This window comes from Crocinitomicaceae bacterium (genome assembly GCA_016708105.1).
GTDB lineage: Bacteria > Bacteroidota > Bacteroidia > Flavobacteriales_D > Crocinitomicaceae > JADJGJ01.
Genome location: JADJGJ010000002.1, coordinates 57,672 through 115,342 on the forward strand (window position 1 = coordinate 57,672; position 57,671 = coordinate 115,342).

Annotated in this window: 43 protein-coding genes and 1 tRNA gene (2 of these 44 cut by a window edge); 24 read left to right on the plus strand and 20 right to left on the minus strand. The window is 37.6% G+C overall.

Translation table 11 applies throughout. The features are described from left to right. A protein-coding gene (locus tag IPH66_11605) for a hypothetical protein (protein ID MBK7129993.1) crosses the window boundary here: on the plus strand, positions 1 to 398 show its 3' portion. The gene continues 91 nt to the left of window position 1, outside the view; only the last 398 of its 489 coding nucleotides appear in the window; its start codon lies beyond the left edge, outside the window; the stop codon is at positions 396 to 398. A 2-nt stretch (positions 399 to 400) separates the two neighbouring features. Here the strand turns inward: IPH66_11605 and IPH66_11610 are convergent, their stop codons facing one another. Further along, the gene (locus tag IPH66_11610; protein MBK7129994.1) at positions 401 to 3,544 is read right to left on the minus strand and encodes a DNA polymerase III subunit alpha; all 3,144 of its coding nucleotides are present in this window, start codon (positions 3,542 to 3,544) and stop codon (positions 401 to 403) included. Between the two features lie 269 nt (positions 3,545 to 3,813). On the opposite strand from IPH66_11610, the gene IPH66_11615 reads away from it, so the two are divergent. The 3 genes from IPH66_11615 to IPH66_11625 all read left to right on the plus strand — a co-directional run bounded on the left by IPH66_11615 (position 3,814) and on the right by IPH66_11625 (position 6,427). Next, complete coding sequence (locus IPH66_11615) at positions 3,814 to 4,341, plus strand: ORF6N domain-containing protein (GenBank protein MBK7129995.1); 528 nt, start codon at positions 3,814 to 3,816, stop codon at positions 4,339 to 4,341. A 113-nt stretch (positions 4,342 to 4,454) separates the two neighbouring features. Further along, entirely contained in the window at positions 4,455 to 5,681 is a 1,227-nt protein-coding gene (locus IPH66_11620) for a hypothetical protein (GenBank protein MBK7129996.1), read from the plus strand. A 68-nt stretch (positions 5,682 to 5,749) separates the two neighbouring features. Further along, positions 5,750 to 6,427 (plus strand): hypothetical protein, encoded by a 678-nt coding sequence (locus IPH66_11625; GenBank protein MBK7129997.1) that lies wholly within the window; start codon positions 5,750 to 5,752, stop codon positions 6,425 to 6,427. A gap of 105 nt (positions 6,428 to 6,532) precedes the next feature. Here IPH66_11625 and IPH66_11630 read toward each other — a convergent pair whose 3' ends face one another. Further along, entirely contained in the window at positions 6,533 to 7,600 is a 1,068-nt protein-coding gene (locus IPH66_11630; protein MBK7129998.1) for a DUF3137 domain-containing protein, read from the minus strand. Between the two features lie 214 nt (positions 7,601 to 7,814). Between IPH66_11630 and IPH66_11635 the strand changes: the two genes are divergently transcribed. Then, a complete protein-coding gene (locus tag IPH66_11635; protein MBK7129999.1) occupies positions 7,815 to 9,353 on the plus strand; it encodes a hypothetical protein in 1,539 nt (512 codons plus the stop codon). Positions 9,354 to 9,521: 168 nt separating this feature from the next. Then, positions 9,522 to 10,856 (plus strand): choice-of-anchor B family protein, encoded by a 1,335-nt coding sequence (locus IPH66_11640; protein ID MBK7130000.1) that lies wholly within the window; start codon positions 9,522 to 9,524, stop codon positions 10,854 to 10,856. Between the two features lie 257 nt (positions 10,857 to 11,113). Here the strand turns inward: IPH66_11640 and IPH66_11645 are convergent, their stop codons facing one another. Beyond that, positions 11,114 to 12,217, minus strand: a complete 1,104-nt coding sequence (locus IPH66_11645; protein MBK7130001.1) for a DUF1624 domain-containing protein — start codon at positions 12,215 to 12,217, stop codon at positions 11,114 to 11,116. A gap of 65 nt (positions 12,218 to 12,282) precedes the next feature. Here IPH66_11645 and IPH66_11650 point away from each other — a divergent pair, with 65 nt between their 5' ends. The 5 genes from IPH66_11650 to IPH66_11670 all read left to right on the plus strand — a co-directional run bounded on the left by IPH66_11650 (position 12,283) and on the right by IPH66_11670 (position 21,382). Further along, positions 12,283 to 13,770, plus strand: coding sequence for a SpoIIE family protein phosphatase (locus IPH66_11650; protein MBK7130002.1), 1,488 nt, complete (start codon positions 12,283 to 12,285; stop codon positions 13,768 to 13,770). A gap of 169 nt (positions 13,771 to 13,939) precedes the next feature. After that, complete coding sequence (locus IPH66_11655; GenBank protein MBK7130003.1) at positions 13,940 to 17,377, plus strand: SpoIIE family protein phosphatase; 3,438 nt, start codon at positions 13,940 to 13,942, stop codon at positions 17,375 to 17,377. Between the two features lie 121 nt (positions 17,378 to 17,498). Next, complete coding sequence (locus IPH66_11660) at positions 17,499 to 19,703, plus strand: CotH kinase family protein (GenBank protein MBK7130004.1); 2,205 nt, start codon at positions 17,499 to 17,501, stop codon at positions 19,701 to 19,703. Positions 19,704 to 19,731: 28 nt separating this feature from the next. After that, entirely contained in the window at positions 19,732 to 20,496 is a 765-nt protein-coding gene (locus IPH66_11665) for a carboxypeptidase regulatory-like domain-containing protein (protein MBK7130005.1), read from the plus strand. A gap of 154 nt (positions 20,497 to 20,650) precedes the next feature. After that, positions 20,651 to 21,382, plus strand: a complete 732-nt coding sequence (locus tag IPH66_11670) for a hypothetical protein (protein ID MBK7130006.1) — start codon at positions 20,651 to 20,653, stop codon at positions 21,380 to 21,382. Positions 21,383 to 21,468: 86 nt separating this feature from the next. On the opposite strand, the gene tig is transcribed toward IPH66_11670, so the two are convergent. The 7 genes from tig to IPH66_11705 form a co-directional block, all read right to left on the minus strand. After that, entirely contained in the window at positions 21,469 to 22,821 is a 1,353-nt protein-coding gene (tig, locus tag IPH66_11675; GenBank protein ID MBK7130007.1) for a trigger factor, read from the minus strand. Positions 22,822 to 22,960: 139 nt separating this feature from the next. Beyond that, positions 22,961 to 23,042 (minus strand) — tRNA-Leu (locus IPH66_11680). Between the two features lie 140 nt (positions 23,043 to 23,182). Then, complete coding sequence (locus tag IPH66_11685; protein MBK7130008.1) at positions 23,183 to 23,554, minus strand: response regulator; 372 nt, start codon at positions 23,552 to 23,554, stop codon at positions 23,183 to 23,185. Continuing rightward, entirely contained in the window at positions 23,547 to 24,944 is a 1,398-nt protein-coding gene (locus tag IPH66_11690) for a PAS domain-containing protein (GenBank protein ID MBK7130009.1), read from the minus strand. Before IPH66_11690 ends, IPH66_11685 begins: the two co-directional genes overlap by 8 nt. 146 nt (positions 24,945 to 25,090) lie before the next feature. After that, positions 25,091 to 26,170, minus strand: a complete 1,080-nt coding sequence (locus IPH66_11695; protein ID MBK7130010.1) for a hypothetical protein — start codon at positions 26,168 to 26,170, stop codon at positions 25,091 to 25,093. A gap of 425 nt (positions 26,171 to 26,595) precedes the next feature. After that, positions 26,596 to 27,420, minus strand: coding sequence for an OmpA family protein (locus IPH66_11700; GenBank protein MBK7130011.1), 825 nt, complete (start codon positions 27,418 to 27,420; stop codon positions 26,596 to 26,598). Between the two features lie 401 nt (positions 27,421 to 27,821). Beyond that, positions 27,822 to 28,598 (minus strand): hypothetical protein, encoded by a 777-nt coding sequence (locus tag IPH66_11705; protein ID MBK7130012.1) that lies wholly within the window; start codon positions 28,596 to 28,598, stop codon positions 27,822 to 27,824. Between the two features lie 242 nt (positions 28,599 to 28,840). On the opposite strand from IPH66_11705, the gene IPH66_11710 reads away from it, so the two are divergent. From IPH66_11710 to IPH66_11730, 5 genes are all read left to right on the plus strand, one after another. Continuing rightward, positions 28,841 to 30,004, plus strand: a complete 1,164-nt coding sequence (locus IPH66_11710; protein MBK7130013.1) for a 1-deoxy-D-xylulose-5-phosphate reductoisomerase — start codon at positions 28,841 to 28,843, stop codon at positions 30,002 to 30,004. A 60-nt stretch (positions 30,005 to 30,064) separates the two neighbouring features. Beyond that, complete coding sequence (locus tag IPH66_11715; GenBank protein ID MBK7130014.1) at positions 30,065 to 30,691, plus strand: hypothetical protein; 627 nt, start codon at positions 30,065 to 30,067, stop codon at positions 30,689 to 30,691. Further along, on the plus strand, positions 30,688 to 31,470 hold the full coding sequence (locus IPH66_11720) for a hypothetical protein (protein MBK7130015.1): 783 nt from the start codon (positions 30,688 to 30,690) through the stop codon (positions 31,468 to 31,470). Before IPH66_11715 ends, IPH66_11720 begins: the two co-directional genes overlap by 4 nt. Then, positions 31,470 to 31,955, plus strand: a complete 486-nt coding sequence (locus IPH66_11725; GenBank protein MBK7130016.1) for a hypothetical protein — start codon at positions 31,470 to 31,472, stop codon at positions 31,953 to 31,955. Before IPH66_11720 ends, IPH66_11725 begins: the two co-directional genes overlap by 1 nt. A 111-nt stretch (positions 31,956 to 32,066) precedes the next feature. After that, positions 32,067 to 32,378 (plus strand): hypothetical protein, encoded by a 312-nt coding sequence (locus IPH66_11730; protein MBK7130017.1) that lies wholly within the window; start codon positions 32,067 to 32,069, stop codon positions 32,376 to 32,378. A 33-nt stretch (positions 32,379 to 32,411) separates the two neighbouring features. Here IPH66_11730 and IPH66_11735 read toward each other — a convergent pair whose 3' ends face one another. From IPH66_11735 to IPH66_11750, 4 genes are all read right to left on the minus strand, one after another. Further along, positions 32,412 to 35,969, minus strand: coding sequence for a leucine--tRNA ligase (locus IPH66_11735; GenBank protein ID MBK7130018.1), 3,558 nt, complete (start codon positions 35,967 to 35,969; stop codon positions 32,412 to 32,414). A gap of 262 nt (positions 35,970 to 36,231) precedes the next feature. Further along, positions 36,232 to 39,597, minus strand: coding sequence for a T9SS type A sorting domain-containing protein (locus tag IPH66_11740; GenBank protein MBK7130019.1), 3,366 nt, complete (start codon positions 39,595 to 39,597; stop codon positions 36,232 to 36,234). An 85-nt stretch (positions 39,598 to 39,682) separates the two neighbouring features. Beyond that, positions 39,683 to 40,114 carry a VanZ family protein gene (locus tag IPH66_11745; protein ID MBK7130020.1) on the minus strand — a complete coding sequence of 144 codons (432 nt, stop codon included), beginning with the start codon at positions 40,112 to 40,114 and terminating at the stop codon, positions 39,683 to 39,685. After that, a complete protein-coding gene (locus IPH66_11750) occupies positions 40,107 to 41,282 on the minus strand; it encodes an aminotransferase class V-fold PLP-dependent enzyme (GenBank protein MBK7130021.1) in 1,176 nt (391 codons plus the stop codon). The genes IPH66_11745 and IPH66_11750 overlap by 8 nt, the downstream gene beginning before the upstream one ends. A gap of 170 nt (positions 41,283 to 41,452) precedes the next feature. On the opposite strand from IPH66_11750, the gene IPH66_11755 reads away from it, so the two are divergent. The 8 genes from IPH66_11755 to IPH66_11790 all read left to right on the plus strand — a co-directional run bounded on the left by IPH66_11755 (position 41,453) and on the right by IPH66_11790 (position 51,716). Further along, entirely contained in the window at positions 41,453 to 41,902 is a 450-nt protein-coding gene (locus IPH66_11755) for a hypothetical protein (GenBank protein MBK7130022.1), read from the plus strand. 147 nt (positions 41,903 to 42,049) lie between these two features. Beyond that, positions 42,050 to 44,440: a TonB-dependent receptor gene (locus IPH66_11760; GenBank protein ID MBK7130023.1), complete on the plus strand. Its 2,391-nt coding sequence runs from the start codon at positions 42,050 to 42,052 to the stop codon at positions 44,438 to 44,440. A gap of 323 nt (positions 44,441 to 44,763) precedes the next feature. After that, positions 44,764 to 45,297: a glutathione peroxidase gene (locus tag IPH66_11765; protein ID MBK7130024.1), complete on the plus strand. Its 534-nt coding sequence runs from the start codon at positions 44,764 to 44,766 to the stop codon at positions 45,295 to 45,297. A gap of 310 nt (positions 45,298 to 45,607) precedes the next feature. Then, positions 45,608 to 46,348 carry an electron transfer flavoprotein subunit beta/FixA family protein gene (locus IPH66_11770; protein MBK7130025.1) on the plus strand — a complete coding sequence of 247 codons (741 nt, stop codon included), beginning with the start codon at positions 45,608 to 45,610 and terminating at the stop codon, positions 46,346 to 46,348. A gap of 27 nt (positions 46,349 to 46,375) precedes the next feature. Beyond that, the gene (locus tag IPH66_11775) at positions 46,376 to 47,317 is read left to right on the plus strand and encodes an electron transfer flavoprotein subunit alpha/FixB family protein (GenBank protein MBK7130026.1); all 942 of its coding nucleotides are present in this window, start codon (positions 46,376 to 46,378) and stop codon (positions 47,315 to 47,317) included. Between the two features lie 32 nt (positions 47,318 to 47,349). Beyond that, the gene (locus IPH66_11780) at positions 47,350 to 47,943 is read left to right on the plus strand and encodes a bifunctional nuclease family protein (protein ID MBK7130027.1); all 594 of its coding nucleotides are present in this window, start codon (positions 47,350 to 47,352) and stop codon (positions 47,941 to 47,943) included. A 35-nt stretch (positions 47,944 to 47,978) separates the two neighbouring features. Beyond that, the gene (locus IPH66_11785) at positions 47,979 to 49,229 is read left to right on the plus strand and encodes a nucleoside permease (protein MBK7130028.1); all 1,251 of its coding nucleotides are present in this window, start codon (positions 47,979 to 47,981) and stop codon (positions 49,227 to 49,229) included. Between the two features lie 225 nt (positions 49,230 to 49,454). After that, complete coding sequence (locus IPH66_11790; protein ID MBK7130029.1) at positions 49,455 to 51,716, plus strand: tetratricopeptide repeat protein; 2,262 nt, start codon at positions 49,455 to 49,457, stop codon at positions 51,714 to 51,716. Positions 51,717 to 51,730: 14 nt separating this feature from the next. Here IPH66_11790 and murA read toward each other — a convergent pair whose 3' ends face one another. From murA to IPH66_11820, 6 genes are all read right to left on the minus strand, one after another. Next, positions 51,731 to 53,038 (minus strand): UDP-N-acetylglucosamine 1-carboxyvinyltransferase, encoded by a 1,308-nt coding sequence (gene murA, locus IPH66_11795; protein ID MBK7130030.1) that lies wholly within the window; start codon positions 53,036 to 53,038, stop codon positions 51,731 to 51,733. Positions 53,039 to 53,043: 5 nt separating this feature from the next. After that, complete coding sequence (locus tag IPH66_11800; protein ID MBK7130031.1) at positions 53,044 to 53,760, minus strand: DUF4290 domain-containing protein; 717 nt, start codon at positions 53,758 to 53,760, stop codon at positions 53,044 to 53,046. A gap of 178 nt (positions 53,761 to 53,938) precedes the next feature. Then, positions 53,939 to 54,334 (minus strand): hypothetical protein, encoded by a 396-nt coding sequence (locus tag IPH66_11805; GenBank protein ID MBK7130032.1) that lies wholly within the window; start codon positions 54,332 to 54,334, stop codon positions 53,939 to 53,941. Positions 54,335 to 54,509: 175 nt separating this feature from the next. Beyond that, positions 54,510 to 55,166, minus strand: coding sequence for a DUF2490 domain-containing protein (locus IPH66_11810; protein MBK7130033.1), 657 nt, complete (start codon positions 55,164 to 55,166; stop codon positions 54,510 to 54,512). 206 nt (positions 55,167 to 55,372) lie between these two features. After that, positions 55,373 to 56,215 (minus strand): SpoIIE family protein phosphatase, encoded by an 843-nt coding sequence (locus IPH66_11815; GenBank protein MBK7130034.1) that lies wholly within the window; start codon positions 56,213 to 56,215, stop codon positions 55,373 to 55,375. A gap of 211 nt (positions 56,216 to 56,426) precedes the next feature. Beyond that, on the minus strand, positions 56,427 to 57,671 hold the 3' portion of the coding sequence (locus tag IPH66_11820; GenBank protein ID MBK7130035.1) for a tetratricopeptide repeat protein. Its footprint extends 1,329 nt past the window's final position; only the last 1,245 of its 2,574 coding nucleotides appear in the window; its start codon lies off the right edge, out of view; it ends in the stop codon at positions 56,427 to 56,429.

The following is a 57,671-nucleotide window of genomic DNA, read 5'->3' on the forward strand; positions in this document are numbered from 1 at the left end:
TCGAGAGTGGTTTCTTCCATCGCGGTTTGCTGGGCGTTTCGTACGCAAGAAATTTCTGTGTACGTGAACGCACATTTATGACTGCATCCACTTATGCAGGGTTGGGATTTTATTTTATAGAATATGCTGGTTTCGGGTATGATTTTAATATAGGTAAAGGTGAAGCGTTTTTTTATACAGGGGTTGATGTCAAGGTTATTCTCCCAAATGATTTGAAACCGCTGTTTGTTGATAGTAACTACTCTATGTTTGCCTTTGAACCTCATATAGGAGTAAATGTTAGTACTCATTTCGGAATAACCGTGAAATTTTTAGCGGGATATATGTTCGCAAAAGAACCAGACGATGGCTTTTCTGCTTTCCCTGCGCTTGGACTTTCACTTGGATATGCGTTTTAAAATTAAATTTTTCCTGAACTAGCTGTAAATCGCCCATACTTCTTGCGCAATTCTTTGTTGGTTTTTACGTCCTCGTGTAGGGACAGGTCGCGACCTGTCCCTACGGAGCGACCTGTCCCTACGGAGTTTGTTGAATACCGAGGGTCTTCCATCACCTCCATTTTCTCCATGTATTCTGCTTCAACGTGAATGCAATCATACTCTTCATTCACCCGGCCACGCACTTTGTAAACGGCTGTTCCTCGGAACGGATACCGCTGCGCCACCGGAGGAAAATGTACCGTGTCTAACCATTGTCCTTCTTCATCTAAAAAAGTTCCGAAACACATAATTTCGCCTTTTTTTGTTTGCGCATGTTTGCGGTGAATTAAATATCCTTTTATCCAAACAATTTTTCCAACATGCTGATGAAGATCTTTTGCCAGCACGGCCGGTGTATCATCAGCACGCAACAATAAAAACGGATTGTACAGCGGAAAACTCAGCAACTCTATCTGATCAAACGCATCTTCAAATACATTGCTGTGCAGATCAGGAATTTCATATTCGGGTCGTTGAATGCGGAATAAATCTTTCATGCCATAATCCATTTCTGATTCCAACCCCGTAGGCGCAGGTCGCGACCTGCGCCTACGGGGTTGGGCATGGGAAGATTGCATTTTAAAATGTGCTTCCCACAATAAACTCCGTTTGCTTTTTCCGGTGAAACGGAATGCATCCACGCGAATGAGAATACTGATTTGCTCCAATGAAAATTTTATGCGGTCAATAAAATCATTGAAGTTTTTATACGCACCAAATTCTTCACGTTCATGTACAATTTCAGAAGCAATTTGTGTTTCAAAATTGTGCAACAGATGAAATCCTAAATAGATATTCTGACCATACAAGGTGGTTTCATACTCACTCATGTTTACACAAGGTGGATGAATTTTTCCGCCGTGTAAGCGCGCTTCATTTACATAAAGTTCTGTTTGATAAAATCCTCCGTAATTATTGATAGTAGCTACCATATATTCCAGCGGATAATATGCTTTGAGAAATAAACTTTGATAACTTTCAACAGCGTATGAAGCGGAATGACCTTTGGCAAAAGCATAACCGGCAAAACTTTCTGTTTGTCTCCATATTTCAGCTGTTACTTCGGGTGCGTGTCCCATGCGGTGGCAGTTTTCAAAAAATTTCAGGCGCACTTGTTCAAACTCTTCACGTGAGCGATATTTGCCTGACATGCCGCGTCGCATTTTATCAGCTTCACCCAGGGTAAGACCAGCAAAAAAATGTGCTACTTTAATCACATCTTCTTGATACACCATCACACCAAAAGTTTCAGGCATCAGATCTAATAAAACAGGGTGTGCATCTTTTCTTCTTTCAGGATTTCTGAAGCGTTGTATATAAGCCTGCATCATGCCTGATTGTGCCACACCGGGTCGGATCACTGAACTGGCTGCAACCAAACCCAGGTAATCATCAACACGCAGTTTACGTAACAGCATACGCATAGCCGGAGACTCTACATAAAAACAACCAATTGCTTTTGCGTTGCGCAACATTTCTTTGATGCGTTCATCTTGCTTGAAGCGCTTCAGATCGTGAATGTCTATGTCAGGTTCATCAGGTCGTCGTTTGCGAATAATTTCTATGGCATCTTTTATTTTACCCAAGCCGCGCTGACTCAGAATATCAAATTTGTACAAGCCAACATCTTCGGCAATATGCATATCAAATTGAATGGTTGGATATCCTCTGGGAGGCAAAAAAGTTGCGGTGAAATAATGAATGGGTTTTTCTGATATCACAATTCCGCTTGCGTGAATACTCAGGTGACTTGGAAAACCATGAATATATTCGCTGTATTTTAATACCAGACGACTGATTTGATTGATGTCACGGTCTGATGGAATGCGGCTTCCGAGATTATCTATTTCTTCTTTAGGTAAACCAAAAACTTTACCTAATTCGCGTATCACAGCTTTGCGCTGAAAGGTGTTATAGGTAGCAACCAGTGCCACATGTTTAAATCGTCTGAAAATATAATCCGTGATATCTTCGCGGTTGCGCCATGAAAAATCAATGTCAAAATCCGGTGGATTTGTGCGATATAAATTGATGAATCTTTCAAAATACAGATCCAGTTCAATTGGGTCCACATCGGTGATGCGGAGCAGGTAGGCTACAACGCTGTTAGCACCACTGCCGCGGCCAACATAAAAATATCCTTTAGAGCGTGCGTACGAAACAATATCCCAGTTCATCAAAAAATAAGAGGTGAATCCCATTTGCTGAATGGTGGTCAGTTCTTTCTCAATGCGCTCCTGAATTTGTTTTGTTTTTTTTGTGTACCGGTACGGAATACCTTCTTCACATAAACGCGCTAACATGTTTTGATCTTCTTCTGCATTACCCAGATAATATTTCTGATTCTGTGGCTCAGCCTCATCTGAAAAATCAAAAAACACATCACAGCTTTCAAGAATGTATCGGGTGTTTTCAATCAGTTGCGGATAATCTTTATAGAGGTCCATCAATTCATGCAAGGGCAACATGCGATGTTCAGGTTGTGCTTGTTCTGACTCAGGCAATTTACTCAGCAAAACATTTTTATCAATGGCTCTCAGTAAGCGGTGTGCATTAAAATCTTTTTTAGTTTGAAAAGTGACGGGCTGTAAAATAACGGCGCGTGAAAGATCCGTTTTTTTGATGCGCACGTAATCTAAATCAGCCGGAGAAATTCCGATAAACTCATGCTCACGCAAATGGTAAAACCGATTGCGCTGAAAAGGGTAAACGACCCATGCATTTTTAAATTCAGGTGCGTGAGCAGGAATAGGCAAGACACCTGATTCAGTTTCAGATTTGTTTTGCAGAAACGGAGTGAGATATTGGTTGATCTCTTCAAAGCCGGCGTTGTTTTTTGCCAGCGCAATGAATAGTTGTTCAACGCCATTCCTGAAATCAACCCCAATTACCGGATGAATGTGAAAACGCGGTGCCAGTTTTAAAAACTCAAGACAGGCTGATGTATTGTTGATGTCAGTTAATGCAAATGATGAAATGCCGTTTTTTGCCGCCAGTTCAAGTAAGTTATCAGGGCTGAGAGTCCCGTAACGCAAACTGTAATATGTGTGCGAGTTGAGGTAAATACAGATTCGTTTTTTAGGTTGATCAGGGAAATTCGTTTTTGCTTTTCAAATGTATTAAAAAATAATCAATAAAGCGACTAAAAAATAATCATTCAATTCTGTGTTTATTAATATTCAATGAGATAAATAACTAAATTTGGCATAGAAAACGTCATTAATACAATCGAGTTCTCCGATTTCAAAACGATTTAAGATATTATTTATTTAATCCGCAGTAGGCGGAAGCCGCGACTTCCGCCTACGGGATGATGAGAAAAAAATAAAAACAAATGACAGAGCAAATGATTATACCCGATGAACGTCTGCTAAATAAAATCTATTTAATCAGAGGGCAAAAAGTGATGCTGGACAGAGATTTGGCTGAATTGTACGGAGTAGAAACCAAACGACTCAAAGAACAGGTGAAGCGGAATATTAAAAGATTTCCGGGAGATTTTATGTTTGAAATGTCTCAGCCGGAGTTTGAAATTTGGAGGTCGCAATTTGCGACCTCCAAATCCGACAAACAAGGATTGCGGCACAAGCCTTTTTGTTTCACCGAACATGGAGTATTAATGTTATCCTCTGTTCTGTCAAGTGAAAGAGCAATCGAAGTCAACATCCGCATCATGCGATTATTTAATCAGATGCGTGAAATGATTCTATCAAATAAAGACATGTTGAAAGAGCTTGAGGGACTGCGTGAAAAAATCAACTCACAAGATGAGCGAATAGAATTAGTTTTTGATTATCTCACCAAGCTGATTACAAAACAAGAAACCGAACCTGAGCGAGTGAAAATTGGATTTAAAAAATAGAAAAATCTGCTGGCGTGAGCATCTTGCTCGTGCCTAACACAAATCCTTATATGGGTTTCATTGCAATTTATCCGAATTAAAATAAATATCTTCACACCACAAAAAACGAATAAATGAACCCAATTCAACTCTTACAATGCCTGTGTATAGGTGTTGTGTTTTTTTCATGTGCCGGACAAAGTGAAACGTCTAACTCACAACCATCAGATACCACCCAAGTGATTACGGATGCACCTGATACCAGTAGTCATGAAGCGTTTATTGAATCAGTAAAAAAATTCAGAATGGCTTCAGAGCAAAATTCTCCCGGATTTGAAGTATCAGGAAATCTTTTTTTTGAAGGATCAGCCGGATTTAAAATATATAATTTTCAAGAATCGTTTGATGACTATCAACTGAATATCATGTTCAGCATTGTATTAAACGGAAATACGGATTTTCAAAATATTCAGGCAGGTAACGACGTTTTTACTCAAGTGCCTGAATGGTTAAACAAGAATCAAATTCAAGCCACTATTTATGAGGGAAATTTTAGTACATCGTACGATTTTCAAAAAGACAATTCGAAAGATTTTTTGCTTTCAAGTGAAAAAAGTTTCAGAGATCGAATCATAGCCTCCAAAAAGATTGTATTGTTTGACGGATTAAATGGATTAAAGAACACTGAAATAATGGCAAATTCAGACTACGCCATGAATGACGGAGTGCTTGATGGGCACAAAGAAGATTTTACATTTGTTGAAGGAGGAAAAAAACCTGCTACCATTTATCTTGATCATGCGCAAACAGGTAACTTGGGCGGCGAGGGTACAAATCGTGAAATTCATTATCAACTGGTGTGGCAATGGCAAAATCTGAAAGAAAATCTTGGTGATTCTTATTGGGAAACCGGATTCAGATGTACTTATGAATCGTGCATTGAGCAGCTGGAATTCTTCAAAACAAAACGTTGCCAACTTTCAGAAGGAACAGATGGATATTTTATGAAAGAAAATTGCCAAAACGGCGGTGCTGATTATTTTCAATTAGTGGATCATAATTACCTCTTAACCTCTTGCATTCGCAAAGATGATAACAATGACGATATTGGAAGCGATTACTTGGTGACAATTTTTCAAGATTATACAAAATACACGTTGTTTTTTGTGCGCTCAGAAAAAGTTGATCTCAACGTGAATGGATATCGTGATGTACTCAATGAATTTACTCCATATTACATTACGGTTTATGAAGAAGATTCCGGAATTGAAAAACATGAAACAGCAGATGGATTTGGTTCAGCAACGTATACACGTTTTTGTGAGTCTTATAATCTCATGCCGTGTGATTATAGTAATTAAAAAATGTGTAATATAGATTTTCAGTTAGTACCATCTTTTAAATCACATTGAAAATTTAAACGGTAGTTATGTATCAGAAAAGCGCTCCTCACTTCAATTTGGCAAATGGTTATTGTTATGTTTTGCCTCAGTATATAGTTATTACAGATAGTCATGATGTGAATGCGGTGCTCAGAAAGAAGGACACTAATGTTTATTCTGTTTTTACCTTGTTTTTTCTGATGGTGCTAGTTGGATTTTTGCTTGGTGGAAACTGGTTATATCAAATAGGTAAAACACAAGACAGCGTTTACTTATTTGTTTGCGCAATTTTATCATTGTATTTTTTATTGCGATGGAGAAAACGTTCTAACCAAAATGTAATAGAGCGAGAAAAAGTACTTGCCATCAACATGAAAAAAGTTATGCTCAATCCTGCTTTTGTGATCACGTTTAAAGATAAAAAAGGGAAAATTAAAGAACGCGTGCTGATGATGGAGGCAAAAGGATTTGATCAGATCACTAATGCTCTTCAGATTTTTAAGCAAGAAAAATTGTTTGATAAAATTCAGACCATATACAAACCGGTTGCAGAAAAATCATTTAAAAATGCCGGTGAATGCAAGGTAGAGGTTGAGCCAAAAGCAATATCTCAAGAGACACAAAAAACAAAGCCTGAGCAAATCAAGAAAGAAGATCCATACGTGACAAAACCAGCCACTAAATCACCCAAACGTGATGCGAATGGTTACGTGAAGGAGTATTGATTGTGTGGTGTTGTACTGTTGTACTGTTGTATGTTGTATGTTGTGGCGTCGCGATTAATCGCGACGCCACAACATACAACATCACAAGACAGACTCGTAATAAAATCACATAACCCCATTCGTCCGTTCAACAAGGTCTGCAATTTGTTTAATAGCACTAAAAACATTGAACCAGGTATAAGCTGAAAATCTTCCTTCTTTTGATGTTGACGTGGCATGTACATCTGATTCAAACAAATTAAGATTTTCAATGGCTACGTGTAGTTGATTTCCTTTAATAGCTAAGCCAATTTGGAATTTTGTTTGATCACATACGCTCTTTAAATTTTGGCAGAAGTCTTGGGTTAAAATTTTATCACCACTTTCATTTTCTCGCATTGCAATTTTGAAGTGTTTATCAAAATCAGCATGTCCTGTTTCTGTCAACACAAAACCTTCAGGCAAATTATCATCAAATAATTCTCTATTTGAAGCTGTGACGGATTGAACTATCTGGTTAAGTTGTGATTTAAAACTTTCAACCGATTGCATGCTTTCTGACAGGGCAGCTGAGAACGTATTTAAGTGACTGATGTAAATAGAGCCATGAGTAAGTTCATGTAATTCCAAAACAGCATAAGCAGCATCAAGTCTTGTTCTGTCTTCTTTTGAGCCTCCGCGTCTGCCAACCAAGGCAGTGGTATCTGCCAGCTGAATGTTCCACTGATCCAATTTTCCGCTCACCAAATCTGATGAACGACATTCTGGAAATGATTTAGTACGGAGATAAACAAGATGCACATCATAAAGCCCGGCCGGCAAGGTTCCGTTTTGCTCATACTTGAGATTGCTATCTATGAATTCTATTAGTTCAGGCACCAAATCTTTTTTCACGGATATTTCATCCACTTTACTATAGGCAAGATTGCGTCTTATAAAAATGACCAAAGGAGCAAAGAAAACGTAGAGTGCTGTCAGGAAAAATGAAAGCCCTAATACCAAATCAGGTAGTGAGGGTCTATAATTTTTCAATATCGCCAAAAACACAACAAAACAAACTAGTATAATTACATTTATACCGTACTTTTTAAATGAAATTCTTTTCTTGATTAATTCTTTTTCAGTTTCTGTTGATGATAATTTTGGCAACAAGGTCGTTTCAAAAAATTTCTCAAATTCCTTTTGTGATTTCATGAATGAAAATTATGATGTCAGGATAGATTTTTCAAAAAATTAATTCTCTGAAAAACAAATCAAAACATTGGGTTGTCAAACAAAGATAAACATTTGTGGTTCCGTTGAATCAACAAAATGCCCACCTCACTCATTTAAAACTACCGTATTCTATATCCAGTCTTGTTGAACCCACTAATTGGATACTTTAGGCGTAAATCCAAAGATTCGTGCTATGTCTAATAAAGCCTCATCTAATTTGTTTGAACTCATAAAGAGTCTCAACAAATCTGAAAAAAGATATTTTAAACTCTATGCTTCTCGGCATACTATTGGTGATGAAAATGGGTACGTGGTGCTGTTTGATTATATAGATAAAATGGATTTATATGATGAGGTAAAACTTTTTGAAGATTTTAAAGGGCAAGCATTGTTGAATAAATTTTCTATCACCAAAGGAAGATTGTACAACAATATTTTAAAGAGTCTTGACTCATTTTATTCCGCCAGTTCAGCTGACGCTCAATTGTACAGGCAGTTGCACAGTGCTGATATTTTAGCCGGAAAGGGACTCTACGGTCATGCTGAAAAAATTCTAAGTAGTGCCGAAAAGCAATCAGAAAAAGCTGATCGTTTTTATCTCATGCTTGAAATACGCAATAGAAAAAAAGTATTACTTGAAAACAATCTTTACTCATCAGCAACACCTGAATCACTTGAAAAAATAAGACTTGAGGAGCAGCAAATACTCAATGAAATTGATCGATGCAACGCATTATGGCATCTCAAGAGTTTGCTTTTTCATGAAATTAATCAGAAGGGTAAAGTGCGTGATGAACAAACAGTACTTCAAGTGCGGCAAATTGCTGATCGTTTAGATGAAGTCAATATGAATGAAGCATCAGTTACGGCGCGGTATCTTTATCACCACGCAAAAGGCGCTTTATATTTTGCTGTGAATGATTTGGAATGTTCGTTTCATCACTTAAAGGCAAATTATCTGTTGATGAGTGAAAATCCAATTCTTCAATCAGAAAAACCAAACTACTTTTTTTCTTTGCTGACTAACCTGGTTTACGTTGCTACCAAACTGCACTTCTACGCTGAGGCACGTTTATATCTGAATGTTTTCAGAGAACTAAAAAAAGACAATGAACCATGGAGTACGGATCTTGAACTGAAATATTTCTCATCCCTCTACAGCCTAGAATTATTTTTATTAGGTGAGCAAGGCGACTTTAAAAAAGCAATCTCTTTAGTTGAAAAAATAGAAGCAGGTTATGAACTCTATCACGGACAGATTAATCCAATCCGAAAAGCGTACATAGACTTTAAAATTGCCGTTGCTTATCTCTCTGATGGTAGTTATACCAAGGCTTTGCAGTGGATAAACTCCATTCTCAACGAATCAAAATTAGACCAGAAACAAGATATTTATTGTTTCAGCATGTTGATTAATTTGATTGTGCATTACGAACTAAAAAACTTTGATTACTTGCCTTATGCAATACATTCCGTAAAGCGCTATTTTAAAAGCAGAAATCAAACATACCGGTTTGAGGCTTTGTATCTTAAATTGGTAAATCAGTTGATAAAAGAGAATAACCAGTTTGAATTAGAAGATAAACTGATCAGTTTTCAAAAAGAACTTGATGAGCTTGCTAAAGACCCAAAAGAGGCGGTGGTTTTTGAGTATTTCAATTTTAACGCATGGGTAAAAAGTAAAATTCAGCATAAAAAATTTGCTGAAGTATTTATTGCGGAGAAGTTGTGAAAATCCATGTTGCGTTATTTTGGGGGAATGCTAAAAATCATTCCAGGCGAAATCAAATTGAAAGAGTTGTTTGTGGATTTATCATCCATTAAAATTTGCAAATAATTGCGTTTTCAACCCCTTTCTTTTCAAAGCCAAGCAAAAAACAAAGTACCTTAGCACCACAAGATGATGCGTTTCATTTTTATACTATTGCTTTGGCTGTCTGCGCCTTGTTTTTCACAGCAGGTACAAAATGTTTTGTTTCTTGATCAATGGACAGATACTTCTTTTTCTGCCGGACCTGAAGAGGTGAGATTTAATGAAGTTTTCGCCTTTGAACAAAATGGAAATTATTACGCCGTGATAGGCTCTTCTCAGGGTGCACATATTTGTCAAATTGTAAATGAATCACTGCGGTTTATTGATTTTGTTCCGGGTAAATATCAGGGATTAACAGCTGAAAACCGTGACTACACAGTGTATGAAAACTATTTATACGCTGTGTGTGATGAGGGCTTAAGTAGTTTGCAAATAATGGATTTATCGTATTTGCCTGATTCGGTTTCGGTGATTTATGACAGCAATATTTTTTTCAATACAGCACACACTTTATGTGCTGACACGCTAACCGCTAAATTATATGTGTGTGGCACCAACAATGCTGCCATGAAAATTTTTGACATCTCTGATCCAATCAATCCGGTTTTGTTGTCTGACTTCAATAATGTTAGCTATGTCCATGACTGTCATGTAGTGAACGATACAGCCTTTTTAAATTGTGGATTTGACGGCCTCAAAATTTATAATTTTTCCGGTCCTGTGCCCGTTATGTTAGGTCAATTGGATTTTTACGCAAATCAAGGCTATAATCACAGCGGATATTTTGCAGATTCAAAAAAACAATACGCATTTACAGATGAAACTGAAGGAACAAAAATAAAACTATGTTATCTGGATCATTTTGCCGATATAAAAATTGATCAAGAATTCGGCACCAAAGATTTTGACGAAAACATTCCGCATGAAATTGTCTTACTTGAAAATCTTTTGTTTTGTGCTTATTATAATGAAGGATTAAGAATTTACGATTTGTCATCTACTCCGGTTCGTGAAATTGGTTCGTATGACACCTACTTGCCAAATGCTGAATTCAAGATGAATGGTACTTGGGGTGTAGCAGTGATTGAAGAAAAAAATTACGTGTTGGTATCAGACCGACAAAGTGGTTTGTATTTGTTTTGGTTCCCGGTTAATTTACTTGAAAACGGTCCACAACAAGGTTCTTACGTGAACGGTTCACCTTTTATTGACGGCAATCGTTACCTCATTCCACGTCCTTGGTTAGATGAAGAAAATCTTTATTTTTCAGTAAGTACGATAAGCGGAGACCTAATTTACACGCAAGAAAATTTTCTAAACTGGGTTGCCATACCATTAAATTTATCAGCCGGAGTTTACATTTATTCCATCTTTCAAGATGACAACACCATTTTAGAAACCGGTAAGTTTGTAGTAGGCTAATTTTTGCAGAGTCTCCGAGCTGTTCTATCAAAAAAATCATTTGGAAATATTCAAGTCATGAAGTGTCAATTTCCAAAAAATCCCGAAGGGATAAGAAATTAATGCGCGCATCAAGAATCCCCGCCGGCGCGAGCATCTTGCCCGTGCCTTACGCAAAGCGAAAGAAGAAACAAAAGGTATTACCCCGCTGGCGCGAGCATCCTGCTCGTGCCTAACTAAAAGCATAATCCCTAATTCTCAAAAAAGAAATCTATTCTCTATCCACCCAAAATAAAATTAACCGCAAACGGAAACTGTTTCCCTTTTTTAAATTTCTGAATGAGAAAACAGATTACCCAAATCAGGGCTGCGTGAGCAAGAAATAATCCGGAAAAAATTATCAGAGATTGTTGACCAATTCCACCTTCAAAAAGATTTTCATTAGAAAAAAAGAAAGCAATAAATACCGTGTGTAATAAATAAACCAGCATGGACGACCGACCGAACACCGGCAGCCATTTTAAGAACATCAGATGTTGAAGTTTATCTGTTAGCGGAATCAAGATTAAAATAAATCCAATATACGTCAACATAAAAAACAAAGTTGGCGGATAAAACAATTCAGAATATCCGTCACGCGTTAGTAATACATTCCAGAACAGTTGGGGCTTAGTGGTTGAAAGGTATCCATCATTAGTCATCACCGCCGGACTGAAAAAATACCAGAGAGCAAGACCGGTAAGCATCATGGCTAAACCTGCAAAAAAGACCTTGGTATTGAAAGCCGCTTTTTCAGTTTTCAATTTGTATGAACCAACCATGGCACCTGCAAGGGCAACACCTATCCAGGGGAAAAAAGGAAACCATCCTTCATGCAAAAATTGTTTCCAAACTGCAATTTCTGAAACTTGTTTTGAAATGTTTCCATCTGATAAAATTACTTCTGATGGAGACTCGGCATATCCCAAATAAAACTGAAGAAGAGGGGTGACAGAAAAAATAATAATCAGGATAAAAATTCGCGGCAGCAGACTCAGTTTATTAAAAAAGAAAATAGCAGGCATTGCAAGCGCAATGATATAAAGAACATCGTACGTTATGAACGGAAGAATATCCCATATCACGGCATCAATAAAAGCGGCCACCACCAAAGTAGCTAATGCTCTTTTTACATAATATGGCAGCGGATGAGATTTAATAGTAGAAGTATAACTGACCATCATACCGGCCAAAAAAACGAACATAGGAGCGGCAATACTTCCAAAAATTCTGAACCAAAACGGATGTGGTTCTGCATAATTATAAGGTGCCATATTGGCTGCAATCATTGAAAAAATTGCCAGTCCGCGCAAAATGTCAATACTGTTGTCCCGTTCCTTCATGCCGGAAAAGTAAAAAGAATACGCAAGAATTTAGTATCATTGTACAGCTAGTTTTGGATAAACCTATGTTAACATATTTCACCAAGCTTAAACCCAGTCAAAAAATTGTATACACGGTTTTTACCGGATTGGTAGTACTATCAACCTATTTTGTGCTCAGTACTTATTTTAGTTTTTTAGCTGAAGCTGAAAAAAATGAACTGGCAAGACTTCAAGCAATTGCCAATACCGTGGCATTTCAAATTGATGGTGATGAGCATGAAATTATTTGCAACCGTTATTCTGAGCCCGGACAACTCACGTCAAATACGGATGATAGTCTCTATTATAAATTGTGGAAACCATTGCATCATGCATTTGAGTCAAACAAACTGGAATCAGAAATTGCTACGCTGGTACTGAATGAAGATCTCACGATGGATTATATCATGAACTCACTTGATTCACCGTATGTTCGTGATCCCTATGATGATTACAGCCAAGAGTTTTTAGATTTTTATGAAACAGGAGGTGTGATACATCAATACACAGATGAGTTTGGAACTTGGCTTACTGCGCTTGCTCCGGTAAAAAATAAAAAAGGTGAAGTAGTAGCCATGGTTGAAGTTGATGCCATGTTTGATTTATTCATTGCTGAAGCGCATGGAAAACTATTTAAAAATTTGGCCATTACTTTAGTCATCATTCTGATTATTGCCATCATTATTTTGCGTTTGGTAAGACAAATTGCGAGAGCTGACGAAGAAGCAAAAAGAAAAATTGAAGAGTCTAATCAAATCATCTCACAAAAAAATAAAGATATTCTGGATAGCATTAATTACGCAAAGCGAATTCAGTCTGCTATTCTTGCTCCTAAAGAAGATATTTTCAGCACATTCAAGCAATCTTTCATTTTGTATAAACCAAAAGATATTGTCAGCGGTGATTTTTATTATTATTCTTTAGTAGATAATCATGCTTTGATTGCTGCTGCTGACTGCACGGGACACGGTGTACCAGGCGCTTTGATGAGTATGATTGGCAATGATTTGCTGAACCATATTACGCGTGAACGCAAAGTAACTGAACCGGGTAAAGTATTGGATTTGTTACATAAAGGCATCACGAATGTTTTAAAGCAAGATGGTAAATATGGAGAAACCAGAGATGGAATGGATATTGCCTTGCTGAGTTTTGATCTTGCAAATAAAAATAAAATTCAATACGCCGGCGCATATCGTGCGCTTTGCTTGGTGAGAGCAGGTGAGATGATTGAGTACAAGGCAAACAAATTTCCAATTGGTAACGCCAGTATGGAACGTGATAATTTCACCAATAATGTAATTGAAGTTCAAGCGGGTGATATGTGTTATTTTTTCACTGATGGATATGCTGATCAGTTTGGCGGTGATCAAGGTAAAAAATTCATGATGAAAAAATTTCATCGCTTACTGGTTGAGGTGAGTACCTTGCCGGTAGATGAGCAAGAACGTAAATTGGATGAAGCCATAGAAAACTGGCGTGGTGACCATGAACAGGTGGATGATATTTTGGTAATTGGTGTGAGAATTTAGTGTCTAAATTTCTTTCAACGTTTGCTAATTAATTTTTTGTTTGGAAACCGTGCTATTCCGTTAAACGATAATTCTTTAATGCTTGCAATACAGCATTTCATCTGTGAATAATCTGCATTAATCTGAAAACAGATGATTGATTGGGTGAAATTTTCTACCTTCACTTAGAATGAGTAAACCGTTTAACTCCTTGTTTTTGCTCCTATTCATGGTGAGTATTTCTCTGACAGCACAAACAGAGTTAGATTATAATTTTCATCACTTTGATCCAACCAATGGTTTTCCGGCAGATGTAGTTTACAACATGGAGTTTGATGCAGATGGTGCCATGTGGGCGCTAACTGAAAAGGGACTCATGCGATACAATGGTCACTCAGGTAGAATTTACCCGTTCACTGATGATTCAACCGGACTTTTAGATTTCAAACCTCACACCTTATATTTTGATCAGAACGGAATATTGTGGATAGGTTATCAGCGCGAGGCTATTTCAAGCTTTGATCCACAGACAGAAAAATTTGTACACTTCAAACATAATCCTGCTGATATTACCACCTTCCCCGGTGCAATGGCAAGTTCATTTTTTGAAGATAACCGTGGAAATTTCTGGATTGGTACCTGGGGTGGTGGAATGTGTAGATTGGATATGACCACCATGAAATTCAAGCGCATTGTGCCTGATGAAGATGATTCAACTGCCTTACAAACCACCGCTGTAACTCATATTGCACAAAAAGATAGAGATGAACTCATTATATCAAGTTGGGAGGGTGATGGATTCAACAATTTTTTATCGTTCTATAATCTAACTACTGAAAAGTTTACAAAATTTTCTATAGATGAATATCAAGCTGAAAATGAAATTGAATCTATTAAACTGAAACAGGCTTTCCGAATTGTTCATTTTGTAGAATCAGATGAAAAAGGAAATTGGTGGGTTGGAACTTACACCGGTTTGTTTTATGTTAATCATCAAGACAAAACTATTTTGCGCATTACAGGGTTGAACAAAGATTTATTAACCAGCTCAGGACACATTACTTTTGACAACGTGCGCTACATGATTCATGAATCAGATGAAATCATTTGGTTTGCTACTGAGGTTGACGGCATCATGGTGTATGACAAGTCTAATAATCATGTTGGGTATATACGCAGAGATGTAAATGATCCCTCAAGTTTGTCAGGTAATGTAATTCGTGATATTGAAAAAGATCAATACGGCAATATGTGGGTAGCAACACGAGGTGGTGGCATTGACGTATATTGTCCGGTTGAAGAACAAGTGAAGATAATTTCAAATTCGCAATTACAAGCTGAGCGCATGCATGTAGCGCAAGGAATGTTTGCCATCAATTACATGTTGGTTACGCAAGACAATAAAAACATTTTAATTGCACATGGCAACGGCATGTCAGTATATAACATGGAGTCAGGTGAAACCTATCGTGTTGAAATTCGTGAACCGTTTATGAAGGCCATGAAACAAAATCCGGCGCTTGAAGAATTCAATTTCAATAATCCAAATTTTGTTGGGGTAATTCATGAGATGAATAATGCGTACGTTATTGGTACTTATTGTGGTTTGGTAGCTTATTATCCTTCAACCGGAAAACTTGATTTTTCAACTTTGTCACGTTTTGTGGGTTGGACACCCGAGGCATATAACGGACACAATGAAATTCTTGCCCTGGTTAGAAATTCTGAACAAGCAAAAATGGCTGATAATACTACAGCTGCACACATTTCTATTTTGAACACAAAATCATGGCAACATAAACCCATCTTCAATTTATCACATAAAATTGCAACTGGTGAAGAAGCCGGATACGGAACTTTTGAATCTATTGATTCGTTAAACTTTTTTCTATTGGCCAGTTCAAATTCTTTCATGATTTATGATCACGGAAAACAAAAAATTGAAACCTATAGTTGTCTTGATCCCTACAAGAATTTTCCTGATTCAGCCATTTATCTTTTGCATATTGACCATTATGGTGTTGTTTGGTTGAGAGGTGCAAACGGGCTCTATGCATTTGATTATAGTTCAGGTGAAATTACCAATATCATTCAAGATTTATCATTAAAAAAAGATGATCAAATAAAATGTCTTACCAGAGATCAAAAAGGTATTTTATGGATTGCCTTAGCCAATGATTTGGTGAGATACAATCCAAGCACCAAAGAATCTTTCCGGTTCAATAAACGACACGGCTTTGATGCAGGAGGGTTTACTGATCGTTTCATTCGTCGTCATCAACGTGAGGAAGTTATTATTCCGGCAAATTATGGTTTGCTCATGTTTAATCCTAAGCGCGTACAATATCATAGTGAGCCGCCAAATATTTATATCTCGTCTATAGCTATTGGAAAAGATACCATGACAACAGCTGGCACGCGTGAATTTATTTCAAGTAAACAAGATTTGAAATGGACACAAAATTTTATCACCATTGAATTTGCATCTGATCTCTTGTATGCCCCTGGTGGAAAATCTTATCAATACCGTTTAGTTGGTTTGGATTCATTGTGGATAACAACCAATCAGCAAAACAGTGTTACCTATACCAATCTTGCGCCCGGCGATTACAATTTTCAGGTACGCTGTATTGATGGGTATGGAAATGCAAGTGCAACTATTGCTGTTCCGTTCTTTATTGATACTGCATTTTGGTGGAAGTGGTGGTTTATTTTGGTAGAAATTATTTTTGCCATGGCTCTGGTTTATGCCTTTGTTTATTATCGTGAACGGCGTCTCAAATATGATAAAATGAAACTTGAGTTGGCCGTTGATTTCAGAACCAGAGAAGTAAAAGAAAAAGTGGTTGAAATTGAAGCGCAAAAAGCAATCATTGAAGAAAAAAATAAAGAAGTTACCGCAAGTATTACGTACGCAAAAAACATTCAAACATCCTTGCTGGCGCATGATGAATTTTTAGATGATCACCTACCTGAATACACTATATTTTTTAAACCAAAAGATATTGTTAGCGGTGATTTTTATTGGGCAACAAAAACCGATTCAGGTTTCTACATGGCAGTGTGTGACAGCACCGGTCACGGTGTGCCGGGGGCCTTTATGAGCTTGTTGAATATTCGTTACCTGAATGAAGCGCTGGTTGAAAAACAAATTGCATCTCCTAATCTTGCGCTTGACTATGTAAGAAATAAACTGATAGATAACTTAGCAGTTGATGGAAATAAAGACGGAATGGATGGAACGCTGATTCGGTTTGACACGGAAGAGAAAAGAATTATCTACGCCTCAGCTCAAAATCATCCACTACTCATTCGTGATGGAAAGTCTCAATATTTACCTGCTGATAAAATGCCCGTGGGCGGTGGTTATTTTACTGAATCTTTTCAGCCGCGCATGATTGAATTAGTTGAAGGTGATGTGCTCTATTTCTTTACAGATGGATATCCTGATCAGTTTGGTGGCCCGAAAGGTGGTAAACTCAAACATGCTAATTTGATTAAATTTTTTGAATCAATTCATCATCTTCCAATGCATGTCCAAGAAGAGAAAATGGAAGAACACTTTATGAGTTGGAAGGGTGATCTTGAGCAATTAGATGATGTGTTGGTGTTTGCATTTCGCGTTTGATACTGCGTTAGACAGCGCACCAATTTCAATACATTTTCATTCACTGGCAGTCAAATTTTAATTATGTGAGATTATCTTGCAATAACACATTGGTAATATTTAATTAACTTTGGTTATCTGCATGAAATTCAAAATACACATACTGGCATTTGTTGTTCTGAGTATTTTACTTCGCTATAATTCTTTTGCGCAAGTTGATCATTATGAAACTATCGTGTATGAAGATGACAATTGGAAATACCTGACACCATCTTCAGCAGTTTGGCCAACATGGATTTTATCATGGTATGATGACTCAGGCTGGTCAACAGGTCCCGGCGGATTTGGAATGTCTGACGGTGATGATAATACCACCTTACCCGGCGGAACCATTTCAGTGTATCAACGCATCAATTTTAATATTACTGATGTAAGTGCCATTGAAAAATTGGTTTTCACCATAGATTATGACGATGGTTTTGTTGCCTACATCAACGGTGTTGAAATTGCCCGTTCAGAAATGGATTATGTCGGCATGCCTGATTATAATGATGTAGCCACCGGTTTACATGAAGCGCAATTATATCAAGGCGCTTACCCGTATCAAATTACCCTTGATCAAGATTTTGTGAATTCAACTCTTCAAAATGGATCCAATATTCTCTGCGTTCAAACACACAATCAATCTGCCGGGTCAAGTGATCTTTCATCTCGTGTTTTTTTATCAGCCGGTATCAATAATACCAATACTGATTACGGAACAGTGCCAACATGGTTTGTGCCGCCGGTTGAACTCACCAGCTCTAATTTACCCATCATTGTGATTGATACTTACGGCTCTTCAATTCCTGATGAACCTAAAATAAATGCTACCATGGGTATTATTTATAACGGACCGGGGCAAGACAATGTAATATCTGATCCATTCAATGAATTTTACGGTGAAATAGGAATTGAAACACGAGGCTCATCTTCAGGCGGATTTCCTATGAAATCATACAGCATTGAATCACACGGGCCGTCACCTGAAATTAATTATAACGTATCAATTTTTGATTGGCCTGCTGATAATGATTGGATCTTATACGCACCATACAATGATAAATCACTGATCAGAAATGTGCTCACTTATAAATTGGGAAATGAAATGGGCAACTGGTCGCCACGCACACAATTATGTGAAGTAATTCTCAACGGAGAATATCAGGGAGTGTATGTTTTTATGGAACGCATCAAACAAAATCCCGGACGAGTTGATATTGACGAATTGAATTATCAAGACACGGTTGGAAATGAGATCACCGGTGGTTACATTATTAAAGTTGACAAAACTACCGGCGGTGGTGTGATTGCATGGACATCTCCGTACACCTGCGCGGCACCCGGTTGGGGACCAATTGAATTTCAGTTGCATGATCCTGAATTAGACAGTCTCCACCCATTGCAATTACAATATATTGAAGATTATGTAACTGATTGGGAAGATGCTTTAGCAGGACCAAATTTTACTGATCCTGTTTTGGGTTATGCGCCTTATATAGATGAACTTTCATTTGTAGATTTTTTTATTGTCAATGAAATTTCTAAAAATGTAGATGGATATCGCATCAGTACTTTTTTATATAAAGAAAGATTAAGTGATGGAGGAGAAATAGTTGCCGGACCCTTGTGGGATTTTAATCTCGCTTGGGGCAATGCAGACTATTGTGATGGTGGTTTGACAACCGGATGGGAGCATGATTTTAATTCAGTATGCGGCGGTGGCGGCGGTTTGCAAAATCCGTTCTGGTGGACTCGTTTGCTTGAAGATCCTGACTATGTTCATCTCACCAATTGTCGTTGGCAAGAACTTAGACAAGATGTTTTGCATACCGATAGTTTACTGCTTTGGATTGACAGCATGGCTTTGTATTTAGATGAAGCTCAGCAACGCAATTATACCAAGTGGCCTATACTTGGTATTTACCTCTGGCCAAATAATTTTGTTGGCGCAACCTACGCTGAAGAAATTCAATATCTCAAAGATTGGACAACACAACGCCTTGCCTGGTTAGATGCAAATATGTATGGATCATGTGATGATTTGGGAACAGAAAATATGGTAGAAGAAAATACTTTTACTATGTATCCTAATCCGGCATCTGCTTATCTTGAAATTCATTTTCTGACAGATAAAACACCAACACATATTAGCATCACCAATGCAGCGGGAATTTTATGCCTGCAAGCATCTGAACAAAATCAGACAACAATACTGGATATTTCACCACTTGAAAACGGAGTTTATTTTATACAAATGCAATTTGAAGATGGCAGCATGGAAACTGCACACTTTGTAAAATCATGATTCAAGTTATTCAACTAATTTAAATACCATGCAAAAAAAATTATCATTCATCGCGTTTTCATCACTTAGTTTGATCAGCCTTGTAGCATGCAATAAAACTGAAGGACCCGGCGGCACGTCAAGTATTACGGGCATCATTCACGGTATTGAATTTGAACCGGCAAAAACTGAAATCACAGAGGTAATTGTTAGTCAGGGAAGTGAATTAGAGCATGGTGATTATTGGTTAATCAACAACTCAACCGGCGGAACATTTTATTACGTGTGGTATAATAATCCAGGTTGGATTTCTGATGGTGACCCACATTTAGAAGGCAGAACTGGAATTGAAGTTTCATTCAACTACAGTGATTCAAATCTTGATATTGCAACAAATACTTCAACTGCCATTACCACAATTGCAGGTGCAAATTTTGATGTAACAGTTCAACAAGACGTGCTGGTACTTACTAATAAAATTGCGGGCGCTGTGCCTGATGCAAATAACATGACCACCAATTTTGAAATCAATATTGCTGATCAGGGTGAAGACGAATTTTTTGGAGATGCCATGCCTTTAGCTGATGCACGTGTTTATTTGGTGTATGGCAATGAAACTACCTACGGTGATGAGGTGCGCACCGGAGGAGACGGAGACTTTAGATTCAACAACCTGGTGAAAGGTAACTATTCCTTGTATGTAGTTTCACAAGACACGGTAAATTCCAATGCTACCGTAAAAAATTCAGTTACCCTTGAAATTAAGCAAAACAAATCAGTGGTTGATGTCGGGGTATTGGAGATGGTTTATTGAATGTAGTGCTTGAGAAATATTTAGAGAATATGCAGGTTAAATTACCTGAAAATATTTTGTCAAATAGCGAAAACATTTGGCGTTAATTCGCAAGGTGCAAAATATAATCCAAGAGAATAATCTATTATCTTAGTAAAACATCTCATATACTTGCATGCTGCGAATTATATTTTTATTATGCGTGTTGTCTTCTGCGTTTATTCCGCTTTGTCAATCTACTAAGAAAGGAGAAACAAGCAGCAATTACTGCAAAAGCATCAATATACTGTTCCAAGAAGAAACGCCAAAGTGCGTGCTGAAATTCAAAGAAAATTACAACAAGGAGCAAATTAAAAAAACGTTGATTACTGAATTTGGTCAAGATTTTCTTGATACTGTTCCTGCAGTTAATGTCAACATACCTTTGCTATTTGATCAATATGAAGTAAATATCAGCGTAAAGTTTTTACACGGATTGAATAAAACCACAGGTAGTGAAATTTATTGTGGTTTGAGACCTGATTATCTCCATATTCTGATTAATAGTAAAGATGAGTTTTTAGTTGATGGAAATTTTTCAATAATTGATTCTTTAGCATCGGATGTATTTAAGTATTACAATGATTTTAGTTTGTTGGAGAGATATGCATTTGATGATGCAAGAATTATTATCAAATGGCAAGATTTAACCTCACCGGCTTGTCTTGAAAAAACACTTTATCAATTATGCCAAGGCTACATTTATTTTGTTCAAGACTGGAAACAAATTGAATTGTGTAGATTAACCAAGAAAGAAATAGTCCATTTCAGAGATGAATTTCCCTTCAACGTGGTGTTTATAATGAATGAGGTTTACCCTGATGAAGAAATTGAAATAATAGATCCGGTTGAAGTGAATGGTAAATAGGATTGAGCTTTTGAAGGTATATTTGTATAGATAGAGAAAAAAAAGCCATCATCATGATGGCTTTTTTCAATTTTCAATGAAATATTCTATTTGTTAGTGCCGTAAGCTTCTTCAATGAATTTTTCATAAGACAAAACTTTCTCATTCAATTTTACCATACTTTTTAGTTGCGTAAAAATTTTAGCATTGTACAAATTATCATAAATGCGGTTAGCTTCTTGTTTATCCATGAGCGCATTTCTGGCGTATTTTTCCAGTTCAGCATCTGCAGGCGCAGGTATACCGTATTGTGCGTATTGATTAATCATTAAACCTTTCACGTGATCAATTGCCTCTTGTGGCTCAACTTTGATATCGTTTTCTTGAATGAGTTTGCCTTGAATCAACTGCCATTTCATGCTGTTGCGATATGATTCAAATTCGGTTTCAAGTTGATCAGGAGATATTTTTTCCTGCGTTGCCATGATCCATCTTTTCAAAAATGGTTCAGGCAATTCTATACCACTACCTTCAATTAATTTTTTGGTAACGTTATTAGTGAAAACTCGGTCTGAATCATTAGCAAACATGCGTGCAAGATCTTCTGAAATTTTTGCACGTAATTCATCTTCTGAATTTACATTGCCTTCTCCAAATATTTTATCAAACAATTCCTGATTTACTTCTGCCGGAATCATCTGTTTAATTTCAGTAATAGCAAAATTGAAAAGTGATTGTAAATTTTGAGCTTCTTCTTTTGAAATTGCTAACATAGCAGACATATCTGCAACGCCTTTTGAAACCATTTTTGGATCAACAACAAACTCATCACCCACTTTAGCACCAAGTAAGTTTTTCTTTACAGGTGAGTCAGAAATAAATTCCATTGAAATGGTTGAAGTATTTGAAATACCACCTTCTTTTGGTTGATCGCCATCAAGCTCAGTAAATTTTCCAAGCACCATATCACGTTCACCAACCACATCAGCTGAAACTAATTTACCGTAACGACGCGCCAGATTTTCAATTTCTTTATCCAGCATGTTTTTGTCAATGTCAATTTTAAAATAGTCAAAACTTGTATCAGCCAGATTTAGGTTGATATCAGGAGATATTCCAATTTCATAAGCGAATTCAAAATCAGCAGGATTATCAAAATCTCCTTTTACTTCTTCATCTTGTTTTGGAAGCGGATTACCCAAAATGTTGATGTTATTTTTGCTAATAAAATCATGCAGTGATTCATTCACCGCTTTATTCAATTCGTCAGCTAAAACACCTTTACCGTATTTCTTTTTGATTAATGACAAAGGAGTTTTGCCTGGACGAAAACCGGGCATAACTGCCTGCTTGCGATAATCATTCAGCGCTTTTTCAACTTTATCACTATAATCTTCTTTTGAAATTTTAACCCTGAGAACAGCGTTCAGATTATCAATTTTTTCTTCTACTACGTTCATAGCAAATGGTATTACAATTTAATTTTTGCCGCAATGAGCCGGCGTAAAAATTTAATAAAATAAAAAAATCAGTGTGAGCGTGAGAGTGAGTGAAGAGTGCGTTAACACTCCCGCTCTTCGCACTCGCACTGATTCAGTGTGCGGGTAGAGGGACTCGAACCCCCATGCCGTGAAGCGCCAGATCCTAAGTCTGGTATGTCTACCAATTTCACCATACCCGCAAGGGCATCCTATCGTTTTAGGGACGGCAAAGATAAGTAGTTTTTTTGGTTGATACCGCTATCCTACCTGAAAAAGTTGATGAAACAATCAATCAAGTATGAAATGGTACTTAATAATACTGGCAGAAAGCCCTGTTTTTCTAAGAGTTAACACCAAAATTGGACAAGGTTTCAAGTATGGCTCCAAACAGAACCGGCTTAATTAAAACCTTACAATTTGAAATTTGTTTGACCTCGTCTTCTGCTTGTTGCATTGCATTACCGGTTGTAATAATTACCGGCATTTCTCTATGTGATGCGCGAATTTTACGCACTGCTTCAATGCCGTTACTGTTTTTTAACTGGCAATCCAAAATCAATGCAACGGGTTGATGATCTTCTAATAATTTATAGAGTGGATCTGCGTCAACAACATGTTTTACCTCAAAGCCTTTTGACTCTAACTGTTTTTTTAATACAGTTGCAATCAACAACTCATCCTCAGCTAATATGATCAGAGACTTTTCAGGCATGCAATGGAATTTCTATAAAATATACAACGGGAGTTTTACTGATCAATTTTATCTCACCATCCATTTGTTCTGCAAATGTTCTGATAAGGGTAAGACCGGTGCTTTCACTTATTTCAAATGATACTTGTTCAGGAAAAGTACCTGCATGGTCACGATAGGTTATCTGCAATTTGGTGCCGTGTTGCTGAAGTTCAATTACTGTTTTGGTGTGTTGCATTTTGGTAAGCACATGTTTTGCAGAATTGGTCATGATCTCATTGAGCATAAGCCCAAGCGGCATTGCCTGATTAATTTGTAATTTACTGTCATCACCTGCAATGTTTAATTGATGCGTTTCATCAGGCCGCACAAATTCAAATAATTTTACCAGGTAATCACTGAGTGAAATGGTTTTAAAACTATCACTGGCATATAAAAGTTCATGTACCAGCGCAGTAGATTTTATGCGCTTGCGACTTGCTGAAAGGGCCATTGATAATTCAGGATTATCTGATTCCAGTTCTTGCAACTCAAGCATGCTGGATACAAGAGCGAGATTATTTTTAATGCGGTGATGAATTTCAGCAAGTAAAATCTCTTTTTCTTTCAATGCGTTTTCAAGATCATGTTGCTGTTTCACTTTCTCAGTGATATTTTTTGAGAAAATATTGATGCCAATTATTTTTCCGTCGTGATTGTAGATGGGATGATAATTTGATTCATACGACATGTTGCCCATGGTGGCAGAATGAAAAACTTCTACGTCTGTAAGGCGCTCTCCTTGCAAAACTTTGTGATAGATTTCTTTAAGTTTTTCATGCCTGATTGGATCTATAACTTCCAATACCGGGTCTCCTGCTGAAGGTTCTTTATTCACTGCCAGATGCACCATTTGCGCAAATACATGGTTGAATTCAATCAGATTGAAATTTGTATCAATAGAACAAATAATGTCTGTTGTATTATTGATGATTGATTTTACTTTTTCAGCTGCATTTGCTAATTCAAGTTCACGTTGCTTTAATATGGAGATATCTTCTGAAACCAAAAACAAATGGGTGATTTCACCTTCTGCATTTTCAACCGGAACAATTTTTGTTTCATACCATGCTTTGCCAGAACTGTTTTCTGATGATTGTCCAACAATTTGTATCGTTGCTATCTTTTTTGTTTGTTTTGCCTCTGCTAATTTTTGAGCGTATAATTCATTGTATTCCGGTGCAACAAATTCAAAAATGGTATGACCTAATACATTGCCTTCATGGTATCCGGGTTGATAGTGATTTAGAAATAGCATGCGGTATTCAACAGGCTCCAACACAATAACCAATTGGTGTAATGCTTGCGCCAAAGTGAAATACAAATGATCTTTAAAACTTCCGTCAGTATTGTATAGGGGAGACTTTGTCATACGCAAGGGTTATGACTAAAGTAGCATTTTTAAATGAAGGTCATTTCATTCAGGCTGATTATCTTTTTTAAAAGTGAAACAATTAGCAGATATTCAGCTAGGTGCAGAATAATTTCAGCCTTGTTTTCGCGTTATCAACTATTCCTTTAAAATTTAAAAAACCAAGTACACATTGGAATTGGAATTGAATATGCATCACCCTCAGAAGGAAATGCAGCAACACCTGCCAACGCAACTTGAAAGGCCCTGTTTTCTTTAGTTTGAAAACGCATGCCGGGCATTAAGAACATAGCCCAAGTTGCTTGTTTTTTGTCTTCAACAACATGCATATAATAGCCCGGCGTATAATCATAAGGAGGATTTGGATTGTAATATGGCTCAGTAATGGTTGTAGTAGTAACAACATTTTTGGTTGAGTAAAAAACACCAAACATAGAATCAAAAAAGAAACTTGCTTTAGCTCCCATTGCCGCAATACAGGCTACAGAAAATATGGGCCCGCTTGACATGGGTCTTAATTTTGTATTATAGCTATATATACTAAACCATGGCTGATCACTATAATAGGTTCCGGGGTCAATATAGTTGTCATAAAATCCATCTTGAAGGTAAGCATAACCGGCACCAAACGTAAAATTATTTTCACGAGATCCTATAGTCATATTTGCAAAATGAATTCCGCCATACCCTCTGAAAGAATTGAGATAACCAGAGGTGCCCATGAGCGTACCTAATGAAAAATTGAGTTTCTCATTCTTGGTTTTCAGCGTGTACTTCAATGCCAGTAACATGGGGCTTGCAATCCAAGTTGACATGATGCCCACATTAAAATTATCTGTAACTGCTAAGTGAACTTCAGGACCGTATAAATTAATTAAGCCATAATTTTCACCTTTATTAATCGGTAAGGCATTCGTTGTAAAAGCGTATCTGGTTGTAAACGGACTTGCCGCACGGAACTCTCCATATATAATTTCTTTTTCTTCACCTACAGTGACAATACTTTTCACCTCAAATTTTGGAATGTAAATTTTTCCAAGATCAGCTGTTTCAATCAAAATTTCACGACCATCATCACTCAGAATATAGCCAATATATTCATGCCCATTATACGTAGTAACTACCTGCAATGGTTTTATTTTGCTAGTGTCAGAATCTGTTTCTTGCGCAAACAAAAAATTGGAAGAGCAGAATAAAATTAAAAATAACGTGATTAGATTTTTCATATCAATTGCGTTTTGTTATGCATGAAGATAGAGATGATTTGATAAAGGTAAAAATTATCGGTGAGGCTTAACATGATATGAGTCAGGTTGGGGGGGATGAAGTGACTTAATACTTAAAGTATCTATAATTTCTATTACGGCAGATCTCTTTACTTTTGTGTGATTTTTATAAAGAAAATTCCAAACAGAATCCATGCCAACAATAATCAGAAACAAGACGGAAAGGATAATAACTTTAGATGAGAACAGACATAAGAAATTTACAACTCTTATACCGAAGCCCTCTCCAGTAATTCAGTAAAATTATCCTAAATGACTATTGCATTTGCAATATACTGTTTCGTTAATGGACCAAAATTTACAATTAAATACAAATGACATAAGGTCATGAGTAATGCAAAAATGTTTTCAAATTATTAACCCAACTATTGCAAAACAATTTCTACTCGTCTGTTCTTCTTTCTGCCTTCTTCAGTCTCGTTTGAGGTTACAGGACATAAAGACCCCACACCATCAGATGAAAGACGGCTGGCAGATATGCCTTTGGATATTAAATATGTTACAACGGCTTGTCCGCGCTCTTTAGATAGCTTCAAATTGGAGGCAAAGTCACCTGTATTATCTGTATGACCAACAACGATAATATTTACTGTGGGATTTTCTTCAAGATATGTGATGAGTAACAATAATTCACTTTCAGATTCTGGTTTTATTACCGATTCATTAACGTCAAAAAATATTCCGTACAAAAGTGCCTTACCATCTGTGTCAATACTTTTTTTGATGTCTAGAACAATTTCTTGCTCCATTTCTTCAACAATTAGTATTTCAATGTTATAATTGCTCACGTCATCTCCGTTACCGGCATTTACCATTAGGTAAACCTCTTTATTTTCAATTGAAAATGTAAAAAACATTTTAGAAAGTTTTTTACCCTTTGCTTGTAGAACAGCATTATAATAATTTTGATAAATTTGATCAGCACTTAGTTTTCGGCTTTCGGTACTTTTCTTCCAATAATAGATTTTCTTATAGTGCCCACCTTTTAACAGCGTTACCGCTTCACCTCCCGGCGGATAATATACAAAATTAGGCTCCTTATACTCGCTTTCTTGACAATCTGAAATGTAAAAACCTTCAAATCGATTGAGGTACGTTGGCTCAACATCTTTACACGCTGGCTTATCATCTTGGGCTGATGCATGAAATGTTATTGTTGCACAAACTAGTATTAGAAATAGCTTTTTCATTTTATTTATTTTTATGATACTTCATTAAGTTAAGCAGAAATCGGTTCACACAATTATCCCCACAATTTGTTTAATCCTTTTTTCTTCAAAATTGTTTGCATAATACCTAATCGGCCTATCAAATGTAATATAATAAACAAGGTTCACTCCATACTCAAGCATGTAGTGGCCAGAAATGTTGCACTGTATACTCTTACTGGTTTTGACTTGTGGTAAATGCAACAAAATAGAGTTTATTAATCGCAATAATACCCGCGCAAAATCCCTAGTTATACGAATATTGGATTTAGGGAAACATCATAACTCAAATACTACTTCAGTGATGAATACTGCCTTTGAGTGTTTGAATGTCATAGAAGAAATGAACCACTCAAATCCAACAGACCAATTAAAAAATTTACCTATTCCCCCTCCAACATATCCCCAATAACCTCATACACCGCTTCAGCGCAGCCTTCGTGGTGTCGGCGCGCCCAAAAGGTGACAAACCATTCGGCGTCATAGCTGTAGGTGAAGCCTTTTTTTTCTAATACGCCCGGGTGGGTATTTTCAGTTGATAATTGATACACTAGTTTTGAAATTTGATCATAATCTTCCCAACTATCATTGGATAATAATTCATACAGCTTTGAAAGTTTTTTGATGTTGCCTTTTTTTGATTGTATATGATCATAGTTCTCTTTTAGTATTTCAAGGCATCTTCTCTCTTTTCTGTTTTCTGCAAGGCAAGGTTTGACAATAGTTAAAACTACCCCATCAAAAACGCCCCATAAGCGCAGAATATTTTCATTGGATCTGGAAATATTGTTGTATAAAAATCCGCGACGGGTGGTTTCTTTATCTGCCCATAATTCATATTCGGTATTCATGAAATTTTCATATTGATAGCGGCCCGTCAATCCGTAATAATTCCATACGTAATCATAGATATTCAATTCATTTTCAAATGGCCCCAAATAGTTTATCATGTATTTGATATAATTGGCGGCTGTTTTTTCTGTATTCCGGGCTGATTTAATAAATTCTTTTGCCCATTGCTCACGCTGCGCATCTGTGCCTTCAGGAAAAACGGGTTCGTTGATATCAAACAAATGCACGTAACCTGTATCTGATTGGGCATGCACCTTACCCGTGGTTATTAAAATGCTAACCAGAATGAAAACTGAATATCTTGACATAATTAAAATGATTATGGGTTAAAGATATTTAATTCATTCAAATGATTTGAACGATTTTTCTCAACTTGTAAATTCTTATGTATTGAACAATACGGTTGTTTTATGGTTATTTCACGTTGTGGGCGCACATAAGTAGGCGCAGGTCGCGACCTGCGCCTACTTATGTGCGGTAATGCGATAATGGATTGAACAATCACCACATCATGATACCATTTTCTAAATTCAAGTGATACTTTTGTACTATGTCTTCAAAAAAGAAAATTGCCTTGCTGGGTTCAACCGGTTCAATTGGAAAACAAACGCTTGAGGTGATAGATGCCTGCCCTGATAAATTTGAAGTATCAGTTTTAACCGCAAACAATAACGCTGATTTGTTGCTTGATCAGGCATTGAAATATAGACCCAATGCGGTGGTAATTACCAATGAAACAAGTTATGAAAAAGTAAAAGATGTTTTGTGGAATGAAGGCATAAAAACCTTTTGCGGTGAAAAAGCACTGGAAGAAATTGTAGAGATGGATGAGATTGATATTGTGCTTACCGCACTGGTTGGTTTTTCAGGCCTTAAACCTACTATTCGCGCTATTAATGCAGGAAAAAATATTGCGCTTGCAAACAAGGAGACGCTTGTGGTTGCCGGTGAAATTATCACCCCGCTTGCGCGAGAAAAAAAGGTAAATATTTATCCGGTTGACTCTGAACATTCAGCAATTTTTCAATGCATTACCGGCGAATTTCATAACCCCATTGAAAAAATTTATCTCACGGCATCGGGTGGTCCTTTCAGAGGAAAAAAACGAGATGAACTTGCGCATATCACCAGAGCGCAGGCTCTCAAACACCCTAACTGGGAAATGGGCGCAAAAATCACTATTGATTCGGCTACCATGATGAACAAAGGGCTTGAGGTGATTGAGGCAAAATGGTTATTTGATTTAAAAGCTGAACAAATTGATGTGATTGTGCATCCGCAGTCTATTGTGCATTCCATTGTTCAGTTTCAAGACGGAAGTATGAAAGCACAAATGGGTTTGCCTGATATGAAATTGCCTATTCAGTATGCGCTGACTTATCCTGAAAGAATTAAAACAGAGTATAAGCGATTCAATTTTGCCAATTACGCTGCATTGAATTTTGAACTGCCTGATAAGTTTACGTTTCGCAATCTTGAAATAGCTTATCAAGCTATGTCTGCAGCAGGAAATATGCCTTGTATTTTAAATGCAGCAAATGAAATTACCGTCGCTGCTTTCTTGCAAGATAAAATTGGATTTTTGGAAATTGCTGAATTAAACGAAAAAGCAATGCAGCGTGCTCAACACAGCAAAACTATTTCATTGGAATCATTATTAGAGACTGACGCTGAGGTGCGCAAAATGGTAGGTGAGTGGGTGGCTAAAAAATGATTCTTGTCAGTTAGGGAATTTACCGTAATGCATTTTATTTTCTTCCATTAATTTTGCCGAGTGAAACAGATAGTTTTTTTATTGTCTTTTCTTTTAATTAGTGCTGCCGGACAAGCGCAAGTTAATATTGCCTTTGGCTATAACGCCGGCATGTTTACAACCCCCCAACGAAATTTTGAAATACTGGAATATAGTTATAGAAACGTAATGCCCGGGTTTAAAATTCCAAATTTTCTGCGTGGCCCAAGTTTGGGTTTCAGAATGGAAGATGAGAATGTTTTGGCTGAATTTTTATTCACACAAAAAACAATGAGCACAAGTAAATATGATTACGTTGGGTCAGATGGTGAAACGTATGATTATAAACTCAAAATGCAATTGCGTACAATCAATTTTGGATTTGCGTTTGGTGGTGAAAGTATGAAAATCGGGGTATCAATGGATGTGGGTAGATTCAGAGCAATGAAAAAAAATGGCATTAGCAGTGATGACCCGGCGTGGGAAAAGTATTACGGAATGAATACCTGGTTTGGCGGGTTTACATTTTTTGCTCCAATTAGAGTGGGTGTATTTGAATTGAGACCTTATTTTCAAATGAGTTGGTTTGTTGACAAATTTGGGGTATTAGGGCATACCCACAGGTCTGACAATGTTGGAATTAATTTGAGTTACGTTTGGGAAAGATGATGAAACGAATTTTATTAATCGGATTTTTTGGTTTTCAACTGGCAACATTTTCTCAAATGGGTTTTGAAGTTGGATTCAGATCAGGTAAAGTATCATCCAAATCATTTGATGAATTTGTCAGCACATTTAATGCGTACCATGAATCTATTATAACTGAACCGCTAGATGACTTAGGTATGACGTACGGTTGGGGTGCAGGAATGGATTTTGAAGTGGGTGGATTTTTTGGTGCTTTGCGCTTTAGTGATGTGAAAGCAAACACAACCGCAGTATATAATTCCGGTGGAAAAAGACATTTGGATCTGACTCAATTTATGTCAACAGTGACTTGTGGTTTTGGAAAAAATTTAGAAGAGTTTGCATTTCATCTTGGTGTAGGTATGGCATTGGGTAAAGATGTTATCACATCATATTATGAATATGCTGATGGTACTATAAGTATTGGCAAAGAGAAATTGCTAAACGGCATGTATGAAGGACTTCACTTCTCTTATGTCGCTGATCTAAGCGCAGCTATTAGTTTAGGTGGTGGATTTATGATTTATACCCATCTTGATTATTTGTTTGGATCATTTGCAAAAATAAATTTCACTATGGATGAATGGCATTGGGACAAAAGTTTGGATGCATACTACCACACGCCTGAAGGCTTGCCGCTTGATTATGGTGAGTGGATGTCATTGCAAGGTTCTTTCACCTATCCGGTAGATAAATTCGTAAAAACTGACATGAATGGATTACGGTTTGAAATTGGTCTGCGGTATCAATTGAATTTTTAATGAAGCATATTTTTTACATAGCCGGTATTATCATCTTGTTCACTTCATGTGGCAAAGCAGATTTGGTGAGATATGATTTTGCCGGCGCTTGGAATATGGTGTCACTTCATCAAGAATTTTACAGCAATAACCAAGTAGACTCCACAAGAGATTATACAGATTTGGGTGTATGGCTGTTGACTGATAATAACAGTGATTCATACAATTACATGGAGTATGAAATGAACACAGCTTGGCCGTTAGGCTTCAGTAGTTTTTTGCAATCTGCAGGATTACCTGTTGAGGCTGGTGCTACATTTTGGTACACTGATAGGTCAGCTCAACGTTTCACAGTGCACGAAGATTTATTTATTGGATCAGCATACCAAATTTTCACGGTCAATAAAGTGAAACGGAATAAAATAGAAATACAATTTGTAATAGCAGACGGCACAAACGGCCAATACCTGAGCTACAAAGAAATTTTCATTCTAGAGCGTCTCTAAGCTATCTATAAAATTTGTTCAGTCCCAGCATTACTCGGTCCCCCCCTTGCACTAGCTGTACAAATTTTCTCATTTTCTTCTCAGTTTAAAAATATTTCGTACTTTCATTCTATGGTTATTAATCTGATGGTCATAGCGTTATTGATTGGATTGGTTCTTGGATTCAATCTTGCCTCATTGGTTCCAAGATTTACTATCAAAGTGATTCAGTCTATTGGGTTGTTCAGGGGATGTGTTTTGGGATATGAAAAATACACCCAAACAAATTCTGACAACCGGACAGAAAAGAGGAGTCGTTATTTCTGCAAGGACAGGCAAAATTATAAAACAACCTGTACGGGAAAAATTTATTTCATCGTAGTTTTTCTATCAGTTGCCTTGTTTGAAATGATGGCAGTGGGCATTTATTTTTTGATGGTTTAGGGGATAAAATTTCCTAGTATCAGCATTTATCAATCACATCACCACATTCACAATTTTCCCCGGCACTACAATAATTTTCTTCGGTGATTTTCCTTCAAGATATTTTGTTGTGTTGGCTTGTGCCATTACTTCTTTTTCAATTTCAGTAGCAGTTAAGGTGAGAGGTAATTCCAGTTTAAACCTCATTTTTCCATTAAATGAAACCGGATATTCAAATGAACTTTCTACCAGATATTCTGCATTGAATTTTGGAAACTGCGCGTAGGTAATACTTTCTTTTTCACCAATTTTTTCCCATAGTTCTTCAGCAATATGTGGTGCGTAAGATGAAAGCAGAATCAACATGTCACGCAGTATAGCACGGTTATTACATTTCTGATCTGTGAATTCATTGGTTGCAATCATGAAATTTGAAACACCGGTATTGAATGAAAAACGTTCCAGATCATCTTGAATTTTTTTGATGGTTTTGTGAAGAGTTTTTAATGATTCTTTTGACGGCTCACCATCTGTTACTTCAAATTCATTTTTGTCATTATGAAATAGTCTCCAGAATCTTCTTAAAAAATTATGTACTCCATTAATCCCTTGCGTATCCCAAGGCTTAGCCTGCTCAAGCGGACCTAAAAACATTTCATACAAACGCAAAGTATCAGCGCCAAATTTTTCTACCAGCTCATCAGGGGTTTGAACGTTGTATTTTGATTTGGACATTTTTTCAACTTCACGTGAGCAGATATAATCTCCTTCATACAACAATTCAGCGTACTCATATTGCCTGTGCCATTGTCTGAGTTTTTCAAGATCTTTCAATTTATCGCCTTCCGGCAAACTCACGTCAATGGCAGTTCTGATGGCATTACCCGCAGAATAAGTAGCAAGCATATTTTCACCAAATTGAGCAAATTCTTTTTTGAACCAAGCATCCACATCCGGATGCGCACCATGCTTTTTAATGTACTCATACACCTCTTCAGGAATCAACAAAACTTTGCGCGCTGAAACCTGAGCTCCCGGAAATTTTTCTTCAATTTTAATAATCTCATCATGATGTCCGTGATGCGCTGAAAGGGTAAACGGAATATGTCCCTCAGTTTGCGGCAACACAACATGAACATAAGCTGAATTACCCAATATCATTCCCTGATTAATCAGTTTTTTGAACGGTTCATCGAATGAAATATATCCGAGATCAAACAAAAATTTATTCCAGAACCGTGAATACAATAAGTGACCTGTAGCATGTTCAGATCCGCCAATGTATAAATCAACTTGTCCCCAATAATCGGCTTTGTTTTTTGAAACGAATTCACCGATATTTTTTGGATCCATGTATCTGAGAAAATACCATGACGATCCGGCCCAACCTGGCATGGTGGAGTGTTCGTAGTCAAATTGATTTTGATATGTCCAATTATTAGCCCTCGCCAAAGGTGGTTCTCCATCTTCTGTAGGTAAATATTTATCTACTTCAGGTAAGGTGAGTGGCAGTTCATTTTCATTCAGAACGTAAGGCGTTCCGTTTACATAATAAACCGGAATTGGTTCACCCCAGTAGCGTTGTCTTCCAAACACTGCATCACGCAAACGATAGTTAATTTGTCTTTTACCTAAGCCTTGTTTTTCAATTTCTTCAATTGCTTTTTTAATTGCGTCTTTAACATCTAACCCGTTCAGAAAATCTGAGTTAATTTGTTTTCCTTCTTTTTCACACCACGCATTTTTTTCAAAGTCATGTTCCTGTGTTGGTTCAATGACTTGTGTGATTGGCAGTCCAAAATGTTTGGCAAATTTATAATCGCGCTCATCATGTGCGGGCACGGCCATTACTGCGCCGGTTCCGTATCCAACCAAAACATAATCACCAACCCAAACCTGAATTTTATTACCCGTAAACGGATGAATTACATATGCACCGGTGAAAACTCCACTGATGGTGTTGACATCAGCCATTCGTTCTCGCTCACTTCTGTTTTTTGCCTTGTTGACGTACGCATCAACTTCTGCTTTTTGCTCAGCCGTGGTAATTTGTGAAACCAATTCATGCTCTGGCGCTAGCGTAACGAAAGATACGCCGAAGATGGTGTCGGGGCGAGTGGTGAAAACTTCTATTTCCCATCCTCGGTCCATCCCGGGGGGAAGGATGCCAGCGTGGGTTGAAGACGTGCCGTCATCTTGTATATAAGTGATTGCGCTATCTTCTACTGATATTGATTCACTCATTTCATTGGTGTCATCGTAACGTGACGGAAGCGCTAGGAGCTCTTCTTTAATTTTATTAATTACATCGGTAATTTGATTTAATACATCTTCATTTCTAAACCGAATAACCTTAAAACCCTTTCTAGTCAATTCTTGAGTGCGCAACAAATCTTCGTCTATTTGAAGATCATGAATATCACCATCTACCTCTATTACTAATCGTTTTGAAATGCACACAAAATCAACAATGTATTTATCAATCAGATGTTGTTGTCTAATTTTTACACCGAGTTGTTTTGTTTTTAGTTCACCCCATAATTTCTTTTCTGCAGGTGTTGGATTTTGCCGCATTTCTTTTGCTCTATGCAAATTGATTCTGGCAACTTCAGATTTGCCGTTTAGATATCGCGGACGTTCTTCTTCAACAATTTCTACTGTGCCATTAGGCAAGTTACCAAGTGTACTGGCATCCTTTCCTGCGGAAAGGATCGAGGATAGGATTATAAACCTAACCAACGCCCCTTCACTACGTCCAATCCAATTTCTCTGTGCTTCTTTTATGCTTTCACTCCAATCAATAGTTTCTAATCCGTCAAGAAGGCGTTGTGCGTATGCGGTAATACGCATGCTCCATTGTTTCATTAGTTTGCGCTCTACGGGGTGTCCGCCACGCTCACTGAAACCATCTTTTACTTCATCATTTGCTAACACGGTTCCCAATGCAGGGCACCAGTTTACGTAAGCTTCACCGAGATATGTGAGACGAAAATTCATCAGAATATCTCGCTGTTTTTTTTCGTCAAATTTTTTCCATTCTTCTGCTGTAAATGGATGTAAATCTTTTTCAATATCACCTGTCAGAATATCACAACCAGTGCCGCTGAAGCCTTCTTTTTCAAAGATAGAAATGAGCGTCTCAATTTTCTCGGCCTTATTGGTTCGTGGATTATACCAACTGTTGAACAACTGAATAAAAATCCATTGGGTCCATTTATAATAGTTCGGGTCTGATGTTCTTACTTCACGATCCCAGTCAAATGAAAATCCAATTTTATCTAATTGATCACGGTAGCGCGCAATATTTTCTCTGGTTGTTTTTTCCGGATGTTGTCCTGTTTGTATTGCGTACTGTTCTGCAGGTAAACCAAATGAATCATATCCCATCGGATGCAAGACATTATAGCCCTGTAATCTTTTATATCTTGCATAAATATCAGATGCAATATACCCTAGCGGATGGCCCACGTGCAGACCCGCTCCTGATGGATACGGAAACATATCCAATACATAATATTTTGGTTTTGACTGATCATCGTCTGCGTTGAACGTTTTATTGTCAGCCCATTTTTTACGCCATTTTTTTTCTATTTCTCTGAAACTGTATTCCATCTGATAAGTATTGCTTGTCTTCAAACGGCACGTCTGAATGTATTGCGGCAAATTTAAGGAATATATGCTTGCAAGGATATGACTCCATGGATGTGAGATTTTTTCTGAAAGTGGTTTTCAAGATGGGTGATGTTAAACACTGCCAGTGATAGTCAAATCAGCGGATTAGTCTGCTTATCAAATCTGCACACAAAACAAGTCGGGCTGAAAATTGACGAGAAGGTTAAGAAAATTCAATTGTCCTATAACAAAATTCAAACGCTTACTGTTTTATAATACTTGCTCTAAATGATTCACCAGAGAGGGTATTTATTTCAAGCAAATAGATTCCATCGGCAAGCGGCTCCATATGGAGTGTAGTTCCATTATCTGAATTGGTTTGATGGATTTCTACAACTTGTCCGGCAGGGTTGTATAAGGTGATTTTTTGGAGATCAGTAAGCGGAATGAAAACATAATCAGATGTTGGATTCGGATAGACAACAATATTTTTCTGATTCATATTTTCAGCGCTTAATACGTTAGAATCATCCAGTACAAAACAAATTATTTGAGTACAGCCATTTGCATCTTTCACATAAATAATATAAAAGCCAGCACCCAGATTACTGAACACATTGGATGTTTGCCATGTTACCTGATTGTCAATACTAAATTGGTATGGAGCAGTTCCACCACTAACGTTCAAGGTAATTGACCCGTCAGAATTACCGGCAGTTGCATTTATTTGTGATCCGCCAACCATCATAAAATCCGGTTCAATTACCTGAATGGTATAATATGATGAACAACCATTAACATCAGTAACAGATACTACATAAAGGCCTGCACACACGTTGGTGAACGAACCTGAACCTGCGTTACCTGTAGTAAATAATTGTGATGTGCTTCCGCCCATTGAATTTGTGAGTGCCACGGTATATGGCGGATTATTATTTACATCATTAAATGCAAAACCAATAGATGCTGAACACGAACCTGCGCAACTTACACCGGCAGTATTAAATGCTGTTAACACAATATTGCATGATGTATTTTCATTTACCATGAACGTATAAATTTCTGTACATCCATTTTCATCTTCAACATAAACTATATATATACCGGCAGATAACGTATCAAAAACATTAGATGATTGAAAATTGATTCCGTCTAAGCTATACGCATATTGACCGGTACCACCACTTGCATTAATAACAGCAAGTCCATTGTTATTGCCGGTTGATGCATCAGTAACTGAAACGTTGACATTAATTTGATCAGGTTCAGTGAGCGTATAGTTTGAAACAAATGATGAACAACCACTGGCATCAGTTACCGTGATGCTGTAATTGCCTCCACAGAGTGAACTGAAGGTGCCGCTGAATGAGTTAGCAGTTTGTGTGCTGGTTGAATGTAGAGTTCCGTCCAGGTTAAGCGTGATTGTATAGGGAGGATTATTGCCTGCATCCACATAAGCATAATTCAAAGCACCATCACAAGCGCCATAGCATGATATAGATGAAGCAGGAAATAGAGTAGTATTGATAGTACATCCCGGATCTTCATTCACAACAAAACAGAAAATTGTTGTGCAACCATTTGCGTCTTCCACATGCATAATATAAAATCCGGCAGCCAGACCTGTGATTGGATTTGATGAAGACCATGTTGTGCCGCCATCAAAAGAAAATTGGTATGGTGCAGTTCCACCTGAAATATTTACTTGAGCAATTCCGTCTGAATTTCCTGCACTTGCATTGGTAACGTCAACTGAAGTAACGGTGAGATAATCGGGCGCATCCACATAAACATCCACTTGATCAGTGCAGCCATCAGCATCTGTTATTTCAACAGTATAAATGCCCTCACATAAATTTGTAAATGTTCCGCTTCCTCCGTTTGACATGGTTGTACCGGTTGATAGCGCTGTTCCGCCAGAGATGAGTTCAATGGTGTACGGTGGATTATTCATTGCATCATTGAAGCTGTAAATAACGGTTCCATCACAACTATAAGCACAAGTGGTTGAATTGGCTGTGGCGAATAAAAAGAAATTACACGTTGAAGTTTCATTTACCAAAATGGTGATGATAGACATACAACCGTTCGCATCTTGCACATAAATTATATAAACGCCAGTTGATAAACCGCTAAAGGTATTTCCGCTTTGCCAAGTAGTTTGATTGTCTATGCTGTATTGATATGGGGCTGTTCCTCCACTTGCTGTAATGGTTACTGAACCGTCACTATTGCCGGGTGTTGCCGGTGATGAAGAACCTGTAGTGAGTAATTGATCAGGTGATGTGACGGTAAAATTACTCACCTCAGCGCAACCTGATGAATTGCTTACCGTGAGCGTATAATTGCCTGCGCATAATCCGGTGAACGATGAACTCACGGTTTGATTTGGACTGGTAGCACTTGCAATAGTAGCGCCCGTGCTGTCTTCAAGTAGGATGTAAAATGGTGGATCAGTTGGTGATCCTGAAAAAATATAATTCACTTCACCGTCACATGTCCATGCGCACGATGTTGAAGTACTTGTTGTATTCAAATTGAAAAAACATCCCGGGTCTTCTTGTATCACAAAAGTGAAAATGCTGATGCAACCGGCGTTGTCTTGCACGTAAGCTATATAAACTCCGGCAGCTAAATTGGTGAATAAATTACTTGATTGAAATGTGATGCCATCTAAACTGTATGAATAAACAGGCCATCCTCCGGTTGCAGTTATGGTTGCTGTTCCATTGTTTAATCCTGTTGTTGCATCTGTAGTAACAACACTTGTCACTAACAATTGTGAAGGCTCAGTGATGGTGATAAAATAAGTACCCGTGCAACCTTGAGATGATGTAACTTCAACGGTATAAATACCTGCACAGAGATTAGTAAATGTTCCTGTTCCGTTGGATGAAGCATTGGTTGCTGTCTGCACAACATTGCCATTCAAAATTAATTCAACTTGATACGGACCATCATTATTGGAATCAAAATACGCATAATATAAACCACCGTTACATGCACCGTAACAACTTACCATACCGGTTGGATTAGCCGTTGCTACCAGCGAACATGCGCTCGCATCTGTCAAGGTAAATGAAGAAGTTTGTTCACATCCATTAGCATCCATGACAACAACAGAATATGTGCCTGCTGAAAGATTTGTGAATAAATTTGTTGATTGAAATGATACTCCACCATCAATGCTGTATGAGTAAGGTGCAGTTCCGTTAATGACAAAAATTTCAGCGCTGCCATTAGTTAATCCAAAAGATGGATCCGTGGTGTTTGTGCTAATGATCATCTCTGCCGGTTCAGTTACTGTTGTGGACAAAGTATATGAGCATGATGTACCTTGTACTGTGATCGTATAATTATCTGCACAAAGATTGGTAAATGGAATGGTGGTGATTTCCGTTACGTAGGTTTGAATGCTGAGGGTATTACCTGCTCCATCTTGTAGAATTACAATATAAGGTGAACCCGGTGATGGCATGTTCATGTTTTGATACACATAAACAATTGACCCGTCACAAACGCCCGGACAACTTGCCGGTTGAGGCATGGCTGTGGCTATTACGTTGCATTGATTCCATGCAGTGAATTGCACGGTGAATAAGAGAAGAGCAAGAATGAGTTTTTTCATTGAAGAATTTTTTGGGTCAGACATTTTATCACCAAGTGATTTGAGATCGCCGAATTATTTTTTTATTCCCCTTACAAACGAAAAATTAATTTGCACGTTGCCTCAAATATTTTTCACGAAATAAAATTCCTGTAAAAATTCCGACAGCGTTCAAGATGGCGTCATCAATATCGCATGATCCTTTTTCAAAAATATATTGAAAAAACTCAAGCAAACAAGGAATGAGAATAATGAATAGAAGCACGATGTATTTATTGAATCGGATAGTTGAAAGAATAATACCCAACGGAATGAACGCCGCAATGTTGCCGGGTACATTGATTATCCAATGCCAAATACCATGTCCGGTTGTAAAGGTATAGACGGTTAATTCAAACGTACTTTTAAACGGAATGAGATTGACAGATGTATTGGTACCTTGACGGAAGGGGGCGAAAAAAAGCAGATAGATTACGCTTGCTAAATACAGCGTAATTAGAAAAATATTTTTGCCTTTATGATTGCTATTCTTACTCAAGTAAATTTGTTTTATCTCTAATCTCAACCAAGGCCATCTTCAGTTTTTCAATGTCATCCATACTATTATATACCTGTGATGAAACACGGATGAGTTGCAAATTTTTTCTGCCATTGAATTCAAGTTTGGTATTCATAATCGGTATCTGAATTTTATACTTCTCATACAAATGGTTTTTCAGTTGAATAACATCTGGTGTTTGAATTGGAATGCTGCACATTTGCCCTAAAAAAGTATCACTCACCGCCGTGATGGGTTCTGTTTTTAGCAAGTCACAGAGTTCAGGATAAATTTGCTGTATCATGGTTCTGCAATTTTTACTATGCGTTGCCCAATCATGTTCGGCTAAAAAATCCAGTGCTCGAGGCACAGTTAAAAATGCTGATATATCTCGTGTTCCTTGATATTCATGATAATCCAAAAATTGTGATTGAGATGGGAATTCTGCTTCATAACCCCATGAAATAATAAGCGGATCGAAGAGGTGCTGAATTTCTTTTTTTACGTACAAAAAACTACAGCCTTTTGGCGTAAGCATCCATTTATGACATGCTCCGGTAAAAACATCAGCATTTAACTCAGACAAATTTACCTGCACGTGAACAGGTGCATGTGCTCCATCTACAATTGTCATCAATCCTAATTGTTTTGCCCGTTCACAAATTTCTTTCACCGGAAAAATTAAAGCTGTTGGACTGGTGATCTGTGAAATGAATACAATTTTTGTTTTTGCGCTCAACCCTTTCCAAAACTCTTCAATAAACTGATCTTTTGAAAGCAGGGGCAATGAAATTTTTTGTTGAACATAGTTTGCCCCGGCTTTTCTGCAGTAATAATTCCAGGTGCGATCCATAGCGCCATATTCATGGTTGGTGGTGAGTATTTCATCACCGGATTCCAACTTTAAATTTTTTATAATGATGTTTAGTGCAGTGGATGGATTTTGTACATAAACTAAATCATCTGCATGACAATGCATATAGTTTGCAAGTGCTTCACGAGATTTTTTCAGTAGAAGCGGAGACTGCACAGTAATAAAATCTACAGGCTCTTTCTCAAGTTCCAGTTGCCATTTCTGATACTCTTCAAATATTGGTTTTGGACATGCGCCAAATGAACCGTGATTGAGATAGGTAATGTCTGAATTAAGATAAAAAAGTGATTTCATGTTTTTCATTTTTTATTAATAGATGCCTTAGGTGCGATTAGTTCAATAGCTTAATTTGTCGGATGTTTTGAATGGACAATTTTCAAGTTAATGTTCATGTGAATGAAATGTTGAATACCAAGTTTAAGAATTAATTCACGAATCATTACATTTACCCAAATTTATCTACCATGCATCGTCTACTTTTTCTTGGCTCTATCACCCTTTTTGTAGTTTCATTGTTTTTACCGGTTTATGCTGAAAAGCCGGATTTGCAAGCATACTGGGCATTGCTTGGCGGATGGATGGTTGGCGCAAATGATGTGCCTACTGCCGTGTCATGGTTTGCTAACATCACGTATTTGTTAGCTATTATTATGTTTATCAAACGCAAAAATCCTAAACCTAAAGCAGCCATGATTTTTGGAATTTTATCTCTGCTCATTGCTTGTGCTTTTCTTGCTGCCGGCAAAGGTTTTGTTGGCGCAAGTGAAACAGTGGGTAAATTATCAGTTGGAACAGCTTTTTATGCCTGGGTTGGTAGTTTTGTGCTGATTATATTGGCAGCCTTCATGAAATCTAAAGTAGCCACACCACCGGTGGATAATCAGAATACGGTTGATGGTATTGCGCAGGGATAGGGGATTTTATTCGTCTGCCTTTTTGGAATTGTAACAATCTTTCCCCTCAACTTTCTGATTCAAATTAATTTTTAAACCCTGCTTAGGAAGGGAAAAAATAAGCCGTGTCAAAACCTTGTTTCAAAATCCGCCTTACCTTTACCATGCATGAAAAATTACATCTTACTTCTTTCTCTTGTGTTGAGTGCAAGTGTATTCAGTCAGGGAAAAAAGACAGGATTGCAGGGCGTTGTAACGGATGAGGCAGGAAACGCTGTTCCTTATGCAACTATCTTATTATACACACTCCTTGATTCTACATTGAAAGATGGTGCATCAACCAATGATTCTGGTCAATTTATCTTGTATACATCACCCGGGAATTATTATCTGAAGGTTCGCTTTTTATCATTTGAAGAACAAACTATTTCAACTATTTTGATTGATGATGGGATGATTGTTTTAGATACAATTTCTCTGAAAACAAAATCAGAAATGTTGGATGTTGTTGACGTCACCGTGGAGAAACCTCAAATGGAACTGAAATTGGACAAACGTGTTTTCAACATTCAACAAGACTTGTCTAACGTTGGGTTGAACGCATCAGAAATTTTAGATAATATTCCGTCCATTTCGGTAGATGCTGAAGGAAACGTAACGTTAAGAGGCAGTCAAAACGTGCGCATTCTCATAAACGGAAAACCAAGTGCTTTGTTGGGTTTAAATAATGCTGATGCGTTAAGGCAAATTAATGGAAGCATGATTGAACGTGTTGAGGTGATCACTAATCCATCTGCGCGATATGATGCCGAAGGCGAGGTGGGTATAATTAATATCATTCTTAAAGAAGAATTGAACCGCGGATTTAACGGAAGTTTCAATGCACGGGTGGCTTATCCTTTTCAATACGGAGCCGGTTTTAATGTGAACTTTCGCACTAAAAAAGTCAATTATTTTTTAGGCTATGGCTTTGGCAGGCAGCGTTCACCCGGAATGGGATATACGTACCAACGGTTTGATAGTCCGGATACCGCTTATTTGTATAGGTCAGAAAGTGAACATGAGCGAGGTGGATTTAATCACAATATAAATGCTGGTGTAGATTTTAATTTTACAAAAAAAATTTCGCTGACGCTGAGTTCATCTATGCAGTTCTCAAATGGTGATAACTGGAGTAGTATTGTGTATGAAGATTTAGATTCGGCAGAACAATTAATTAATTCAGTGACACGAGATGAAGTTGAAACAGACTACGGAAACTCTTTGGACATCAATTTGAATTTCAGAAAAACCTTTGATCAAAAGGAGCGCCTTTGGACTGTTGATGTTCGCAAAGGATATACGCTGGATAATGAGCAAAGCTTGTTAACAGAATTAACTAATGATGTGCTGTTGATTCCAATTTTTCAACGCACAACAAATAATGAGAATGAAAGCAACTGGCTTTTTCAAACGGATTATGTGTACCCGTTTGGTGAAGAGGGGAAATTTGAAATAGGGGCAAAGGTTAATCTGCGCAGTTTGTATAGTGATTATTTATTGGAAGATAGTGTGAGCGGAGATTGGCAAACCAATGATTTGTTTAATAATCAATTGAATTATATAGAAAATATTTACGCTGCCTACATCATGGCAGGCAACAAGTATAAAAAGTTTAGCGTTCAGCTTGGATTAAGAGCAGAATACAGCAACATAACTACAAAATTAGTTGTAACGGACACAACGAATCAACGCCGCTATTTACGGTTGTTTCCAAGTGTTCATGTATCTTACGAACTAAAGAAGAACAATTATTTGCAAGTAAGTTATTCAAGACGTATTAGCAGACCACGATATTGGTGGCTTACTCCTTTTTATACCTTCAGAGATTCAAGAAATTTTGAAAGTGGAAATCCAAATATCAATCCTGAATATGCGGGCTCATACGAATTGGGTCATCTTAAATATTGGAAAAAGGGGTCCATGCTCACTTCATTATATTACCGGCACACGGTAGATGTAATGGATCGAATATTGTTAACCGATTCAACCGGACTGACCTATAGAACACCCGTAAATCTTGGTAATAGAGATGCGTTTGGTGTAGAGATTTCAGGCTCATACGAAATGTATAAATGGTGGAATATTAGCGGCAGTCTAAACCTATATCGTGCAATTTCAGAAGGCACATACAATGAAGTGCTATATACAAACGACGTGTACGCCTGGTCAGGCAAGGCAAGTTCAAAATTCAATATCAATCGTAAAATTTCTATTCAAACATCGTTTACTTATGAGTCGCCTCAATCAACAAATCAAGGATCAGCAAAAGCTCAATATTTTTGGGATGCATCGGGGTCATTAGATATTTTAAAAGGTAATGGCACCTTGTCACTCAACGCCAGAGATATTTTAAACTCAAGAAAGCGAAGAAACACGGTAGAATCAGAATATTTCTATTCTTACAGCGAGTTCCAGTGGAGATCAAGACAAATCACCCTGAATTTTGTTTACCGCATCAATCAGAAAAAAGGAAAAAATGAGCGCCCTGATTTTGGTGATGGCGGTGATGGGATGTAATCAGCACACACAATTGCAAGCAAACAAAAAGAACTACCGCTATTTCACATTCCGCAACAACGAACCAGATAGTTTGGTTTAATTTCCTGTAGCTTGCAGCGAAAACGATGATGTAATCCGCCGGCGCCGACATTCGGCTCATGTTCAAATCCCGCTGGCGTGAGCATCCTGCTCGTGTCCCACTACCCCCAAAATATTTCTATGCCTTGTTTTACCTCCATCACTCAATCTATATTTAAGTAATTTTGAAACTCATCAAGTATGAAATATTCACTCGTACCAAACAAAAACATCACTGAACCGTTAAATTAAAAAACATCCCTATGAAAGCAATGTACAATACCATATTTATTCTTTTAATTCTATTTTCTTCCATGACAACAACTGCACAAACCAGCATACATGATTTTTCATTCACTACCATTGATGGAGAGGTAAAATCATTCGCAGATTTTAAAGGCAAAAAAATTCTGATTGTGAACACAGCCAGTGAATGTGGTTTTACCCCACAATATGAAGATTTGGAAAAGTTGTATGTCAAATACAAAGACAAAGTTGAAATCATTGGTTTTCCTGCTAACAATTTTGGTGGGCAAGAACCGGGGAGTAATGGGGAGATTGCCGAGTTTTGTAAAAAAAATTACGGCGTAAGCTTTATTATGGCTGAAAAAGTATCAGTTGACGGAGATGATATTCATCCACTATTTAAATGGCTTACTGAACAGCCAAACAGTTCTTTCACAGGTGCTATTAAATGGAACTTTGAAAAATTTCTGCTTGATGAAAACGGAACCTTGCTTGCTCGTTTCAGAAGCACCGTAAAACCGGGAGACAAGAAAATTATTAAATTGCTATAGGTCTATTTAAGGTGTTCTAGTAACTAAACTCGCATTTAAGAAAGAGCGTAAAACCTCAACAATCGGATTTTATTTGAAATGATTCAAGTATGCTTAGGTTCCAAGTCGAGCCGAAAGCACGTAAAAATTTTTAATCTACTATCTCAGAGATTTTCTCAGGGTTCGGTTGCTTAATTTCTTAAGAAAATCAACTGCACTTATTTGCAAATCAATGCAGTGATTCATTTTACCTTGTATTTTATTACTAAATTCAGGTCTTTAAATCACTTTTTTGGTAAATTTGCCGCCTCTTATTTTAATTATCTGAAAGATGAAATTCTTAGTTTGTATTTCAAAAGCTCCGGACACCACAACAAAAATTGAATTTGCTGACAACAATACCAAATTCAATGAGGCCGGAGTTCAGTATATTGTCAACCCCTATGACGAATGGTATGCCTTGGTGCGTGCCCTTGAGTTAAAAGAAACTTTAGGCGGTACAGTTACTACAATCACCGTGGGTGGTGCTGATGATGAACCTGTGATTAGAAAAGCCCTTGCCATTGGCGCAGATGATGCGGTGAGAATTAATGGATCTGCAAACGATGCTTACGCTATTGCATTTCAAATTGCCGATTACGCAAAAAAAGGTGAATTTGATATCGTTTTCACCGGGAAAGAAACAATCAATTACAACGGCTCTCAAGTTGGTGGCATGATTGCAGAATTGATGAATTTACCCTATATCTCATTGGCAACAAAACTGGAATTAGCGGGTAATACAGCAACTATTCATAAAGAGATGACCGGTGGTGTTGAGGTAGTTTCACTGAACACGCCATTTGTAATAAGTGCAGCAAAAGGAATGGCTGAGCAACGCATACCAAACATGCGCGGTATTATGGCTGCTCGCACAAAACCGCTGCAGGTAATTGAACCGGTTGCTTGTGATGAATTGGTTACGTTTGTTTCATACGAATTGCCTAAAGCAAAATCTGCTTGCAAAATAATCAGTGCTGATAATATGGCTGAATTAGTGAACCTGTTACACACGGAGGCAAAAGTTATTTAATAAAAAATCTTTCAGAAAAAAATATTTATGTCAGTATTAGTTTATATAGATACCCTGAGCGGACACATTTCAAAAAGCGTTAACGAGGCAGTTTACTATGGCAGCAAACTTGGCGCTGTAACTGTTCTTACAAACGGTTCAGTGGATGCTTCAGCTTTAGCAGAACTCGGAAAATTTGGTGCCGCAAAAGTATTAGTACATCGTGGGTTAAACACCAATGATGCAGTACAACTTACACGCTTGGTAGCTGAGGCAGTGAAAGCAAGTGGTGCAACTAAAATTGTTTTTTCACTTGATTTAACCGGTCGTGCAGTGGCGCCAAGAATAGCAGCGCACTTGAAAGCAGGTTTAGTTTCAGGAGCAATCTCTTTGCCTGATGCAAGTGGAGTTTACAAAGTGAATGTGTTCTCAGGAAAAGCATTTGGATGTGTAAAAGTAAACTCAGCCATCACTGTTATCAATCTAACTCCAAATTCAATTTCAGTTGAAACCGGAAGCGGAACAGCCGCCGTTGAAGATTTTTCAGCAGATTGCGGAGCAGCATCTTACACCGTTAAATCAGTAGAAAAACAGGAAGGAGATATTTTATTACCTGAGGCAGAGTTGGTTGTTTCAGCCGGCCGCGGATTAAAAGGACCTGAAAATTGGGGCATGGTTGAAGATCTTGCAAAATCACTTGGCGCTGCTACTGCATGTTCGCGCCCGGTGGCTGATATTGGTTGGAGACCTCACCATGAACACGTGGGACAAACCGGTCTTGCTATTCGTCCTAATTTATACATTGCTGCCGGTATCAGCGGAGCTATTCAGCACCTTGCCGGAGTGAATGGAAGCAAAGTAATTGTTGTAATCAATACTGACCCTGAAGCGCCATTTTTCAAAGCAGCAGACTATGGGGTTGTGGGTGATGCTTTTGATGTTTTGCCTAAATTAACTGCAGAAATAAAAAAACTGAAAGCTCAGAACTAATTAAGGCGCCGGAACAGGGGAAGCATTGTCAGATGGAAAAAATTGAATTAAAAATAGTCGGGCTTTCATACAGTCAAACGCAATCAGGTGCTTATGCGCTGGTATTGTCAGAGCGTGACGGAACACGCAGGTTGCCAATTATTATCGGTGGCTTTGAAGCGCAATCTATTGCTATTGAACTCGAGCGCATGAAACCTTCTCGTCCGCTGACTCATGACCTCTTCAAAACTTTTGCTGATTCTTTTAACATCAGTGTAAAAGAAATCATCATTTATAATTTGATTGAAGGTGTTTTTTATTCTAAGATAATCTGTGAACAGGCAGGTGATGTGATTGAAATTGATGCACGCACTTCTGATGCAATTGCTATTGGTTTGCGCTGCGGAAGTCCTGTTTATACATACGAACATATACTGAGTTCAGCCGGTATTCAATTAGAAGATGAATTGGCAATTGAACAAGAAGCCCCTGCAGAGAAAACCGGAACAGAAGAACCGATGAAAAAAGGAACTGAGCTGAGTTCTCTTACTGATGCAGAATTGGAAAACATGCTCAAAGAAGCGTTGGATACAGAAGATTATGAGCGCGCTTCAAAAATCCGCGACGAGATTAAAAAAAGAAACTGATCAGGCTACAAGGCCTGTTTATTTTTTAGAAGATCATGAATATCAAACAGCGCCTTATCATTTTAAGTTTTCTTCAATTTTTTATTTGGGGCGCATGGCTTATAACCATAGCTAATTATTGGTTTGCCACCAAAAAATGGGGTGGAGCTGAGTTTGGTGCTATCTTCTCAACGCTAGGTATTTCATCCATTGTTATGCCTGCAATTACCGGTATTATTGCTGATCGCTGGGTGAACGCTGAAAAATTGTTCGGTGTGCTGCACATACTTTCAGGTATTGTCATTGTTTGCATTCCGCAAGTACAAAACCCTGACACTTTTTTCTGGGTGATGTTGTTGGCAATGCTTTTCTATATGCCCACTATTGCTTTATCTAATTCAGTTGCTTATCACGTGCTGAAAAATGAAAAGCAAGATGTCATTAAAGTTTTTCCTCCTATCCGTGTGTGGGGCACCATTGGTTTCATTGCGGCTATGTGGGTGACAAATCTTTCCGGCAGTAAAGCAAGTGAAATGCAATTTTATATTTCAGCAGCTGCATCTTTTCTTTTGGGCATGTATTCATTCACTATTCCAGCATGCAAACCAACTAAAAGTGCTGAGAAAAAATCCATAGCTGAGACACTTGGATTAAATGCATTTGGTTTATTTAAAAACCCGCGTATGGCTATGTTTTTTGTATTTGCCATGTTGCTGGGGGCTGCGCTGCAACTCACTAATATGTATGGTGATCGGTATGTAGATAATTTTAAAGAATTCCCGCAGTACGCTGATTCGTTTGTGGTGAAATATTCAACTATTGTCATGTCGCTTTCACAAATTTCTGAAACTCTTTTCATACTTGCCATTCCGTTTTTTCTGAAAAGATTTGGAATAAAAAAAGTCATGCTGTTCAGTATGATTGCCTGGGTATTGCGTTTTGGTTTGCTTGCTTTCGGAAATCCGGCTGAAGGTGTTTGGATGATTTTACTTTCATGCATTGTCTACGGTATGGCATTTGACTTTTTCAATATCTCAGGTTCGTTATATGTAGAGACACAAACCGATTCTAAAATTCGTTCAAGCGCACAAGGATTATTTATGATGATGGTGAACGGATTTGGCGCTGTAATTGGCAGCGTAACGAGCGGATATCTCATAGAAAAATTCTTTTTACTTGAAGACGGAACGTTTAATTGGCAACCAATTTGGCTCTGCTTTGCGGCCTATGCTGCAGTTGTTGCTATTCTCTTTGCTTTCCTTTTTAGGCATCAACACGCTGGTTTTGATTTTGAGGTGAAGCATTGAATTGGTAACCTTATTCTGGGTTTTTCTATTCGCTTATCAAAAAAACATTCTCCCTATATCTCTGCAATTGATTAACTTAGCCGGAGGTTTGCTAATTTATTTGGTTCAGGATTATAGTTGATAAATCTTCACCTTACCTCACGTTTACATCCTTCTCTCTTGAAGGACCGAGGATGGGATAAAGGAGTGTTAACCCCTGCACAATTTCTAAATTCATTTGATTCTATGAAGTACTGCACAAAATTGATTATTTGCCATTTTCGTCTAACTGCACTTGTTCTGCTGGCTTCTTGCTTATTTGCCTTGAATAGCCATGCACAGCGTGATACATCTACAGTGAATACGTTGTTGGGTAGGGCAGAATATTATAGATTAGATAATACGGATTCGTTATACTATTTTGCGCAAAAAGCACTTCATCTTTCTAATCAGTTAGACTATGCTTATGGTCAGGCAAAGGCATATTACTATCTCTCATTTGCTGAAAGTAATCGGGCTTCATTTACGTTGTGTGTTGCATATTGTGATTCCGGAATCACGGTATGTGATCAACATCATTTTGCGCAAATTAAAGCTGATTTGCTCAACATGAAGGGCATTGTTTTTTCTGATATGGGTGATTTTGATAAATCCATTGAATTATATCTTGAAGGAAAAAAATCTGCTGAAGAATCAAACTATGAGCGTGGAATCAATATTGCCCACACCAATATTGGCGTGAGTTATTATATGAAAGGTGATCTTGAAAAATCATTGCAATACTTTCAAATGTCGCGTGATTATTTTGACCATGCCGGTGACACCACCAATTACATTGTTTTGCAAACCAACATTGCTTCAATTTACACTGAAATGGGACAATATGAATTGGGGTATGAAGTGCTGGAAGAGGCAAAAAAATATTGTGAAGACATACCCGGTCAGCAAATGGTATTCACTGAATTGATATCACAAGAGGCTGTCATAGCTGACAAAAGTGGAAATACCAAATTAGCACTTGACACCTATAAAAGGGTGATTGAACTTAAAAAAGATATTGGTGATTGGCGTGGTATTGCACGCATGTATAACAACATGGCCGATATTTATTTTTCTCAAAAAAATTACGCGCAAGCCATTCCATTGGGGCAACGTGCGCTTGAGATTGTTGATTCGCTTGGATACCCTTATGACCTGATGGAGTTTTCAAAAAACATTGCTACTTTTTTATCAGAAGAGGGAAAATATATGCAAGCACTTGAATATGCCCTTACAGCTAAAGAGGCGAGTATTGAAACCGGTGCAACGGATGTTGAAATGGCAACCAATTTGATTCTGGCTGAAATTTTTAATGGTTTGGGTGATTATAAAAAATCAACAGACATATTGTTTGAATATCTTGACATGAAAGATTCTTCTGATGCGGCAGAATCAGAGCGTGCCATGGAAGAGATGGCTGTGCTGCACCAATTAGACAAGCGAGAATTAGAGAACGCGCGCCTGCAAGATGTGAACGAAAAAAATCTTGCCTTACAACAATTGCAAGAGGAGCAACTGAAAAAAACCAGGGTGCAGATATGGTTTGTTTCTATTGGATTATTGCTTGTACTTGGGTTAATGATTATCTCTTTCAGGGCTTATCAGAATAAAAAGAAAAGCAGCGCATTAATTGCATCACAAAAAGAAGAAGTAGAACGGCAAAAAACTGAAATTGAAAAACAACATGAAATTTTAGAAGAGGTTCACCGTGAAGTGAAAGATAGTATCCGTTATGCTCAGCGTATTCAAGCGGCTATTTTGCCTCCTGAAAAAAACATCAATGAAGTGTTTGGTCAAAATTTTATTCTCTATCAACCCAAAGATATTGTTGCCGGTGATTTTTATTGGATGCAAACAAAGGGTGATATCGTTTTTCTGGCTGTGGCAGATTGCACCGGACATGGTGTGCCTGGCGCAATGGTTAGCGTGGTGTGTAATAATGCGCTCAACAGGGCTGTGCGAGAGTATGGCTTAATTTCACCGGGTGAAATTCTTGATAAAACACGAGAATTGGTAATTGAAGAATTTGAGAAATCAGATGAAGATGTAAAAGACGGAATGGATATTTCTCTAATTGCTATGAATATAAAAAATGGCAATAAAAAAACAATTCAATGGGCAGGTGCAAATAATCCTTTATGGGTGGTGAAAGAGTGCGACAATTCACTGATTGAAGTGAAGCCGGATAAACAACCGATTGGAAAATTTGCCAATGCAAAACCATTTACAACGCAGCAAGTGGATTTAAACCCGGGTGATGTTTTATATATTTTTAGTGACGGCTTTGCTGATCAATTTGGTGGAGAGAAAGGAAAAAAATTTAAGTCAGCTACCCTAAAAGATCTACTTAAATCTATTGCCAATAATCCACTGTCACAACAGAAAACGCAACTGGTGAATGCTTTTGAAAACTGGCGTTCAGGCTTTGAACAAATTGATGATGTATGCGTGATTGGCGTGAGAGTTTAGTGCAGTAAATCTGCTTACTTCACACGCATAATTTTAGCACCTAAATTATTCAACCGCATATCAATGTTTTCATATCCGCGGTCAATTTGCTCAATGTTGTGTATAGTACTTTTTCCTTCTGCTGATAATGCCGCAATGAGCAATGCAACCCCGGCACGAATATCTGGTGATGTCATAGAAATACCTCTCAACCGATGTTCATGATTCATGCCAATTACAGCCGCACGATGCGGATCACACAAAATAATTTGCGCACCCATATCAATAAGTTTATCTGTAAAAAATAAACGTGATTCAAACATTTTTTGATGAATCAAAACGGCTCCTTTTGCTTGTGTTGCAACTACCAAAACAATGCTTAGCAAATCTGGCGTAAAACCAGGCCATGGCGCATCAGCAATGGTCAGAATGGATCCGTCAATAAACGTATCTATCTTATAATTTTTTTGTGCGGGAATGAAAAGATCATCGCCTTTCAATTCCATTTGAATTCCTAATTTTCTGAATGTATCCGGAATGATACCAAGATTTGGATAGCTTACATCTTTAATTGTAATTTCAGATTGCGTCATGGCGGCTAAGCCAATGAAACTTCCAATCTCAATCATGTCAGGCAAAATGCGATGAAAACAACCACCAAGTGATTTCACCCCTTCAATCACCAGCATGTTAGACCCAATACCTGAAATTTTTGCACCCATGCTGTTTAGCATTTTACACAATTGCTGCAAGTAAGGTTCACATGCAGCATTATAAATTGTGGTAGTGCCTTTAGCCAGCACGGCGGCCATGACAATATTTGCTGTTCCGGTAACTGATGCTTCATCTAAATGCATGTATGTTCCGGTGAGTTTTTTTGCGTCTACGTGGTAATAATAATTTTGCGCATCATAGTTGAATTTTGCGCCAAGTTTTTGAAATCCTTCAAAGTGGGTATCCAATCTGCGTCTACCAATTTTATCTCCTCCGGGCTTTGGAATGAACGCTGTTCCAAACCTTGCCAATAGGGGTCCAACCACCATCACTGAACCGCGCAATGATGCAGCTCGTTTTGCATAATCATCTGATTTCAGATGTTCCAAATCAACATCAGCTGCCTTGAAAATATACGTGCCTTTCTCAACTTTTTCAACGCGCACACCCATTGCTTGCAAAAGGTTGATAAGCTTATTGACATCAACAATATCAGGAATGTTACTGATGGTAATTTTATCTGGTGTAAGAAGTACGGCACATAAGATTTGCAATGCCTCGTTTTTTGCTCCCTGCGGATGAACTTCTCCTTTCAATGAGTATCCACCTTGAATTTCAAATGCACCCATGTTAATCAGTTTGGTTTTTTAAAGTTTTGCTGTTGTCTTTGGTTTTGATTCTGCCCCTGATTGTTTCCTCCTCCGTTTTTATTCTTCTTTTTCTTCTTTTTATTTGCTCCGTTGAAATTTGTTTTCATTGGATTACCTTGCTGATTATTCTGACGCAAAATATCATTCGTGCCCGGTAAAAATGAAGTGTCTTCAAGTGTCAATTTTCCTTTAGATAACATTTTAAGATGATTCAAAATAACCTGATCTTCAACTGAGCTTGTATTAAAGGTTAAGTGAAAGCGTTTCATTAAACCGGCAATAATTTTTGACAAGGCTTTGCGCTCGTCATTATCAGGCAATGCACAGGCTTTTTCAATCATTTGCTGGACAATTTTTCCGTAGTGACCAATTTTTATTTCACTCTGAGGATAACCAACAATTTTAGGTTTTTCTTCCAATGCCTCACGTGATGGCAAAGGGTAGGGTGAATCAACGTCTAATTGAAAATCAGACATGATGAAAAGATGCGTCCACAATTTTGGTTTGTATTCTTCAACATCACGTAACTGCGGGTTGAGTTCTCCCATCACTTTGATGATGGCATTGGCCACCTTGTTGCGCTCTTCTTTTGAGGTGAGACTAACTGCGTGATCAATCATTTTTTGTACGTTACGCCCATATTCAGGAATGTGCATTTTAGGACGTATTGTATTGTATTCAAGCTGATGTATATTATCCATATATCAAATGTAGTATTTTTTTACGAATTTTGTATTGTTTCAATGGTATGAAGGCCGTTAGTGAATCAGGAAAATCATCTAAGAAGGGGGTGAGGTATTTCAGGAGTGAGCTTATTATAAAATACCAGGCCGAAACAACGGGAGTCAACTAGCATCGGGTTAGCAGGATTTTATACTCTTAAGTATACATGTAGGGTTCATTCTGATCAACCATTGTTCGAATATTTTCAAGCACCTGTTTCATATATTTTTTCCAAAATAGTTTTGCAAATAACCAGGCGATCGGGAATAGAAAAACATTGCGCGAATGCAAGGTGTAGGTGTAGTCAATTTGAATTTTATTGTCTTCAACTTGGGTAGTTTGCCACTCACCGACAAATTTATAGAAGCCCAGCATCCATGCTTGAAAATCATCTACCTGAATTTTCCAGTACTTGTTTTCTATTCTCTCTAACACATGATCAACAGATGCAAATCCTCCTTTTTGTGTCCATGATTTTGCAGTGTATACTTTTTTTGACGAGCCGGGCTGTCCCCAATTTGTATCGTCTGTGGTGTGTGTAATTTTTGGCATAGGACCACACCCCGTATGTACCTTTGTAACGTCACACAGCATGGGCGTTTTGAATGCTCGTTCAAGTGAACAATGATAGAAGGTTTTCCGATGAATTTTAAATTTTATATCTGGCATTACTGAGGCATATATTCTTTAAAGATGCAAAGATTTATTTAGTCTCGAATTTCACCAATCAATCACCCAATTCAAAATAAAAACCTATCTGAAAAAAATCTCGTCCTGTTTCATCGTTGATTTGATAGTCAAATTGATGAATATAGCCTAACTGAATCTTGAGTGAATGTGCGTTGCGATAGCTTATATGAAATGCCATCCGGTTCCGCTCAAAATAGGGTTCAACTTGGGTGAAAAATACTTCATTGCTGGCGGCAATTTGAAATGGTTTATACCCATTCTGCTCTTTACCGAATGGCAAAATAATACCTAAGCGATACCTGAATCTGTTCCGATATCCATTACTTGTAAAACGGAATTCTGCCCGATATCTTTGTTCTATTTTAAATATACCCAATTTTTGTGTGAGAATAACTTGGGGCCACAACCTGAACTCATCATTGTTTTTTGGTGTAACAAAATTTCCTCCTTCTTTATAGGTTTGGTAAGTGCCGGCGGCTAGAGTGAAATTTATATTTTCAGTTGGTTGGTACTGTACACCTCCCTTGAATTCGTAATAATGAAAATGGTTGTAAAAACGCAGTGAACGCAACTGACTCTCTGAAAAAATTTCCCACTTTTTATTTATGTTGTACTCTAAGTGTAGAATATTCCATGAACCAAGTCCATTGTCTTGTGAATAAACGTAAATTGACTTAGTAAAAAGGACAAGCATACATAGCACTATACATGCGACACGGAATAGAACTACCTTTTTTATCCGAAAAAAAATCATACAAAATTAAATTTGTGTGAAGATTGAATCTCTACTATTCAAGTTTATTCTGCTGAGCATTCGCTTCATTGATAGTTGCGCTAAAGCTAATTGTATTTGTTTGTGCATTGTGATTACTAACATACTCAGTTCGCTATTCAAGATTTTCAAATCTCAATTCCAATAACACATACATCATCTATTTGTTCTTGTTTCCCTTTCCAGTTTTGATATGAAAGTTGCAGTTCTTTTTTCTGCTTTTCCATTGACATGGGATAAATAGATGTCAACAAATTGCGAAACCGTTCACGGTTGAATTTTTTTACATTTTCACCACCGAACTGATCCGTGTATCCATCAGAAAATAAATAGAATTTGTCACCTTGTTGCAAATCAGTTTCTATTGTTTCAAAAATTTTATTTGATGTGCTGTATCCAATGCTGTCAGGTCCTTTTTTGAACTCCATTAAGGATCCGTTGCGCACTAATAAAAGTGGCCTTCCGGCTGCGCAGAATGAGCCTTTGCCGCTTTGCAGATTGAATTTACAAAAGATGATATCCATACCGTCACGCATGGTGCCTTCAGTTAAATTTTCATTGAATAAACTCACCAATTCATGATCAAGTAATGAAACAATTTTTGCCGGATCAGTCAAGCCCTCAATTCGTATTAATTGTCTGAGCAAGGTGTTGCCCGCAATATTGACCAATGCACCGGGCACACCATGCCCTGTACAATCAGCTACTGCAAAATAGATTTCATTGTGATATTGGTAAATCCAATAAAAATCTCCGCTTACAATATCTTTTGGTTGAAACATGACAAAAGCATTATGGAAAGCATTTGTAAAAAGTCGCTCGTTTGGTAAAATAGAGCGTTGTAAACTGCCTGCATAACGAATGCTCTCTTCCATTTCAAGAGAGCGAGCCTCAAGTAGTGCCAGCCGTTCTGATAAACTGGCATCTGACAAAAGAGTGGTAGAACCGGATTCCATGGCCATTGTTTCCATGACATTTAATTGTGATTGATTTTTACTTAACGATTTTGCTGTATTGAAACGGACCAGCTGTCCACCTTTGCAACTTATCTGGAATTACCAGACAATATTAAAGCCATTCACCGCAAAGGGAATAAAACTGCGGCGATAACGATTGGTATATGTGCAAATTTGTCTCATGAACAGCTCAAAAGTAGAAATAATTCAATTGGAAAATGCCTGACTAAGGATAATTTTTCTGATAGAACTCTTTGTATGCATCAAGTTCTTTGCTGTTGAGTAGGGTAGAAAAATTCACTTGATTGATTAGATAGCCTTCATAATCAGTAGCCATAGTGCCAATTATACTGCCTGCTGTGGATGATTTATAAGTGGCAACCCATTGTTTTCCTTCATCTAACTGAAGGAATGTTTTCACCACCAACAACTGATACTTATCACCCAAAGCCGTATTGATGACAGTGTAGCGTTTTGATCTGAAATACTCGTTGTTGAAGTTGGCTAATTTAATTTTGCTTGCCTCAGTTCCGCCGGCTTCAGTTGGTATTACTACAATAAAAAAGTACTCACCATCTGAAGTGTATTTATACAAACTGGTGTCTTTATCAGGATCAACAATAGCACCACCTGCGTATATTTTATCTAAATAAATTTTTGCCTGTTTTCCCTCCTCGCTTTCAGGCGCAAGGTTATATAATTCTTGTAACGGACTGGCAATAGCCTCAACGTTACCCGGACTTGTTTTACTTATTGCAAAAGCCTTCAGCAAATAATATTTGTACAAATATTTGTTTTGTCTGTCATAGGTGATTACTTCATTACAGCGCGCTATTACTGCACCGTAATAGCGCATTTTATAATCACTCAATACCTGAGAATAATCGTTCAGTTCTTTTTTGTTTTCTTCTTCTTTTTTACGCAAATAATCAGGATCGTTTACCACTTTGGCAATTTCAGAATCAGGGTATCTTGTCAATATCATCTGTTTGTACTTATCTGCCTCTGATGACCCTTGTTTAATATAGATAAGATATAATTGATACATCGCTTCAAGCACTCTTGGGTGTTCAATGCCACGATCAATAACTTGGTTGAAATAATAAATAGCATCTGTTTCCTCTTTTAGTTGCTCTTTATAAATTACACCCAACATGTACAGAGAATTCATCAAGCGATTATCCGAAGAATCTTTTGCACCTTGTGTAAGCGGAATATCTTTCATTAAATCAGCCACCGTGAGTGAATCTTTTTTACCTCCGCCTGATGTGTTTGTTGCACTGGTATCTTCGTCAAATGATACACTGTTTTTATCACTTCGTCTCCAATTGTCTTCCAACGGACGCGTACCCCACTGTGCTCTGAAATCATTGAACCCGCTGCCACGTACTTTAGAATTATAGAAATACCACTTTGACCCATCACCTGCATCATTGGTTTGACTGTTTACTTTTGTTTGGGTTGCTAATAA

Bases quoted from the DNA above. Each gene is read 5' to 3' on its own strand.
- IPH66_11615 (MBK7129995.1), top strand. From the start codon at position 3,814: ATGACAGAGCAAATGATTATACCCGATGAACGTCTGCTAAATAAAATC.
- IPH66_11620 (MBK7129996.1), top strand. From the start codon at position 4,455: ATGAACCCAATTCAACTCTTACAATGCCTGTGTATAGGTGTTGTGTTT.
- IPH66_11625 (MBK7129997.1), top strand. From the start codon at position 5,750: ATGTATCAGAAAAGCGCTCCTCACTTCAATTTGGCAAATGGTTATTGT.
- IPH66_11630 (MBK7129998.1), bottom strand. From the start codon at position 7,600: ATGAAATCACAAAAGGAATTTGAGAAATTTTTTGAAACGACCTTGTTG.
- IPH66_11635 (MBK7129999.1), top strand. From the start codon at position 7,815: ATGTCTAATAAAGCCTCATCTAATTTGTTTGAACTCATAAAGAGTCTC.
- IPH66_11640 (MBK7130000.1), top strand. From the start codon at position 9,522: ATGATGCGTTTCATTTTTATACTATTGCTTTGGCTGTCTGCGCCTTGT.
- IPH66_11645 (MBK7130001.1), bottom strand. From the start codon at position 12,217: ATGAAGGAACGGGACAACAGTATTGACATTTTGCGCGGACTGGCAATT.
- IPH66_11650 (MBK7130002.1), top strand. From the start codon at position 12,283: ATGTTAACATATTTCACCAAGCTTAAACCCAGTCAAAAAATTGTATAC.
- IPH66_11655 (MBK7130003.1), top strand. From the start codon at position 13,940: ATGAGTAAACCGTTTAACTCCTTGTTTTTGCTCCTATTCATGGTGAGT.
- IPH66_11660 (MBK7130004.1), top strand. From the start codon at position 17,499: ATGAAATTCAAAATACACATACTGGCATTTGTTGTTCTGAGTATTTTA.
- IPH66_11665 (MBK7130005.1), top strand. From the start codon at position 19,732: ATGCAAAAAAAATTATCATTCATCGCGTTTTCATCACTTAGTTTGATC.
- IPH66_11670 (MBK7130006.1), top strand. From the start codon at position 20,651: ATGCTGCGAATTATATTTTTATTATGCGTGTTGTCTTCTGCGTTTATT.
- tig (MBK7130007.1), bottom strand. From the start codon at position 22,821: ATGAACGTAGTAGAAGAAAAAATTGATAATCTGAACGCTGTTCTCAGG.
- IPH66_11685 (MBK7130008.1), bottom strand. From the start codon at position 23,554: ATGCCTGAAAAGTCTCTGATCATATTAGCTGAGGATGAGTTGTTGATT.
- IPH66_11690 (MBK7130009.1), bottom strand. From the start codon at position 24,944: ATGACAAAGTCTCCCCTATACAATACTGACGGAAGTTTTAAAGATCAT.
- IPH66_11695 (MBK7130010.1), bottom strand. From the start codon at position 26,170: ATGAAAAATCTAATCACGTTATTTTTAATTTTATTCTGCTCTTCCAAT.
- IPH66_11700 (MBK7130011.1), bottom strand. From the start codon at position 27,420: ATGAAAAAGCTATTTCTAATACTAGTTTGTGCAACAATAACATTTCAT.
- IPH66_11705 (MBK7130012.1), bottom strand. From the start codon at position 28,598: ATGTCAAGATATTCAGTTTTCATTCTGGTTAGCATTTTAATAACCACG.
- IPH66_11710 (MBK7130013.1), top strand. From the start codon at position 28,841: ATGTCTTCAAAAAAGAAAATTGCCTTGCTGGGTTCAACCGGTTCAATT.
- IPH66_11720 (MBK7130015.1), top strand. From the start codon at position 30,688: ATGATGAAACGAATTTTATTAATCGGATTTTTTGGTTTTCAACTGGCA.
- IPH66_11725 (MBK7130016.1), top strand. From the start codon at position 31,470: ATGAAGCATATTTTTTACATAGCCGGTATTATCATCTTGTTCACTTCA.
- IPH66_11730 (MBK7130017.1), top strand. From the start codon at position 32,067: ATGGTTATTAATCTGATGGTCATAGCGTTATTGATTGGATTGGTTCTT.
- IPH66_11735 (MBK7130018.1), bottom strand. From the start codon at position 35,969: ATGGAATACAGTTTCAGAGAAATAGAAAAAAAATGGCGTAAAAAATGG.
- IPH66_11740 (MBK7130019.1), bottom strand. From the start codon at position 39,597: ATGAAAAAACTCATTCTTGCTCTTCTCTTATTCACCGTGCAATTCACT.
- IPH66_11750 (MBK7130021.1), bottom strand. From the start codon at position 41,282: ATGAAATCACTTTTTTATCTTAATTCAGACATTACCTATCTCAATCAC.
- IPH66_11755 (MBK7130022.1), top strand. From the start codon at position 41,453: ATGCATCGTCTACTTTTTCTTGGCTCTATCACCCTTTTTGTAGTTTCA.
- IPH66_11760 (MBK7130023.1), top strand. From the start codon at position 42,050: ATGAAAAATTACATCTTACTTCTTTCTCTTGTGTTGAGTGCAAGTGTA.
- IPH66_11765 (MBK7130024.1), top strand. From the start codon at position 44,764: ATGAAAGCAATGTACAATACCATATTTATTCTTTTAATTCTATTTTCT.
- IPH66_11770 (MBK7130025.1), top strand. From the start codon at position 45,608: ATGAAATTCTTAGTTTGTATTTCAAAAGCTCCGGACACCACAACAAAA.
- IPH66_11775 (MBK7130026.1), top strand. From the start codon at position 46,376: ATGTCAGTATTAGTTTATATAGATACCCTGAGCGGACACATTTCAAAA.
- IPH66_11780 (MBK7130027.1), top strand. From the start codon at position 47,350: ATGGAAAAAATTGAATTAAAAATAGTCGGGCTTTCATACAGTCAAACG.
- IPH66_11785 (MBK7130028.1), top strand. From the start codon at position 47,979: ATGAATATCAAACAGCGCCTTATCATTTTAAGTTTTCTTCAATTTTTT.
- IPH66_11790 (MBK7130029.1), top strand. From the start codon at position 49,455: ATGAAGTACTGCACAAAATTGATTATTTGCCATTTTCGTCTAACTGCA.
- murA (MBK7130030.1), bottom strand. From the start codon at position 53,038: ATGGGTGCATTTGAAATTCAAGGTGGATACTCATTGAAAGGAGAAGTT.
- IPH66_11800 (MBK7130031.1), bottom strand. From the start codon at position 53,760: ATGGATAATATACATCAGCTTGAATACAATACAATACGTCCTAAAATG.
- IPH66_11805 (MBK7130032.1), bottom strand. From the start codon at position 54,334: ATGCCAAAAATTACACACACCACAGACGATACAAATTGGGGACAGCCC.
- IPH66_11810 (MBK7130033.1), bottom strand. From the start codon at position 55,166: ATGCTTGTCCTTTTTACTAAGTCAATTTACGTTTATTCACAAGACAAT.
- IPH66_11815 (MBK7130034.1), bottom strand. From the start codon at position 56,215: ATGGAAACAATGGCCATGGAATCCGGTTCTACCACTCTTTTGTCAGAT.